Annotated in this window: 43 protein-coding genes, 3 tRNA genes and 1 pseudogene (1 of these 47 cut by a window edge); 28 read left to right on the plus strand and 19 right to left on the minus strand. The window is 66.5% G+C overall.

The features are described from left to right. The 5 genes from FBX97_RS06905 to FBX97_RS06925 all read left to right on the plus strand — a co-directional run. Positions 1-414 carry the final stretch of an Hsp70 family protein gene (locus FBX97_RS06905; RefSeq protein ID WP_141829798.1) on the plus strand. The gene continues 837 nt to the left of window position 1, outside the view, so only the last 414 of its 1251 coding nucleotides appear in the window; its start codon lies off the left edge, out of view; it ends in the stop codon at positions 412-414. Positions 415-453: 39 nt separating this feature from the next. Then, positions 454-1068 carry a 3'-5' exonuclease gene (locus tag FBX97_RS06910; RefSeq protein ID WP_185748541.1) on the plus strand — a complete coding sequence of 205 codons (615 nt, stop codon included), beginning with the start codon at positions 454-456 and terminating at the stop codon, positions 1066-1068. Between the two features lie 220 nt (positions 1069-1288). Continuing rightward, on the plus strand, positions 1289-2806 hold the full coding sequence (locus tag FBX97_RS06915; RefSeq protein ID WP_141829802.1) for a tetratricopeptide repeat protein: 1518 nt from the start codon (positions 1289-1291) through the stop codon (positions 2804-2806). 100 nt (positions 2807-2906) lie between these two features. Then, on the plus strand, positions 2907-5093 hold the full coding sequence (locus FBX97_RS06920) for a prolyl oligopeptidase family protein (RefSeq protein WP_141829803.1): 2187 nt from the start codon (positions 2907-2909) through the stop codon (positions 5091-5093). Positions 5094-5264: 171 nt separating this feature from the next. Next, positions 5265-6557, plus strand: coding sequence for a glycosyltransferase family 9 protein (locus tag FBX97_RS06925; protein WP_255517331.1), 1293 nt, complete (start codon positions 5265-5267; stop codon positions 6555-6557). Here the strand turns inward: FBX97_RS06925 and FBX97_RS06930 are convergent. Together FBX97_RS06930 and FBX97_RS06935 are read right to left on the minus strand one after the other, a co-directional pair. Further along, positions 6462-8750: a bifunctional diguanylate cyclase/phosphodiesterase gene (locus FBX97_RS06930; protein WP_141829806.1), complete on the minus strand. Its 2289-nt coding sequence runs from the start codon at positions 8748-8750 to the stop codon at positions 6462-6464. The two genes, FBX97_RS06925 and FBX97_RS06930, sit on opposite strands and share 96 nt — an antisense overlap. 148 nt (positions 8751-8898) lie before the next feature. Beyond that, a complete protein-coding gene (locus FBX97_RS06935; RefSeq protein WP_141829807.1) occupies positions 8899-9474 on the minus strand; it encodes a helix-turn-helix domain-containing protein in 576 nt (191 codons plus the stop codon). Positions 9475-9626: 152 nt separating this feature from the next. On the opposite strand from FBX97_RS06935, the gene FBX97_RS06940 reads away from it, so the two are divergent. The 6 genes from FBX97_RS06940 (at position 9627) to moaD (ending at position 16640) form a co-directional block, all read left to right on the plus strand. Next, positions 9627-10826 carry a glycine C-acetyltransferase gene (locus FBX97_RS06940; protein WP_141829809.1) on the plus strand — a complete coding sequence of 400 codons (1200 nt, stop codon included), beginning with the start codon at positions 9627-9629 and terminating at the stop codon, positions 10824-10826. A gap of 95 nt (positions 10827-10921) precedes the next feature. Further along, positions 10922-11878: an NAD-dependent epimerase/dehydratase family protein gene (locus FBX97_RS06945; protein ID WP_141829810.1), complete on the plus strand. Its 957-nt coding sequence runs from the start codon at positions 10922-10924 to the stop codon at positions 11876-11878. Positions 11879-12050: 172 nt separating this feature from the next. After that, positions 12051-13454, plus strand: a complete 1404-nt coding sequence (locus tag FBX97_RS06950) for an L-serine ammonia-lyase (protein ID WP_141829812.1) — start codon at positions 12051-12053, stop codon at positions 13452-13454. 108 nt (positions 13455-13562) lie between these two features. Then, entirely contained in the window at positions 13563-15056 is a 1494-nt protein-coding gene (gene thrC / locus FBX97_RS06955; RefSeq protein WP_141829814.1) for a threonine synthase, read from the plus strand. Between the two features lie 56 nt (positions 15057-15112). Beyond that, entirely contained in the window at positions 15113-16345 is a 1233-nt protein-coding gene (gene glp, locus FBX97_RS06960; protein ID WP_141830994.1) for a gephyrin-like molybdotransferase Glp, read from the plus strand. 37 nt (positions 16346-16382) lie between these two features. Continuing rightward, positions 16383-16640, plus strand: coding sequence for a molybdopterin converting factor subunit 1 (moaD, locus tag FBX97_RS06965; protein WP_141829816.1), 258 nt, complete (start codon positions 16383-16385; stop codon positions 16638-16640). A gap of 83 nt (positions 16641-16723) precedes the next feature. Here moaD and dctP read toward each other — a convergent pair whose 3' ends face one another. The 4 genes from dctP to FBX97_RS06985 all read right to left on the minus strand — a co-directional run bounded on the left by dctP (position 16724) and on the right by FBX97_RS06985 (position 19610). Further along, positions 16724-17743 carry a TRAP transporter substrate-binding protein DctP gene (dctP, locus tag FBX97_RS06970; protein WP_141829818.1) on the minus strand — a complete coding sequence of 340 codons (1020 nt, stop codon included), beginning with the start codon at positions 17741-17743 and terminating at the stop codon, positions 16724-16726. Positions 17744-18040: 297 nt separating this feature from the next. Next, positions 18041-19027 (minus strand): alpha/beta fold hydrolase, encoded by a 987-nt coding sequence (locus FBX97_RS06975; protein WP_141829821.1) that lies wholly within the window; start codon positions 19025-19027, stop codon positions 18041-18043. Beyond that, a complete protein-coding gene (locus FBX97_RS06980) occupies positions 19024-19227 on the minus strand; it encodes a helix-turn-helix transcriptional regulator (RefSeq protein WP_141829823.1) in 204 nt (67 codons plus the stop codon). Before FBX97_RS06980 ends, FBX97_RS06975 begins: the two co-directional genes overlap by 4 nt. Continuing rightward, on the minus strand, positions 19224-19610 hold the full coding sequence (locus FBX97_RS06985; RefSeq protein WP_141829825.1) for a hypothetical protein: 387 nt from the start codon (positions 19608-19610) through the stop codon (positions 19224-19226). Before FBX97_RS06985 ends, FBX97_RS06980 begins: the two co-directional genes overlap by 4 nt. Positions 19611-19763: 153 nt before the next feature. Here FBX97_RS06985 and FBX97_RS06990 point away from each other — a divergent pair, with 153 nt between their 5' ends. Next, on the plus strand, positions 19764-21038 hold the full coding sequence (locus FBX97_RS06990) for a TIGR03862 family flavoprotein (RefSeq protein WP_141829827.1): 1275 nt from the start codon (positions 19764-19766) through the stop codon (positions 21036-21038). On the opposite strand, the gene map is transcribed toward FBX97_RS06990, so the two are convergent. The 7 genes from map to hpnC all read right to left on the minus strand — a co-directional run bounded on the left by map (position 21009) and on the right by hpnC (position 26924). Then, positions 21009-21776 (minus strand): type I methionyl aminopeptidase, encoded by a 768-nt coding sequence (map, locus tag FBX97_RS06995; protein ID WP_141829829.1) that lies wholly within the window; start codon positions 21774-21776, stop codon positions 21009-21011. The two genes, FBX97_RS06990 and map, sit on opposite strands and share 30 nt — an antisense overlap. A 2-nt stretch (positions 21777-21778) precedes the next feature. Further along, complete coding sequence (locus FBX97_RS07000; protein ID WP_141829832.1) at positions 21779-21985, minus strand: ParD-like family protein; 207 nt, start codon at positions 21983-21985, stop codon at positions 21779-21781. Positions 21986-22065: 80 nt separating this feature from the next. Next, a complete protein-coding gene (locus FBX97_RS07005) occupies positions 22066-22875 on the minus strand; it encodes a head GIN domain-containing protein (protein WP_141829833.1) in 810 nt (269 codons plus the stop codon). A gap of 7 nt (positions 22876-22882) precedes the next feature. Further along, on the minus strand, positions 22883-23716 hold the full coding sequence (locus tag FBX97_RS07010; RefSeq protein ID WP_141829835.1) for a DUF1700 domain-containing protein: 834 nt from the start codon (positions 23714-23716) through the stop codon (positions 22883-22885). 124 nt (positions 23717-23840) lie between these two features. After that, positions 23841-25196 (minus strand): hydroxysqualene dehydroxylase HpnE, encoded by a 1356-nt coding sequence (hpnE, locus tag FBX97_RS07015; protein WP_141829837.1) that lies wholly within the window; start codon positions 25194-25196, stop codon positions 23841-23843. Beyond that, positions 25183-26022, minus strand: coding sequence for a presqualene diphosphate synthase HpnD (gene hpnD / locus FBX97_RS07020; protein WP_141829839.1), 840 nt, complete (start codon positions 26020-26022; stop codon positions 25183-25185). Before hpnD ends, hpnE begins: the two co-directional genes overlap by 14 nt. A 92-nt stretch (positions 26023-26114) precedes the next feature. Next, positions 26115-26924 carry a squalene synthase HpnC gene (gene hpnC, locus FBX97_RS07025; RefSeq protein ID WP_141829840.1) on the minus strand — a complete coding sequence of 270 codons (810 nt, stop codon included), beginning with the start codon at positions 26922-26924 and terminating at the stop codon, positions 26115-26117. Between the two features lie 116 nt (positions 26925-27040). On the opposite strand from hpnC, the gene FBX97_RS07030 reads away from it, so the two are divergent. From FBX97_RS07030 to FBX97_RS07080, 11 genes are all read left to right on the plus strand, one after another. Further along, the gene (locus FBX97_RS07030) at positions 27041-28621 is read left to right on the plus strand and encodes an efflux RND transporter periplasmic adaptor subunit (protein WP_185748495.1); all 1581 of its coding nucleotides are present in this window, start codon (positions 27041-27043) and stop codon (positions 28619-28621) included. Next, on the plus strand, positions 28618-31704 hold the full coding sequence (locus tag FBX97_RS07035) for an efflux RND transporter permease subunit (protein WP_141829842.1): 3087 nt from the start codon (positions 28618-28620) through the stop codon (positions 31702-31704). The genes FBX97_RS07030 and FBX97_RS07035 overlap by 4 nt, the downstream gene beginning before the upstream one ends. 361 nt (positions 31705-32065) lie before the next feature. Continuing rightward, positions 32066-32152, plus strand: a tRNA-Leu gene (locus FBX97_RS07040). A 31-nt stretch (positions 32153-32183) separates the two neighbouring features. After that, positions 32184-33524 carry a trigger factor gene (gene tig, locus FBX97_RS07045; protein ID WP_141829844.1) on the plus strand — a complete coding sequence of 447 codons (1341 nt, stop codon included), beginning with the start codon at positions 32184-32186 and terminating at the stop codon, positions 33522-33524. Between the two features lie 112 nt (positions 33525-33636). After that, positions 33637-34254: an ATP-dependent Clp endopeptidase proteolytic subunit ClpP gene (clpP, locus tag FBX97_RS07050; protein ID WP_185748496.1), complete on the plus strand. Its 618-nt coding sequence runs from the start codon at positions 33637-33639 to the stop codon at positions 34252-34254. 157 nt (positions 34255-34411) lie between these two features. Continuing rightward, the gene (gene clpX / locus FBX97_RS07055; RefSeq protein WP_141829847.1) at positions 34412-35680 is read left to right on the plus strand and encodes an ATP-dependent Clp protease ATP-binding subunit ClpX; all 1269 of its coding nucleotides are present in this window, start codon (positions 34412-34414) and stop codon (positions 35678-35680) included. Between the two features lie 268 nt (positions 35681-35948). Next, entirely contained in the window at positions 35949-38354 is a 2406-nt protein-coding gene (gene lon, locus FBX97_RS07060) for an endopeptidase La (protein WP_141829849.1), read from the plus strand. Positions 38355-38558: 204 nt separating this feature from the next. Further along, the gene (locus tag FBX97_RS07065) at positions 38559-38831 is read left to right on the plus strand and encodes an HU family DNA-binding protein (RefSeq protein WP_141829851.1); all 273 of its coding nucleotides are present in this window, start codon (positions 38559-38561) and stop codon (positions 38829-38831) included. 49 nt (positions 38832-38880) lie between these two features. Further along, positions 38881-38957 (plus strand) — tRNA-Asp (locus FBX97_RS07070). Positions 38958-39013: 56 nt separating this feature from the next. After that, a tRNA-Asp gene (locus FBX97_RS07075) sits at positions 39014-39090 on the plus strand. 120 nt (positions 39091-39210) lie between these two features. Next, positions 39211-41133 carry a SurA N-terminal domain-containing protein gene (locus FBX97_RS07080; protein ID WP_141829852.1) on the plus strand — a complete coding sequence of 641 codons (1923 nt, stop codon included), beginning with the start codon at positions 39211-39213 and terminating at the stop codon, positions 41131-41133. A 74-nt stretch (positions 41134-41207) separates the two neighbouring features. Here the strand turns inward: FBX97_RS07080 and FBX97_RS07085 are convergent, their stop codons facing one another. The 3 genes from FBX97_RS07085 to FBX97_RS07095 form a co-directional block, all read right to left on the minus strand. Next, positions 41208-42035 (minus strand): MBL fold metallo-hydrolase, encoded by an 828-nt coding sequence (locus tag FBX97_RS07085; RefSeq protein ID WP_141829854.1) that lies wholly within the window; start codon positions 42033-42035, stop codon positions 41208-41210. Between the two features lie 73 nt (positions 42036-42108). Next, a complete protein-coding gene (gene mnmH / locus FBX97_RS07090; protein ID WP_141829855.1) occupies positions 42109-43164 on the minus strand; it encodes a tRNA 2-selenouridine(34) synthase MnmH in 1056 nt (351 codons plus the stop codon). A gap of 7 nt (positions 43165-43171) precedes the next feature. Further along, on the minus strand, positions 43172-43804 hold the full coding sequence (locus FBX97_RS07095; RefSeq protein WP_141829857.1) for an arylesterase: 633 nt from the start codon (positions 43802-43804) through the stop codon (positions 43172-43174). Between FBX97_RS07095 and FBX97_RS07100 the strand changes: the two genes are divergently transcribed. After that, positions 43803-44528 carry an ABC transporter ATP-binding protein gene (locus tag FBX97_RS07100; RefSeq protein WP_141829858.1) on the plus strand — a complete coding sequence of 242 codons (726 nt, stop codon included), beginning with the start codon at positions 43803-43805 and terminating at the stop codon, positions 44526-44528. The genes FBX97_RS07095 and FBX97_RS07100 overlap by 2 nt on opposite strands. A gap of 2 nt (positions 44529-44530) precedes the next feature. Then, a complete protein-coding gene (locus FBX97_RS29525) occupies positions 44531-45028 on the plus strand; it encodes a hypothetical protein (protein WP_185748497.1) in 498 nt (165 codons plus the stop codon). Here FBX97_RS29525 and FBX97_RS07110 read toward each other — a convergent pair. Then, complete coding sequence (locus FBX97_RS07110) at positions 44988-46502, minus strand: NAD(P)H-hydrate dehydratase (protein ID WP_141829862.1); 1515 nt, start codon at positions 46500-46502, stop codon at positions 44988-44990. The two genes, FBX97_RS29525 and FBX97_RS07110, sit on opposite strands and share 41 nt — an antisense overlap. A gap of 101 nt (positions 46503-46603) precedes the next feature. Between FBX97_RS07110 and FBX97_RS07115 the strand changes: the two genes are divergently transcribed. Beyond that, entirely contained in the window at positions 46604-50206 is a 3603-nt protein-coding gene (locus FBX97_RS07115; RefSeq protein ID WP_141829863.1) for a hydantoinase B/oxoprolinase family protein, read from the plus strand. A 155-nt stretch (positions 50207-50361) separates the two neighbouring features. Here the strand turns inward: FBX97_RS07115 and FBX97_RS07120 are convergent, their stop codons facing one another. Beyond that, positions 50362-52023, minus strand: coding sequence for a response regulator (locus tag FBX97_RS07120; protein ID WP_141829865.1), 1662 nt, complete (start codon positions 52021-52023; stop codon positions 50362-50364). A 173-nt stretch (positions 52024-52196) separates the two neighbouring features. Here FBX97_RS07120 and purL point away from each other — a divergent pair, with 173 nt between their 5' ends. Next, on the plus strand, positions 52197-56201 hold the full coding sequence (purL, locus tag FBX97_RS07125; RefSeq protein ID WP_141829867.1) for a phosphoribosylformylglycinamidine synthase: 4005 nt from the start codon (positions 52197-52199) through the stop codon (positions 56199-56201). Between the two features lie 72 nt (positions 56202-56273). Here the strand turns inward: purL and FBX97_RS07130 are convergent, their stop codons facing one another. Continuing rightward, positions 56274-56972, minus strand: coding sequence for a glutathione S-transferase family protein (locus tag FBX97_RS07130; RefSeq protein ID WP_141829869.1), 699 nt, complete (start codon positions 56970-56972; stop codon positions 56274-56276). Between the two features lie 270 nt (positions 56973-57242). Here FBX97_RS07130 and FBX97_RS30465 point away from each other — a divergent pair. Then, a pseudogene (locus FBX97_RS30465) lies at positions 57243-57439 on the plus strand (hypothetical protein); the annotation flags it as partial. Positions 57440-57671: the final 232 nt, after the last annotated feature.

Genomic DNA, 57671 nt, shown 5'->3' on the forward strand with positions numbered 1-57671 from the left:
GCCGAGCCGGCCAAGCTGAAGCGCCTGCGCGGCCTGATCGAAGACCGCGCCGGGCACTGGCTGGCGATGCAGGTCGAGGCTGCCAAGATCGGGTTGTCGGACGCGCCCGAAGTCACCCTCGACCTCGACCGCCTGGCACCGCCCGAGCTGCTGCGGGTCGGGCGCAGCGCCTTCACCGACGCCATCGGCGGCCTGACCGACGACATCGGCGCCACCGTGCAGCGCCTGCTGGGCGATGCGGGGGTAGCGCCGGAACGCGTCGATACCGTATTCTTTACCGGCGGCTCGAGCGGCGTCGGCGCCCTGCGCGAGCGCATCGCCGCCATCGTGCCGGATGCGCGCCGGGTCGAAGGTGACCTGTTCGGCAGTATCGGCGCCGGCCTGGCGCTGGATGCCGCGCGCAAGTTTTCCTGATAACGCAAAGGATCTGCAGTGTACCAACGCCCCATCGTCATGCTCGACTTCGAGACCACCGGCCTGTCGCCGGAAGCGGGCGACCGCATCACCGAAGTGGCGGCGCTGCGCATCGCCGGCGGCCGCGTGGTCGACCGCTACGTCTCGCTGGTCAATTGCGGCGTGCGCATTCCGCCCTTCATCGTCGAGTACACCGGCATCACCCAGGAGATGGTCGACGGCGCGCCGCCGGTCGACCGGGTCGTGCCCGAGCTGATCGACTTCATCGGCGCCGACCCGCTGGCCGCCCACAATGCCAGCTTCGACGAGAAATTCCTGAAAGCCGAGGGCGCGCTGCTGGGCCACGCCTGCCGCCATTCGGACCTGGTGTGCTCGCTGAAACTGGCGCGCCGTGTATTCCCGGGCCTGGCCAGCTACAAGCTGGGACTGCTGACGCGCTCGCTCGGCATCCGTTTCAACGGCCGTGCCCACCGCGCCGAGGCCGACGCCGAAGTCGCGGCGGAGCTGCTGCTGCACATCGGCCGCCACCTGGACCGCTCCTACGGCCTGGGCCAGGTCGAGCCGGACCTGCTGGTCTCGATCAACCGCCTGGCGGCTGCCAAGGTGCATGGCTTCGTCGGCAAGTATGCGGCCGACCGCCGCGCCAACCGCTGAGCCGGGCGCCCACCGCCGGACCCGGGCCGGCGGCGCCGTAGGCCGTCTTTATCCTTCCTGCATGCGCTCCAGAAGCGCTTTTTCGCGCTGTCCATCCCTACGCACTTGTCGTAGATCAAATCCGTAAAGCATCGTCTTATTAGACTTTTGCCAATAATTGCGAATTGTGCAGCGTGCCCGTACGCGCTGCTGCCTCGCCCGGCTTTGCGGAGAAACCAGCATGCAGCCCCCCGATTCCCAGCCCGATGCTCAACCGGACCCTCAGCCCGGCCCGCGACGCGATTCCCGGCCCCAACCCGGCCGCCGGTCCGAACCTGCGCACGATGCGTCGGTCCTGGCGTGGTTCGCCCATGCGGCCGAACGCGGCAATCCCTACGCGCAGTTCAACCTGGCGTTGCTGTACAAGAACGGTGCCGGTGTCGCCCGCGACGACGGCCTGGCCTGCCTGTGGCTGGCCCGTGCCGCGCGCCAGCGCCTTGCCTTTGCCCAGAATCATCTCGGCAGCATGTACAGCCAGGGCCGCGGGGTGGCGCGCTCCGACAGCCTCGCAGCCTACTGGTTCAGGCTGGCGGCCGAGCAGGGCGATGCCTCGGCCCAGCAGAATCTCGGTGACCTTTACCGCAATGGCCGCGGCGTGCCGCGCCAGCCAGACCAGGCCGTCGCCTGGTATTACAAGGCGGCCGAGCAGGACCTCGCCAGCGCCCAGCGCCTGCTCGGCGAATGCTACCTGAACGGCGAGGGCGTGGCCGTCAACCACGCGCTGGCGATGGCCTGGTTCCGCAAGGCTGCGGTGCTCGAGGATGCCGCCGCCGAGGTCGAACTCGGCCTGATGTACCGGCGCGGCCAAGGCCTGGCCGGCGGCGTCCCTGCCGGCAGCGGCAGCGGTCCGGGCAACGGCGCCGGCGGCGAAGCCGAGGCGCTGCACTGGTTCCGGCGCGCCGCCGGACGCGGCCACCCGGCGGCCCAGCGCCTGCTCGGGCTGGCCTGCCTGGACGGCGTGGCCGGCTGCGATCCGCAGGGCGCCTACACCTGGCTGCAGTGCGCCGCACGCCAGGGCGATGCCGAAGCCCAGTTCAGCCTCGGCCAGCTGCTGTCCGGCGGCAAGGGCGGCAGCGGCCACTGCGACGAAGGGCGCGCGCTGGCCTGGACCACGCGCGCGGCCGAGCAGGGCCATGTGCTGGCCCAGTACAACCTCGGCAACATGTACGCGCACGGCCGCGGCGTGGCGCGCGACCCGGCGCGTGCCCTGCACTGGTACCGCATGGCGGCCGAGCAGGGGGCGCCCAACGCCCAGTTCACGCTGGGCGTGATGTATGCGCATGGCCAGGGCGTGCGGCGCGACGAGAGCGCCGCCGTCGCGTGGTACCGGCGCGCCGCCGAGCAGGGCGACGCCAGCGCCCAGAACAACCTCGGCGTCATGTACGCCAACGGCCAGGGCGTCCGCCAGGACGATGCCTGCGCGGTGCACTGGTACGGCCTGGCGGCCGAGCAGGGCCATGCGCTGGCCCAGTACAACCTCGGCGGCATGTACAACAGCGGACGCGGGGTCGAGCGCGATACCGTGCGTTCCTATATGTGGATGCTGCTGGCGGCCGACGCCGGCGATCCGGCGGCGAGCGCCAACAAGGCCATCGTCGCACGCCGCCTGTCGCCGCAGCAGATCGACAGCGCGGTCGACATGCAGCGCGCCTGGCGCCGTGCCCGTGGCGTCGAGCGTCCGGAGCGCCGCGCCGCCTGAAGCGGCCCCGGGGCGGGCGGGGCAGTCACTGGTTTGTCTGTTGGGCAATTCGCGTTATCATTGTTTTGTAGCATCTACGATAACCTTGCCCAAGAGTCCCATGCCCATGAAACGTCTCACCCTCGTGGCCGCCCTGGCCGCCGTGTTCGCCGCGCCGCTCTCGATTGGCGCATCCTGCCCCGCGGATGGCACGCCGCCGAGCTACCCGGTTGCCAGGAAAGTCGACCAGACCGACAATTACCACGGCACCGTGGTCGCCGATCCGTACCGCTGGCTGGAAGACGCCAACAGTGCCGACACCAAGGCCTGGGTCGACGCCGAAAACAAGGTGACCCAGGCTTATCTGGCACAGATCCCGCAACGCGAAGCGATCCGCCAGCGCCTGACCCAGCTGTGGAACTACGAGCGCTACGGCGTGCCGTTCAAGGAAGGCGGCCGTTACTTCTTCACCCGCAACGACGGCCTGCAGAACCAGGCGGTGCTGTACACGATGGCCTCGCTGTCGGACACGCCGCGCCTGCTGCTCGATCCGAACACGCTGGCGGCCGACGGCACGGTCGCACTGGCCGATACCGCCGTCAGCCCCGACGGCAAGCTGCTGGCCTATTCGACTGCGGCCTCGGGCTCGGACTGGAACGAGATCCTGGTGCGCGACATCGAGACCGGCAAGGACCTGAGCGACCACCTGAAGTGGGTCAAGTTCTCGTCGACGTCCTGGACCCACGACGGCAAGGGTTTCTTCTACAGCCGCTACGACGCGCCGAAGGAAGCGACCAAGCTGGCCGACGTCAATTACTTCCAGAAGCTGTACTACCACAAGGTAGGCACGCCGCAGGAAGCCGACGTGCTGGTCTACGACCGCCCCGACCAGAAGGAATGGCAGCTCGCGGGCCACACCACCGACGACGGACGCTACCTCCTGATCACCGCCTCGCGCGACACCTCGCCGAAGTACAAGGTGTTCTACAAGGACCTGAGCAAGCCCGACAGCAAGGTACTGCCGCTGGTCGGGGAGTTCGACGCCGCCTACGACTTCATCGACAATGTCGGCGACACCTTCTATTTCAGCACCGACAAGGCCGCGCCGCGCCGCCGCGTGGTCGCGATCGACCTGCGCAAGCCGCAGGAAGCCAACTGGAAGACCGTGGTCGCGGAAAGCGCGCAGACCCTGCAGGGCGGCCGCATGATCGGCAACCAGCTGGTGCTGGAATACCTGGCCGACGCCCGCAGCGTGGTCAAGGTCACCGACCTCAAGGGCAAACCGGTGCGCGAGATCGCGCTGCCCGGCATCGGCAGCGTGTCCGGTTTCGACGCCAAGCGCAATGACAACGAGACCTTCTTCGCCTTCACCAGCTTCACCACGCCGACCACCATCTACCGCCTCGACATGAAGAGCGGCCAGAGCACCGTGTTCCGCCAGCCCAAGCTCCTGTTCAACCCGGCCGACTACGAGACCCGCCAGCAGTTCTTCACCAGCCGCGACGGCACCAGGGTGCCGATGTTCATCGTGTCGAAAAAAGGCTTGAAGCTCGACGGCAACAACCCGACCCTGCTGTACGGCTACGGCGGCTTCAACATTTCGCTGACCCCCGGCTTCTCGCCGGCCTACCTGGCGTGGATGGAGATGGGCGGCGTGTTCGTCGAGGCCAACCTGCGCGGCGGCGGCGAATACGGCCAGCGCTGGCACGAAGCCGGCACCAAGCTCGGCAAGCAGAACGTGTTCGACGACTTCATCGGCGCCGCCGAGTGGCTGGTCAACAACAAGGTGACCTCGCCGAGCAAACTCGCCATCAACGGCGGCAGCAACGGCGGCCTGCTGGTAGGCGCCGCCATGACCCAGCGGCCGGACCTGTTCGCCGCCTCGATCCCGCAGGTGGGCGTGATGGACATGCTGCGCTTCCACAAGTTCACGATCGGCTGGGCCTGGACCTCGGACTACGGCTCGTCGGACAACGCGGACGAGTTCAAGGCACTGGTGAAATACTCGCCGCTGCACAACCTGAAGCCGGGCACTTGCTACCCGGCCACCCTGATCACCACGGCCGACCACGACGACCGCGTGGTGCCGGCGCACAGCTTCAAGTTCGCCGCCACCGCCCAGGCCGCGCAAGCCGGCAGCAATCCGGTGCTGATCCGTATCGACACCAAGGCGGGCCACGGCGCCGGCAAGCCGACGGGCAAGCGTATCGAAGAAGTGGCCGATATCTGGGGTTTCCTGAGTAAATCCCTGAAGATGGACGATACGGTCGGCGGCAATGCACCAAGCGTCGCCGGCGGGGCCGAGTAAATCAACAAGGAGTAAATAAGTACGTAATTAAGTAAGTAATTAAGTAAGTAAGTCTGCGTAAAATTTGTAATGGCTGTGCCCGGCGCGCACAGCCCTCCCGCATAATTGAACGCCCGCGGCCGTGCCTGCAGACATCGGGGTGCGGCCTTTTTTCGTTTCGAAAGGAATGGTTTGTTCAGGTCGCGCTCCCAGCTCCCACCCGTCCCGGCGGCATCGCCCCCATCCACCATGGCGGGCGCGCCGGCAGCGCCGCTGGTCGCGCCGGCCCTGCTGGCGGGCGCCAGCCGTATCCTGTTCGTGACGCACCTGGCGATCGGCGACTTCACCTACCTGCAGAGCTGCCTGCGCGCCTTCAAGGCGGCCTGGCCGCACATCGAGATCCACCTCTGGGTCGACGAGCGCCGCCGCACGAAGGATCCGGCCGCCTGGCCGCACCTGCAGAAATACGCGCTGTTCGACTGGCTGGCCGCCTGTCCATGGATCGCCAAAGTCTACGACAAGACCTACAGCCCGGCGACGTTCGCCGCGTCGCTGCAGGAAGCCCGCGCCCAGGATTATCCGCTGGTGGCTACGCTGACCGTGGTCGACGGCCACCGCTACGCACGCATGGCGCGTTCGATCAGTCCGCGCGGCTTCATCGTCGGCCTGAAACAGGCGCCCGAGCGCTGGTTCAAGGGCCTGTCGCGCCATACCAGCTACCGCCGGCTGAACGGCAGCGTGCCGCTGTACCGGGCCGGCCACTGCGGCGGCCAGCACATCAGCGACATCTACGCCGACTGGTTCGCGCGCTTCTTCGGCCTCGACATCCCGCGCCAGGCGCGCTTCCCGGTGCTGGACATCCCGCTTGAGTGGCAGGCGCGCGCGCGGGCGCAGTTCGGCGAGTGGGGCATCGGCGAACGGCCGGCGGTGTTCGTAAACGCCTTTTCGAAGTCGCCCGACCGCACCTGGCCGCTGGAGCACGTGGCGGCGCTGATCCGGGCGATGGCAGCGCGTCCGGAATGGCGCGAGGCGGCCTTCATCGTGAACACGGTGCCGGAAGCGCTGGCCGAGACCCGGCGCATGGTGCGGCGCCAGAAAGACCCCGCGTTCGAGCGGGTGCGCCTGTTCAGCGCCGAGGCGCATTTCTTCGAGCTGCCGGCGGTGATGCGCCTGTGCAGCCTGGTCATCTCGGTCGAGACCGCCGTCATGCACCTGGCGAATGCGGTGAAGGTGCCGGTGATCGCGCTGATGCGCTGCACCACGCCGGAATGGGTGCCGATCGACAGCGGCAACAGCACCGTCATCATGCTGGCCGAGCGCGACGACTGGGTCACCGCCATCGGCGTCGAGGATGTGCTGGCGGTGCTGGATGCGCGCCCGCCGGCGGCCTCAGGCGGTGGCGGTGGCCAGCTGCCGGATCAGGGCGTCGAGCGGCATCGGCCGGCAGAACAGGTAACCCTGCATGCAGGCGCGCCCATTGGTTGAAATGAACTGCGCCTGGGCGTCGGTCTCGATGCCCTCGGCCACCACGCGCAGGCCGAGCTGGCGCGCCATCGCCAGCATCGACTGCACCAGCGCGTTGCCGTTGACGTCGTGCGGGGTGTCGCGCAGGAAGCTCCTGTCGATCTTCAGCTCGTACAGCGGCATCTTCTTGAGGTAGGCCAGGTTCGAGTAGCCGGTGCCGAAATCGTCGATCGAGAAGCGGATGCCGAGTGCGGTCAGCTCGTGCATGCGCGCGACGGTCTGGTCGATGTCGTCGACCAGCAGGCCTTCGGTGACTTCGAAGATCAGCTGGTCCGGCGGCACGCCGGTGTCCCGCAGGGTGGCGCGCACGCTGGCGACGAAGTCCGGCTGGCGGAACTGCAGCGGGCTGACGTTGATCGACAGCGGCAGCGCATGGCCGGCCGCGTCGAGCGCGAGCCAGGCGGCGCAGGCCTGGCGCAGCACCCAGTGGCCGAGCGTCACGATCAGGCCGCTGCTCTCGGCGATCGGGATGAACAGGTCGGGCGGCACCAGGCCGTCGGGGCGGGTCCAGCGCATCAGCAGCTCGGCGCCGGCCGGCACGCCGGTGTGGTCGACCTGCAGCTGCAGGTGCATCGCCAGTTCGCCGTTGTCGAGCGCGTTGGCAAGGTCGCGTTCCAGTGTCAGCTTGCGCTCGGCGTCGGCCAGCATCGCCGTTTCGAACATCACCACGCCGTTGCGCCCGCCGGCCTTGGCGTGGTACATCGCGGTATCGGCCTCGCGCATCAGGTCATGCGCGCTTTCGCGCCCGCCCAGCGCCAGCGCGACACCGATGCTGGCCGAGGACTGGTACCACTGGCCCTCGATCTCCATCGGTTGCGACAGCGCGATGCGGACCTTGTCGGCCACCGCCAGCGCATTCCGGCGTGCCACTGCCGGATCGGCGTCCAGGCCCTCCAGCAGGATCACGAACTCGTCGCCGCCCAGGCGCGCCACGGTATCGTGGGCGCGCACCGCGCCGCGCAGGCGCGCGGCCGCGGTGGTCAGCAGCTGGTCGCCGGCGGCGTGGCCGCAGGCGTCGTTGATCTTCTTGAAGTTGTCGAGGTCGATGTAGGCCAGTGCGCCCAGGCCGCGCCCGGCGTGGCTGCCGGCCACCATGACGTCGAGCCGTTCCATCAGCAGGCGCCGGTTGGGCAGGCCGGTCAGCACGTCGAAGAAGGCCAGCTGGTGGATCGCCTGCGCCGAATGGCGGCGCTCGGTGATGTCGCGCGCAATCACGACCCAGTGGGTGATGGCGGCACCTTCGCTGGAAAACGGCAGCATTTCCATTTCGACCCAGTACGAATCGCCGCCCTTGGTGTAGTTGATCACTTCCGCCCGAACCGGCTCGTTGCGGCGCATCGCGTCGACGATGCGGCGGACGGTAGCCGGATCGGTGTCGGCGCCGTGCAGCATGCGCAGGCTGCGCCCGATCATCTCGGCGCGCGCGTAGCCGGAGCGGCGCAGGGCGGCGTCGTTGACGAAGATGATCGGCTGCGGCGCCCCCGGTGCCGGATCGACTTTGGCGATGATCACCAGGTCGTTCAGGCGCGCCAGCGCGGTCGAGGTCAGGCGCAGTTCGGCATTGGCCGCGTGCAGCTCGGCCTGGCCGGCTGCGAGCGCGTCGGCGGTGCCGCGTGCCTCGCACAGGGAACGCGACAGGCCCTTGAGCAGGGTGCCCGAGGTCAGTGTGACCAGGGCGCCGATGCAGGCGAAGTTGAGGGTGGTGACCAGCGTGGCCAGCATCGGGTCATGCTCGAGCGTCGACACATGCATCGACACCTGGCCGGTCAGGCCCAGCACCAGGATGCTGGTACTGCCCAGCCCGAGCAGGATCAGCGCCGGACGCGTACCCAGCAGGATGACCGCCAGCACCGGGGGCGCCATCAGGTAGTTCATGCTGATCGGGCCGACCGTCAGCAGCAGGCCGATGCCGAGCACGACCCCGAGCGCCAGGAAATTCATGACGCGCACCGTATAGGACAGGCGGGTCAGGCGCTGGATGGCGAAGATCCAGCCCAGCACCACCAGGTCCATCACGGCCACCGGCCACATGCCCTGGCGAATCAGGAGGGGAACGCAGGGGGCGGCGGCGATTGTGCCGATGACCAGCACGACCGACAGCAGGGAAGAGAAGATCTGGGCGCGCCATTGCGCGATGTGGTGACGGCTGGGCATGCGGCATATGTGGCAGGCCCGGGACTTTCCTTGTGGCTCACCTAGTTGATGTAGGGAAACAGTCTAAATGTGAAACTGCCCCCTGTCATCATTTTTCACAATTTGTCGCGTTACGGAAACTGAACGGCAGCGTCGACCGTCCCGCGGCTCAGCGCTGGACAACCACCAGCAGTGCCCGCGCCTCGGTCTTGCCGGCATTGCGGATCACGTGGGCCTGGTCGGCCGGATAGCGGGCGGTGCCGCCGTGCTTGATTTTCTTCTTTTCGGTGCCCACTTCCAGTTCCACCGCGCCGGTGAGGACGGTCAGGTGTTCGCTGGTGCCCGGATCGTGTGGCTGGGACGCCAGTTCGCCGCCGGGCGCCAGCGTCAGCTCGTACCACTCGTACTTGCCGGCCAGGTCCATTGGACCGAGGATGCGCAGCGAGTAGCCGGCATGGCTGCCGGGCAGGGTCGGGATTTCGTGGGCGTCGACGACGCGGATCAGTTCCGCGCTGCGCACCTCGGACGACAGCAGTTCGCCGATCTGGACGCCGAGCGCATTCGCCAGGCGCCAGGTGATGGCGATGGTGGGGTTGGCTTTTTCGCGTTCGATCTGCGACAGCATCGACTTGGACACGCCGGCGATACGCGACAGGTCCTCCAGCGTCAGGCCGCGCGCCAGGCGCATGCGCTGCAGGGTGGCGCCGACTTCGGGCGGGGCGCTATTGTTTACTACGTTGTTCATTCTGATGTTCTTGGGTGCGGCTTGCCAACTTGAATGGCCGGGAGTAAGATTCACTATATTGAATTTCGGTTCGATATAGTAAATAAGTACAATACATCGAACGCGTTTTCTTTGACCAGACGTTACAACATTCTCCAGCAAAGGACAAGCACATGAGCGACCAGGCCTTCTACGGCGCCCTCCAGCAGAAACTCGACACGCTCCGCACCGAGGGCCTGTTCAAGCCCGAACGCGTGATCGCCTCGCGCCAGGGGGCGACAGTCGAAGCCCAGGACGGCCGCACCCTGATCAACATGTGCGCTAATAACTACCTCGGCCTGTCGGGCGACGAGCAGACCGCGCAGGCCGCTGCCGCGGCGCTGGAAAAATACGGCTACGGCCTGTCGTCGGTGCGCTTCATCTGCGGTACCCAGACCGTGCACAAGGAGCTGGAAGGGGCGCTGTCGCGCTTCCTCGGCACCGAAGACACGATCCTGTACGCGGCCGCCTTCGATGCCAACGGCGGCGTGTTCGAGCCGCTGTTCGACGAAAACGACGCCATCATCTCGGATGCCCTGAACCACGCCTCGCTGATCGACGGCATCCGCCTGTGCAAGGCCGCGCGCTACCGCTACGCCAACAACGACATGGCGGACCTGGAAAAGCAGCTGCAGGCCGCCACGGACGCCGGCAAGCGCCATAAAGTCATCGTCACCGACGGCGTGTTCTCGATGGACGGCACCATCGCCCAGCTCGACAAGATCGTCGCACTGGCCGAGCAATACGGCGCCCTGACCCTGGTCGACGAATCGCACGCATCCGGCTTCATGGGACAGACCGGCCGCGGTACCCACGAGCACTGCGGCGTGCTGGGCAAGATCGACATCATCACCGGCACCCTGGGCAAGGCCCTGGGCGGCGCGATGGGCGGCTTCACGTCGGGCCGCAAGGAAGTGATCGAGACCCTGCGCCAGAAGTCGCGGCCCTACCTGTTCTCGAACACGCTTGCGCCGATGATCGCCGGCGCCTCGCTGTCGGTGCTGGAGCGCATCAGCAAGTCGACCGTGCTGCGCGACCGCCTGATGGAGAACACCGCCTACTTCCGCACCGAGATCGAGCGCATCGGCTTCACCATCAAGCCGGGCACCCACCCGGTGGTGCCGGTGATGCTGTTCGACGCGCCGGTCGCCCAGAAATTCGCGGCGCGCATGTTCGAACTGGGCGTGCTGCTGTCGGGCTTCTTCTACCCGGTGGTGCCGATGGGCCAGGCGCGCGTGCGCGTGCAACTGTCGGCCGCGCATACCCGCGAACAGCTCGACACCGTGCTGAAGGCCTTCGAGCAGGCCGGCCGCGAACTCGGCCTGATCAAATAAATCGCCAACATCGTCTTGCCGGCACTGCGCCTACCCGGCGCGGGCCGGCCGGCTCACGAAGCCCCTCCGCATCAAGAAAGAACAGGTACACCAGCATGGAACGCATCCTCATCATCGGCGCCAACGGCCAGATCGGCAGCGAACTCGTCACCGCCCTCGCGCAGCAGCACGGTCCAGACAAGGTCATCGCCTCGGACATCGGGCTCGACAATGTCTACGGCGCCGCGCGCTACACCCGCCTCGACGTGCTCGACCGCGACGCCGTCGCCGGGCTGATCGCCGACGAGGGCATCACCCAGGTCTACCAGCTGGCGGCGCTGCTGTCGGCCACCGGCGAAAAGGCGCCGCTGAAGGCATGGACGCTGAACATGGACGGCCTGCTGAACATCCTGGAAATCGCGCGCGAGCGTGGCGAAGCCGGCAAGCCGCTGAAAGTGTTCTGGCCGTCGTCGATCGCCGCCTTCGGCCCCAACACGCCGGCCGAGAACACGCCGCAGTACACGGTGATGGACCCGACCTCGATCTACGGCATCAGCAAGCTGGCCGGCGAGCGCCTGTGCGAGTACTACCACGCCAAGTATGGCGTCGACGTGCGCAGCATCCGCTACCCGGGCATCATCAGCTTCAAGTCGCCTCCGGGCGGCGGCACCACCGACTACGCGATCGCGATCTTCCACGCGGCCCTCAAGGGCGAAACCTACGAATGCTTCCTCGGCCCGGAGACCACGCTGCCGATGATCTACATGCCGGACGCGATCCGCGCCACCATCGAGCTGATGGAGGCGCCTGGCGACCAGGTCGCGATCCGCTCCTCGTACAACGTGGCCGGCGTCTCCTTCAACCCGCGCGAACTGGCCGCCGCGATCCAGTCCCGCCTGCCGGCCTTCCGCATCGCCTACAAGCCGGACAGCCGCCAGCAGATCGCCGATTCGTGGCCGAAGAGCCTCGACGACAGCCGCGCGAGCGCGGACTGGGGCTGGAAGGCGCGCATCGGCGTGGATGAGATGGTGAACGACATGCTGGAAAACGTGGACGTTGGGCAGGCTGCCTGAGTTACTCGCCCTTACCGTGAACCCCAAAACCGTCGTTCCCGCGCAGGCGGGAACCCAAGTTTGTTCGCAGATCGCCGAACTTGGGTTCCTGCCTGCGCAGGAACGACGTTTTGGCGCTTCCATTTATCGCACGCACCATCAGCAATCAACATAAGTATTTAGGAGACAGCGCATGGACATGAGCGTATTTGACCTGTTCAAGATCGGCATCGGCCCCTCCAGCTCGCACACGGTCGGCCCGATGGTCGCCGCGCGCCGCTTCCTGCTGGAAGCAGGCCACCTCGACGAAGCGGTAAGCGTCGAAGCCCACCTGTACGGTTCGCTGGCGCTGACCGGCGTCGGCCACGCCACCGACAAGGCCGTGATCCTCGGCCTGATGGGCGAGACCCCGCAGGACATCGATCCGGACACGGTCGAGGACAAGCTGGCCGAGGCCGAGCTGGACGGCGTGCTGGAGCTGCTCGGCACCAAAGCCGTGCCGTTCACGGCCAGGACCGGCCTGGTCTGGCACAAGGAATCGAGCATGCCCGAGCACCCGAACGGCATGCGTTTCGTGCTGAAGCTGGCGGACGGCAGCGTGATCGAGCGCGTATACTACTCGGTTGGCGGCGGTTTCATCACCGCGGCCGGCGAAGCCAGGGCCGAAGCGCCGGCGCCGCGCGAAGAGAGCGGACGCGCGGCGCTGCCGTTCCCCTTCGATACGATGCGCGAATTGCTGGCCCAGGGCCAGGCCCACGGCCTGTCGATCCCGGCCATGCTGCGCGCGAACGAACGCACGCGCATGACCGACGAGCAGCTGGATGCCGGCCTCGACCGCATCTGGCAGGTGATGCGCGACTGCATCTGCCACGGTCTGGTCACCGAGGGAGAACTGCCGGGCGGCCTGAACGTGAAGCGCCGCGCGGCCAAGCTGTGGCGCCAGGAGCGTGAACAGGCGGCCAAGGGCGTCACGAACAGCCTGCCGCACGACGCGGTGAACCAGGTCAGCCTGTACGCCATGGCGGTCAACGAAGAGAACGCGGCCGGCGGGCGCGTGGTGACGGCGCCGACCAACGGCGCGGCCGGCATCATCCCGGCGGTGCTGCGCTACTACGCCGAGGATTGCCGCCCGAGCGATCCCGAGCGCGGCATCCGCGACTTCCTGCTGGCTTCGAGCGCGATCGGCATGCTGTGCAAGAAGAACGCCTCGATCTCGGGCGCCGAAATCGGCTGCCAGGGCGAGGTCGGCGTGGCCTGCGCGATGGCGGCGGCCGGCCTGGTGGCGGCACTCGGCGGCACCAACGAGCAGATCGAGAACGCGGCCGAAATCGGCATCGAGCACCATCTCGGCATGACCTGCGACCCGATCGGGGGCCTGGTGCAGATCCCGTGCATCGAGCGCAACGGCATGGGCGCGATCAAGGCGATCACTGCGGCGTCGCTGGCGATGAAGGGCGACGGCACCCACTTCGTCAGCCTGGACGACGTGATCGAGACCATGCGCCAGACCGGGGCCGACATGCAGGTCAAGTACAAGGAAACCTCGCTCGGCGGCCTGGCCATCCACGTGGTGACGGTCAACCACGCCGCCTGTTGAAGTGTAGGGTGGACGCATAAAACGGAACATTATTCGGTAAAAAGACAACTTTCCCGCCGCCGGACTATAATAAATGTCCTCCCGAGCCAACCGGATCCTTTCTACCGTATGCACTATGTGTCCACCCGCGCGACCAGCGCGTCCGCAGCACGCAATCCCCAATCCTTCTCCGATATCCTGCTGGGCGGCCTGGCGCCGGACGGCGGCCTGTATCTGCCGGAAACCTATCCGCAGGTGAGCGGCGCCGAACTCGACGCCTGGCGCAGCCTGTCGTACGCCGAGCTGGCCTACGAAATCCTGCGCAAGTTCGCCACCGACATCCCCGACCAAGACCTGAAGGCGCTGACCGCGAAGACCTATACGCCGGCGGTCTACCGCAATGCGCGCGAGGATGAATCCGCCGAAGAGATCACGCCGCTGCGCGTGCTGGAGCAGGGCCCGGCGCGCACGCTGATCCTGCAGGGCCTGTCGAACGGCCCGACGCTGGCCTTCAAGGACATGGCGATGCAGTTGCTGGGCAACCTGTTCGAATACGCGCTGGCAAAGAACGGCGACGAACTGAACATCTTCGGCGCCACCTCGGGCGACACCGGCAGCGCCGCCGAGTACGCGATGCGCGGCAAGCGCGGCATCCGCGTGTTCATGCTGTCGCCGCACGCCAAGATGAGCGCCTTCCAGACCGCCCAGATGTTCAGCCTGCAGGACCCGAACATCTTCAACATCGCGGTCGAAGGCGTGTTCGACGATTGCCAGGACATGGTCAAGGCCGTGTCGAGCGACCTCGAATTCAAGGTGCGCCAGAAGATCGGCACCGTCAACTCGATCAACTGGGCCCGCGTGGTGGCGCAGGTCGTGTACTACTTCCGCGGCTACCTGAAGGCCACGACGAACAACGACCAGAAGGTGTCGTTCACGGTCCCGTCGGGCAACTTCGGCAACATCTGCGCCGGCCACATCGCCCGCATGATGGGCCTGCCGATCGACAAGCTGGTGGTCGCCACCAACGAGAACAACGTGCTCGACGAGTTCTTCCGCACCGGCGTCTACCGCGTGAGGAAGAGCTCGGAGACCTATCACACCAGCAGCCCGTCGATGGACATCTCGAAGGCCTCGAACTTCGAGCGCTTCGTCTATGACCTGGTCGGCCGCGACGCCGAGCGCACGCATGCGCTGTTCCGCAAGGTCGAGACCCACGGCGGCTTCGACCTGTCCGGCGCGCCCGGCAGCGACGGCGACGAATTCAAGGCGGTCGCGCAGTACGGCTTCCAGTCCGGCAGCTCGAACCACGAGAATCGCCTGGCGACCATCCGCGAAGTCTTCGACGACTACGGCATCACGATCGATACCCACACCGCCGACGGCATCAAGGTCGCGCGCGAGCACGTCGAACCCGGCGTGCCGATGATCGTGCTGGAGACCGCGCTGGCGGCCAAGTTCAACGAGACCATCCTGGAAGCGCTCGGTACCGACGCCGCGCGCCCGGCCGGTTTCGAGGACATCGAGAGCCTGCCGCAGCGCTTCGTCGTCATGCATCCGAACGTCGCCCAGATGAAGGAATTCATCGCCGCGCACACCGGCCTGGCGCAGGGGGCGGCGGCGTGAGCGGCGCTCGACAGCCGGTCCAGGAACAGGGTGGCGCGCAGCCGGCGCGCAAGCCGATGCTGGCAGTGCGCGAAGCGCTCGACTTCCTGCTGGCCGCCGCGCGTCCGGTGGCGGAGACCGAGAAGGTCGCCACGCTGGAAGCCAACGGCCGCGTGCTGGCCGAAGACCAGGTCTCGCCCCTCGACGTGCCGGCCGCCGACAATACCCAGATGGATGGCTATGCGGTGCGCGCGGCCGACTGTGCCGGTGGCGCGGCGCGCCTGCAGGTGGCGCAGCGCATCCCGGCCGGCAGCGTCGGCCAGCCGCTGGCTGCCGGCACCGCGGCCCGCATCTTCACCGGCGCCCTGATCCCGCAAGGGGCGGACGCGGTGGTGATGCAGGAACAGTGCGAGGTCGATGGCGACTATGTCATCGTCAAGCACACACCGGCGGCGGGCGAGTGGATCCGCCGCGCCGGCGAGGACGTGCGCAGCGGCGCCGTGATCCTGCCGGCCGGCACCCGCCTGCGCGGCCAGGAGCTGGGGCTGGCCGCATCGGTCGGCCTGGCGACGCTGCCGGTGCGGCGGCGCCTGCGCGTGGCGGTGTTCTTCACCGGCGACGAACTGGCGATGCCGGGCGAGCCCCTGAAGCCCGGCGCGATCTACAACTCGAACCGCTTCACGCTGCGTGGCCTGCTGGAGAACCTCGGCTGCGAGTTCACCGACTACGGCATCGTGCCGGATTCGCTGCAGGCCACGCGCGACACGCTGCGCGAGGCGGCCCGCGCGCACGACCTGATCATCACCTCGGGCGGCGTCTCGGTCGGCGAGGAAGACCACATCAAGCCGGCGGTGGAAGCCGAAGGGCGCCTGAACATGTGGCAGATCGCGGTCAAGCCGGGCAAGCCGCTCGCCTTCGGCGAAGTGCGCAGACAAGGTGACACCGAGGGCGGTGCAGAAAACGATGCCGCGTTCTTCATCGGCCTGCCGGGCAATCCGGTGTCGAGCTTCATCACCTTCCTGCTGTTCGTGCGGCCTTTCGTGCTGCGTTTGCAGGGCGTGACCGGTGCGGTCGAGCCGCGCACGATCATGATGCGCGCCGACTTCAACTGGCCCAAGCCGGACCGCCGCAACGAATTCCTGCGCGTGCGCATGAACGAGGGCGGCGGACTGGACCTGTTCCCGAACCAGGGCTCGGGCGTGCTGACCTCGACCGTCTGGGCCGATGGCCTGGTCGACAATCCGCCGGGCCAGGCGATCGCCCCCGGGGACGTGGTGCGCTTCATCCCGCTCTCGGCGCTGAGTTATTGATGGTGGTTCGTGGAAGTCTGAAGTCGAAAGGAAGTGTGTGAATATCCAGTTACGTTTCTTTGCCGGCGTGCGTGAAGCCGTCGGCACCTCGGGCGAAACGGTGGCGCTGCCCGAAGGCGTGGCCACGGTGGGCGCAGTGCGCGATTTCCTGATCGCGCGCGGCGGTGCCTGGGCCGAGGCGCTGGCGCACGAGCGGGCGCTGCGCATGGCGTTCAACCATGTGATGTGCGAGGCCGACACGCCACTGGCCGAAGGTGGCGAGGTGGCGTTTTTCCCGCCGGTGACCGGCGGTTGACGCTTTTTAATTGATCTGCAGATTAGTGCGCATCGTCGTTTCCGCCAATGCCGGGAACGACGAGCTTGCGCCTGGCGGGGACATCACGCCACCGTCTTCTCCGCCAGCGCCAGCAGCCTGGCGCAATTCGCATTCTTCTCCCCGAAATCGCGCCACGCGGTATTGCGCGCGATGTCCTGCCACTTGCGCAGCGACGCCGCGTTCAGGTCCACCGCGCGGCCGCCGCGGCCCGCGAACTGGGCCGCCACCGCGGCATCGTCCATCTGCGCCGACTTGCGGGCAAAGCCTTCGAGGTCGGCGCCGATCTTCAGGAGGGCTGCCTGCTGGTCGCGCGGCAGGCGGTCGAACACCGTCTTCGACATCAAGAGCGGCTCCAGCATGAACCAGTAGGTGCCGCCGCGCGCGGTGGTCACCGATTTCGAGACTTCGTCGAGGCGGAACGACATCAGCGACGAGGACGAGGTCATGGCGGCGTCCAGCGCGCCGCTCTGCATGGCGCTGCGGATGTCGTTGGACGGGATGTTGACCACGGTGGCGCCGGCTTCCTTGAGGATCAGGTCGAGCGCGTGCGAGCCGCCGCGCACCTTCAGGCCGGCGGCATCCTCGGGGTCGACGATCGGCTTGACGCGCGAGGCGGCGCCGCCGGCCTGCCAGATCCAGCTCAGGATCACCATGCCGCGCTCGCCCAGCATGCGGGTGAATTCGCGGCCGACGTCCATGTTCTTCCAGGCGTAGCCCTGGTCGTAGGACGTGACCAGGCCGGGCATCAGGCCGATGTTCACTTCCGGAAATTCGTCGCCGGCGTAGGACAGCGGCACCAGTGCCAGGTCGAGCGCGCCTTTCGACAGCGCCGGGATCTGGGCTTCGCTCTTCATCAGGCTGGAGGCCGGGTAGATCGAGAACTTGAGCTTGCCCCGCGTGGCGCGTTCGGCCTGTTCGGCGAACATGCGGCACAGGCGGTCGCGGAAATCGCCTTCGGCGACGCTGCCGGCGGGGAACTGGTGGGAAATCCTGAGGCTGCCGGGCTGGGCCCATGCTGTCTGCAGCCAGAGGGGGCTGGTCGCGAGCGCGCCCAGTACTGTCCTGCGAGTCACTACCGACATAGTCATCCTCCAAGATGGTCTTACGGACTACCGGACGAATCGTGTACGCCTGAACGACTGCTGCGGCGCTTCTTCACCCGTCTTTAGGTTTGCGCTTTTTTTGCATTATTTAACGTATAAGCATAGGCTCAGCTGTAAACATGTCAAGAGAATATTTGAGCGAATGCTCATGCGGCGCAACATAAAAATGTGCTTGAAAAGCCCGGCATTGCGTGGGAAAAGATGCGGCGAGAATGAAGCCCGAGGGTTCCAGCGGGACGCCGCGGCGCAGCAAGCGCGCGGCGTCTTGTGTCGGGTTTACAGCGATGCGAGGAAGCTGCGGATGGCGTCGATCACCTTCTCGGGCTGGTCGATCATCGCGAAGTGGCGTGCCGGCGCCACCGACACCACCTGCACCCGCGGCGCGCCTTCCAGCAGGGCCTTGTAGTAATCGGCCTTGGCGCTTTCGCTGATGCCCTGCTGCGCGGCGTCGAGGTCGTGGTAGGGCGAGATCACCAGCAGCGGCGCCCCGATGTCTTTCAGGCCGGGGCGCAGGTCGAGGTTCAGCACGTCGGCCGCGTACTGGCCGGTCGCTGCCGGATCGCTGCGTGCCGACAGCTGGGCCAGCGCGTCCGCCTTGCCCATGTCGAGCACGCCGATGGTGCGCATGTAGCTTTGCTGCTGGCGCGCAAAGGCTGCCGGGTCGGTGGCGACGCGGCCGCGCATGCCTGCCGCCATCTGGCTGCGCTGGGCCGGCGCCATCGTTTCGGTGCCCGGCATCACCGGCAAGCCGTCGATGCTGACCACGCCGCCGACGGCCGCCGGCCGGTCTTCGGCGACCGCATAGCCGAGGGTGCCGCCGAGGCTGTGGCCGACGATCACCGGCTTTTGCAAATGACGTTCGGCGATCAGCTGCTCGACCGCGGCGCGGGCGGCGCTGAAAGGCGATGCGGCCGCTGCAGGGGCGGCCGGGCGGCCGTCGAAGCCGGGCAGGGTCAGCACGTATATCGGATGGCTGGCGGCAAAGGCCCGGATCGTGTCCTGCCACACCCAGCTGCCGCTGGCCAGGCCCGGGATCAGGATCAGGGGCCGGCCGGCTGAGGCACCGTGGCGCTCGACCAGCACGCCGCCGACCTCGAAGCGTTCGGCCGGGGCCAGGGTGGCGGCAAAGCGGTTCGGTGCCGCCGCCGGCGCGTCCGCTGGGGCGTCGGCGGCGTGTGACTTCTCGAAGGCGCCCAGCGCCAGCAGCAGGGCGAAGGCGGCATGGATCAGGCGTTGTTTGCGGGTGGTGTGGCAAAGGCTCATGCGGGCTCCTGGTCGGGGAAGAAAATGGCTTCGATCGGTTGTTCGAACAGCTTCGATACGGAAAACGCCAGCGGCAGGCTGGGGTCGTACTTGCCGGTCTCGATGGCGATCACGGTCTGGCGCGAGACGTCCAGCAGCTCGGCCAGGTGCGCCTGGCTCCAGCCGCGGCCGGCGCGCAGTTCGCGGATCAGGTTCTTCATCGTCCGCTCCATGTGCGCACCAGGTTCACCACGCCCCAGCTGGCGCACATCACCATCCAGACGACGAACATCGACATCTTCGGGAAGCCCGCGGTTTCGAGGAAGCCGTAGCTGAAGGTGAGGGCGCCGGTAACGGCGAAGGCGATGCCGATCGATTCCAGCATGCGCAGGCGCTGGTATTCGTCGATGCGGGCGACGTGGCGCACGATGGCGCGGATCATCAGGGCGAAGCCGAGCATCGGCAACAGCAGCAGGACCGTGCGCAGCGTCCCGTCGGCCATCGGACGCGCCAGCCTGATCGACCCGACCAGCAGCACGATATAGACGCCGATCGCCACCCATAATTCAGTGTGATACGCCCGTGCGACGCGCTTTTCATGCATGTCCGCTCTCCCTGGGTTGAAGTGAATGATGTAAAGTATGCTTTACATCGTAGTGATGCCTCTGGCCGATGTCAAGCTTCCTTTACATCTGTTGTCGGCGCCCGCTCTCGACTACAATGCGGCTCCTTCCATCCCGCTATCCCGTTCACCGCCATGTCCCGAGTCCCGCCCCCATCCCGCCGCGCCATCGTCATCGGCGGCGGCCCCGCCGGCCTGATGGCGGCCGAAGTCCTGGCCGCGGGCGGCGTCGAGGTCGACCTGTACGATGCCATGCCGTCGGTGGGCCGCAAATTCCTCCTGGCCGGCAAGGGCGGCATGAACATCACCCACGCCGAAGAGTTCGATGCCTTCGCCGGCCGCTACGGCACCCGCCGCGCCGAGGTCACGCCCTGGCTGGACGGCTTCACCCCGCAGCAGGTGCGCGACTGGATCCACGGCCTCGGCATCGACACCTTCGTGGGCAGCTCGGGGCGCGTGTTCCCGACGGAGATGAAGGCCGCGCCCCTGCTGCGCGCCTGGCTGCACCGCCTGCGCGACGCCGGCGTGCGCTTCCACATGCGGCATCGCTGGCTGGGCTGGCGCGACGGCGCGCTGCGCTTCGCCACGCCCGACGGCGAACGCCTGGAGCAGGCCGACGCCACCGTGCTGGCGCTGGGCGGTGCGAGCTGGGCGCGCCTCGGCTCGGACGGCGCCTGGGTGCCGCTGCTGCAGGAAAAGAGCGTGGACGTGGCGCCGCTGGTGCCGATGAATTGCGGCTTCGACGCCGACTGGAGCGAGCACTTCGCGAGCCGCCATGCGGGCGCGCCGCTGACGACCGTGGCGCTCGGCATGCCGGGGCCGGACGGCGCGCCGGTGTTCCGCAAGGGCCAGTTCGTGGTCACCGCGAGCGGCATCGAGGGCAGCCTGGTGTATGCGCTGTCGGCACCGATCCGCGACGCCATCGCGGCGCAGGGCCGCGCCACCGTGTGGATCGACCTGCTGCCGGACCACAGCCCGCAGCGCGTGCTGGCCGAGGTGACGCATCCGCGCGGCACGCGTTCGATGGCCAGCCACCTGCAAAGCAGGCTCGGGATCAAGGGCGTGAAATCCGGGTTGCTGCACGAGTGCCTGTCGAAGGACGAGTATGCCGATCCGGTGCGGCTGGCGCAGGCGCTGAAGGCGCTGCCGCTGGTGCTGGTGCGTGCGCGCCCGATCGACGAGGCGATCAGCAGCGGCGGCGGGGTGCGCTTTGAGGCGATGGAGGGTGCCGGCGGCATGCTGCGCGCGCTGCCGGGCGTGTTCGTGGCGGGCGAGATGGTCGACTGGGAGGCGCCGACCGGGGGCTATCTGCTGACGGCCTGCTTCGGCAGCGGGCGCGCCGCCGGCCGTGCCGCACTCGAATGGTTGAACCCTACGACATCAATGCCGCGTGGTTTCTTCGGGACGTAGCGTCAGCACCCGTACCCCGGTGCGCGTCACCGCCACCGTGTGCTCGAACTGCGCGGACAGCTTGCCGTCGCGCGTGACCACGGTCCAGCCGTCATCCTCGGTATCGACCCAGCCGCGTCCCTCGTTCAGCATCGGCTCGATGGTGAACACCATGCCTTCGCGCAGCACCAGGCCGGTCTGCGGCTTGCCCCAGTGGAGCACCTGCGGCGGTTCGTGCATCTCGCGGCCGATGCCGTGGCCGCAGTATTCGCGCACCACCGAATAGCCGTTGCGGCGCGCGTGCCGTTCGATCGCGTGGCCGACGTCGCCCAGGCGGGCGCCCGGCCGCACCGCCTTGATCCCTTTCCACATCGCTTCGTAGGTCACCTGCACCAGGCGCTTGGCCAGCGGCGACACCTCGCCGACCAGGTAGGTCTTGCTGGAGTCGGCGATGTAGCCGTTCTTTTCCAGCGTGATGTCGAAGTTCACGATGTCGCCGGCCTGCAGCAGTTCGGACGGCGACGGCACGCCATGGCACACCACATGGTTGCGCGACGAGTTCAGCGCGTAGGCATAGCCGTACTGGCCCTTGCTGGCCGGACGGGCGGCGAGGGTGTCGACGATGAAGCGTTCGGCCAGGTCGTTGACGGCCATGGTCGACATGCCGATCAGGTTCAGTTTGTCGAGCTCGCCGAACACGGCCGCCAGCAGCCGGCCGGATTCCGCCATCAGCGCGATTTCTTCAGGACGCTTGGTCATCGCTAGGCCGCCCGGATCCGTTGCGTGACGACCCCGGCCGCGCGCAGTTCGCGCTCGACGATCTCGTTGAAGCTCATCGTCGGGTTCATTTCGGCCAGCATGCCGATCTTCAGCCAGAAGGCCGCTTGCGCGTTGATCGAGCGGACCGAGACCACGCTGGCCTTGCGCAACTGGTCGTGCAGCTCGTCGTCGATGTTTACAATACCCATGATATGTTCCGTATGTGGTCAATATACGAATCATATATTCACGGGCCGCGAACGGCAAGGGGCGATCGCGACAATTTGTTTCAGTCGTGGAAACTGACGCTGGCGCTGCCGTGGCGGCTGACCTCGCGCCGCTCCGGATTGCCGTACACGGTCGACTCGCCGCTGCCGGCCAGTTCCAGTCTGGCTTCGCGGCTGGCATACACCGCGCTGGTGCCGGAACCGGTGTGCGCCAGGCGGACCTGTTCGGCGCGCAGGTGGCGCGCGTCCAGTTCGCCCGAGCCCTGCAGCTCGGCCTCCAGTTCGCGCGTGGCGCCGACCAGGGTCAGGTTGCCGGAGCCGACGCTCTCGGCCTTCACGCGCTCGCTGCTGCCGCCGGTGAGTTCGAGGTCGCCGCTGCCGTTCAGGGCGACGATGTTCTCGAGGTAGCGGCCATTGAAGCGCACGGTGCCGCTGCCGCCCAGGCCGAGGTCGAGGCGTTCGCCGGCGAAGCCGCTGGCATTGGCGTCGCCGCTGCCGTTGACGTGCAGGGTGTCCAGTGCCGGCAGCGTCAGCGTGACCTCGATCGGCTGGCGGTGGCGCAGCAGGATGCCGCGCGGGCCGATGTGCAGGGTGCGGCCTTCCACGGTGGTGCCGATGTTGGCCAGCAGGCGCTGTTCGCCGCGTACTTCCAGCGCCGGTTCCGGACCCTGGCGCAGGGTCAGGTTGATCGGGCCGCTCAGTTCGACGGCGGTGATCTGGGCGTCCAGCGTGCGCTTGTCGGTGGCGAGCAGGCGGCTGCCGGGAGGCGAGGTGCCGCTCGTGCCCTGGGCCCGCAGCACGGTGTAGGAAACGCCGATCAGGCCGAAGGCGATCAGCAGCAGGACGAAGCCGGTCTTGAGCAATGCGCGCATGGTGGCCTCAGTGTCCGGCGAGAAGGGAACGGTTCATCTGGAAGTAGCGCTTCAGGCCGACGAGGGTAAAGCGGGTGACCACCAGCGAGACCAGGAACAGGGCGATCCCGCCGATCACCATGCCCAGGCCGACCGCGGTCTGGGTGGTGCGCGATTCGGCATCCATCTCGGTGCTGATGCGCAGCGAGCCGTCGGTGACGGCTTCGGCGCCGCGCAGCACGCGCGAACGCTCGCGCCGGCTGCTGCCTTCGTCGTCCGGGCCGGCATCCGCGGCGCCGCGCGGGCTGTCCTGGGTCACCTGGATGTCGCCGGCGCCGATGGTGATGCGGGTCTGGCGCTCGCCGCGGCTGTCCGGATCGACCGTCATGTAGCGGGCCGGCCAGTCGAGCACCAGCTCGTTGGTGCCGGCCAGGCCGCTGGCGGTGGTCATGATGCCGCCCACATACAAGGCCAGCGCGCACACGTACAGGGCGAACAGCAATGCCGAATAGACGATCGCCGGGACGATCATGAACAAATTGAAGATGGCCAGGCCTGCCGCCGACACGATCATGCGGGGCAGGTTGGCCGGCGCCTTCTTTTGCGGGTTGTCTCCGCTGCCCCGGGCGTTGGCGTTGGTGTCGGCCGCGGCGGTGAGCGCGTCCAGGTGCGTGTTGGCGCGCAGCGTCATCGCGATCTTTTTCGGCTCGTCGAGTTCGCGTGCGACGTCCTCTTCGCTGCGCCCGAGGTTGGCGGCGTCGACGAAGCGCTGCTCGTAATAGGCCAGGGTCCTGGCCTGGACCTCGGGCGTCAGGCCCAGCATCGCACGCTTGAGCGCGTCGAGGTATTCCAGTTTTCCCATCGGAGTTCCGTAATACAGTATTCGATGCTGCCAGACTACGCCGTACGGCCCGGCCGCGCCAGCGCCGTGCGACAGTCTGCAGGATACGCGGGGCAGGGCGCCGCCAGGGCCGATGGGCGCAAGTTCAAGCCGCGATGCCGTCCAGCGCCGCGGCCGCCGCCAGGCCGCTGCGCACCGCCGATTCCAGCGTTGCCGGGTAGTCGCAGGCGGTGTAGTCGCCGGCCAGCGCCAGTCCCTTGATGCCGGTATCGTTGCCGGGCCGGGCCAGGGCCGGCCTGCAGCTGAAGGTGGCGCGCTTTTCGGTGATCACCTGGTGCCACGCCGGCGCGGCCAGCGCCGGCAAGCCGAAGGCGTCCGCCAGCTGGGCCGCGACCTGGGCCGCCAGCTGGCCGCGCTCGAGCTCCGCGGCCCCGGAAGCGCCGCTGATCACCACCGCCAGCAAGCCGTTCTGGCCTGCGTCCAGTTGCCCGCGGTCGAACACGAACTGGCCCCAGTGGCCGCGTTCCGGCTCGTCCAGCAGCGCGCAGAAGGGCAGTGGCAGGCGCAGCGCCGGGTCGTATTGCAGGTAGACCGTGGAAATCGGTTCGTAGTCGAAGGCGTCGAGCTGGCTGGCGAGGGCGTCGAGGCCGGGCAGGGCGCGCACGAAGCCGGCCGCCTGCCACGGCGCGGTCGCCAGTACCACGCCGTCGAACTTGACGCAGCCGCCGGACGTCGTCACGCGCCAGCGGCCGTCGTCGTCCCGGGCCAGGGCGTCGACGCGGGCCGCCGTCAGCACGCGGCCGCCGCCATTTTCGATATGGCGGCGCGCGGCGTCCGGAAACAGCCCGTCGAGCAGCAGGCGCGGCAGCAACATGTCGGACGCCGCCCGCTTGGCGCCGAGGCTGTCGCGCAGCACCGCCAGGAATACCTGGCTGGAAGCGTGCTCGGGCGCGGTGTTCAGCGCCGCCAGGCACAGCGGGCGCCACATCTGGCGGATCAGGTTCGGGGTCTGGTCGAAGCGTTCCAGCAGTTCGGCCACGCTGCAATCGTTGTGCAGCTGCCAACCCATCCAGCGCGCGCTGGTCGAAAAGCGCGCCAGCGCCATCTTGTCGGCGCCCGTGAGGCCGCGCGCGCGCAGCAGCGCCGCCAGCATGTGCAGCGGCGCCGGCAGCGGCGGGGCGACGAAATCCATCAGGCCGCGGCCCGGCGGGTAGCGCATCTGCAAAGGCAGGCGCAGCAGGGCCTCGCGCGGCTTGATGCCGACCCGGCGCAGCAGGCCCAGGGTCCGGTCGTAGGCGCCCAGCATGATGTGCTGGCCGTTGTCGAGCCGGCGGCCGTGGGCGTCGACGGCCCGTGCGCGGCCGCCGAGGGTGCGCGCGGCTTCGTACAGGGTCACAGCATGGCCGGCGTCGGCCAGGGCGACGGCGGCGGCGCAGCCGGCCCAGCCGCCGCCGATCACCGCGACCGAGCGCGATGGCGCCGCCTTCCTAGTTGCGGACATAGGTTTTCCACGCCAGCCACAGCTTGCGCAGCGGCGTCAGCGAAATCCGCTGCGTCAGCACGTGGAAACCGTCGCGCTCGATCTCGTCGAGCAGCGTGCGGTAGATCGCCGCCATCATCAGGCCGGGACGCTGGGCGCGCCGGTCCTGCTTCGGCAGCAGCGCCAGGGCTTCGTCGTAGCAGGCCTGGGCGCGGTCGGTCTGGAACTTCATCAGCGCCTCGAACTTCTCGCTGTGGCGTGCGTTGAGCAGGTCGGCCGCGGTGACGCCGAACTGCTGCAGCTCGTTGACAGGCAGGTAGATGCGGCCCTTTCTCGCATCCTCGCCGACGTCGCGGATGATGTTGGTCAGCTGGAAGGCCAGGCCCAGCTTTTCCGCATACGCGAGGGTCTTCGGATCGGTCACGCCGAAGATGCTGGCCGACAGGATGCCGACCACGCCGGCCACGTGCCAGCAGTATTTGCGCAGGCCCGGGTAGTCGAGGTAGCGCGACTGGTCGAGGTCCATCTCCATGCCGTCGATGATGGCCTGCAGGTGTTCCTGCTTGAGGTCGTAGATGGCGATGTGCGGGCGCAGCGCCAGCATCACCGGGTGGGTCGGCGTGCCGTCCGCGGCATACATGCTCGCCACCTCATTGCGCCACCAGGCCAGCTTGATGCGCGCCAGCGAACCGTCGCTGGCTTCGTCGACGGTGTCGTCGACTTCCCGGCAGAATGCATACAGCGCCGTGATCGCACGCCGGCGTTCGGGCGGCAGGAACAGGAAGCTGTAATAAAAGCTGGAGCCGCTTTGGACGGTCTTTTGTTGGCAGTATTCGTCGGGAGACATATTATAAAAATGCAAATTCCTGGAGCAAGTCCGCTATTCTATCTCTGATAGGCCCCCAGATGAGGGCAATGCGGGGGATTTACAGCCAGTCTCTACATTTTGATGGCGCGCCAGCCGACCGCCAGCCAATCCAGCCGTCCCAGCTTGGGACGGCGCGCGAACACGTCGTAGTCGACCCGTTCGATCGCTTCCAGGATGCGCAGGCCGCCCTGCACCACCATCCGCAGTTCCCAGCCGACGCGGCCCGGCAGGCGGGTGGCCAGCGGGGCGCCTTCCAGCATCAGGGCGCGCGCCCGCTCCACCTCGAAGCGCATCAGTGCGGTCCAGGCCGGGCCCCGGCGGCCGGCGCGGATGTCGGCTTCGCCCACGCCGAAGCGCTGCAAGTCGTCCAGCGGCAGGTAGATGCGGCCTTTTTCGATGTCGATCGCCACGTCCTGCCAAAAATTGATCAGCTGCAGTGCGCTGCAGACGGCATCCGACTGGCGCAGGCTGAGCGGGTCGGCCACGCCGTACAGGGCCAGCATCAGGCGCCCGACCGGGTCGGCCGAACGGCGGCAATAGTCGAGCAGGGCGGCGAAATCGGCGTAGCGGACGGTCGTCACGTCCTGGCGGAAGGCGCTCAGCAGGTTGCGCAAGGGCTGCAGGTCGAGCCGGTAAGCGGCAACGACCGCGGCCAGGCGCGCGAACAGCGGGTCCTGCGGGGGCGTGCCGGCCGCGATGGCGTCGAGCGCGGCGTCATAGGCGCCCAAGGCCGCCAGCCGCTCCTCGGGGCGAGCATCGCCCTCGTCGGCGATGTCGTCGGCGCTGCGCGCGAAGGCGTAGATCGCTTCCACCGCCGGCCGCAGGCGGCGCGGCAGCAGGATCGAGGCAACGGGAAAGTTTTCGTAGTGATCGACAGCCATGGGGGATGCGGTGTGATGTTTGCATGATTATAATTGCTTAAATTAAAAAATCAGAATTGCCTGGGCATCCGGCCCGGGCTACAGAGGAAGACACCGTGCCCGTCCGCGAATCCTGCTTGTCCCGCCGTTCCCTGGCGCTGCCCATTTTGCTGCCCCTGCTGTTGTCCGCCTTGTTGTCCGCCTGTTCCAAGCCGGCGCCGCCGGCCCCCGAGGTGCGTCCGGTGCGCACCCTCACGCTGGCCGCCGCCGCCGTGGGCAGCAGCGCCGAGTTTTCGGGCGATGTGCGCCCGCGTTACGAATCGCGCCTGGGCTTTCGCGTCGGCGGCAAGATCAGCGCGCGCAAGGTCGATGTCGGCAGCGTCGTGACGCGCGGGACGGTCCTGATGCAGCTCGATCCGCAAGACTTGCGCCTCGGCCAGGCCCAGGCCCAGGCGGCCTTGCGCGCGGCCGAGACCACGTCCGAGCTGGCCCAGGCGGAACTCAAGCGCTACCAGGGCTTGCGCGCCCAGAATTTCGTCAGCCAGGCCGTGCTCGACGAGAAAGTGGCGGCGGCGCGCTCCAGCCAGGCGACAGTGGAATCGAGCCGCGCCGCGCTGCGCGAGCAGAGCAACCAGGCCGGCTATGCCACCCTGGTGTCGGATACGGATGGCGTGGTGACCGCGATCGACGCCGAGGTCGGCCAGGTGGTCGCCGCCGGTACCCCGGTGGTGCGGGTCGCGCGCACCGACGAGAAGGAAGTCGTGATCGGCGTGCCGGAAGACCAGGTCGAGGCCTTGCGCAAGGTGAGCGAGGTCAAGGTCAAGCTGTGGGCCGACCCCAACGCCAGCATCGCGGGACGCATCCGCGAAGTGTCGCCGATGGCCGATCCGGCCACGCGCACTTACACGGTCAAGGTCGCGATGCCGGCGCGCGAGGACGTGCGCCTGGGGATGACGGCGGTGGTCCAGCTGCTGCACCGCGCGGCCGGGCCCAATGCGTCGCAGCTGCGCGTGCCGACCTCGGCACTGTACCAGGACAAGGGCGTGACTTCGGTCTGGGTCGTGGACGACGGGGTGGTGCGCCTGCGCCCGGTGCAGGTCGGCGGCGTGGCCGGCAACGACGTGGTGCTGGCGGGCGGCGTGCAGGCCGGCCAGGTGGTGGTGACGGCCGGCGTGAACCTGCTGCGCGACGGCCAGCGGGTCAAGATCCTGACCGCCGACGTGGCGCGCCGCGCGGATGCCGAGGCCGAGGCCGCGGGCAAGTCGGAGGCGCATGGCGGTAAGGGCGCGACGACGGAGCACGGCGCGGAGCATGGCGCGGAGCATGGCGCGGAAGCGGGCGCGCCCGGCGGGCAGGCTGCGCTTGGTGCGCCGCCGGCCGGGGCGGGCGTGCAGTCGGCAGCAGCGGCACCTGCAGCGGCGCCGGTGGCCGTACCGGCTGCCGCCGCGGCGGTGGCCGGGGCTGCGGCCGTCGGTGCCGGGGCGGCGGTCCTGGCCAAGGCGCCGGCACCGGAGCCCGCGCACGCGGCTGCGAAGCCGGCCGCCAGGCCCGAGCACAAGGCGGCGCGCAAGGAAAGCCGCAAGGAAGCGAAAAGGGAAGCCCGTAAAGACGTGAAAAAGAAAACCGGCGAGCACGCCAAAAAGCGTAGCGACAAGACCTCGAACAAGACCGCTGCAGCGCACGGCCGCAAGCACGCCAGTGCGGGAGCGGCTAAATGAGGGGTTTCAACCTGTCGCGCTGGGCGCTGGAACACATCCCGCTCACGCGCTACCTGATCGCCGCGCTGCTGATCGGCGGCATCCTCAGCTACAACGTGCTCGGCCAGGACGAGGATCCGCCGTTCACCTTCCGCATCATGGTGCTGACGGCTTACTGGCCGGGCGCCACCGCGGTGCAGATGGCGCAGCAGGTGACGGATAAACTCGAGCGCAAGCTGCAGGAAACCCCGTCGATCGACAAGATCTCGAGCTTTTCCAAGCCCGGCGAAACCACCGTCATCCTGGAGCTGAAGGAATCGACCGCGCCGAAGGACGTGCCGCCGACCTGGTACCAGGTGCGCAAGAAGGTCGGCGACATCGCGGCGACGCTGCCGGCCGGCGTGGTCGGTCCGTTCTTCAACGACGAATTCGGCGATACCTACGGCTCGATCTTCGCGCTGTCCGGCGATGGGTTCACCTATGCCGAGATGCGCGACTATGCCGACTTCGTGCGCCAGCAGCTGCTGGCCGTGCCGCTGGTGGCCAAGGTCGAGCAGTTCGGTGTGCAGGAAGAAAAGCTGAACATCCTGTTCTCGCAGCAGAAGTTCGCCCAGCTCGGCGTGCCGATGGACACCATCGTCAACCAGATCGCGACCCAGAACGGCATCGAGGCCTCGGGCGTGCTGGTGACGCCGGGCGAGAACCTGCAGGTGCGCGTGAGCGGCGGCCTCAAGACCCCGAAGGACCTGGAAGACCTGAGCCTGCGCGCCAACGGCACCACCTTCCGGCTCGGCGACTTCGCGAAGGTGGAGCGTGCCTACCAGGACCCGCCGCGCGACAAGATGCGCTTCAACGGCAAGGAAGTGATCGGCCTGGGCGTGTCGATGGAAAAGGGCGGCAACATCATCCAGCTGGGCGAGGGGCTGGAACAGACGGTGGCGCGCATCCGCGCCCAGCTGCCGGTCGGTATCGAGCTGGAGCGGGTGTCGAACCAGCCGGCCGCGGTGACGGCCTCGGTGAGCGAATTCATGCACACGCTGGTGGAAGCAGTGGTGATCGTGCTGCTGGTGTCCTTCGTGGCGCTGGGTTTGCATTCAAAACCGAAGCTGCGCCTGGACGTGCGTCCCGGCCTGGTGGTGGCGCTGACCATCCCGCTGGTGCTGGCGATTACCTTCATGTTCATGCGGATCTTCGATATCTCGCTGCACAAGGTGTCGCTGGGGGCGCTGATCATCGCACTGGGTCTGCTGGTGGACGATGCCATCATCGCCGTCGAGATGATGGTGCGCAAGATGGAAGAGGGCATGTCGCGTTTCGAGGCGGCCACCTTCGCCTACACCTCGACCGCCTTCCCGATGCTGACCGGGACCCTGATCACGGCGGCCGGCTTCCTGCCGATCGGCCTGGCCAGGTCCACCGCCGGCGAATACACCTTCTCGATGTTCTCGGTGAATGCGATCGCGCTGATCGTGTCGTGGGTGGTGGCGGTGACCTTCACGCCCTACATCGGCTTCGTGCTGCTGCGCGTGCAGCCGCATGCCGCGGGCGAAGCCTCGCACCACGACGTGTTCGATTCGCCGGCGTACCAGCGCTTCCGCCGCCTGGTCAACTGGTGCGTGGAATGGCGCATGACCACGATCGTGCTGTCGCTGGCGGTGTTCGCGCTCGGCGTGTTCGGCTTCAGGTTCATCGAAAAGCAGTTCTTCCCGGATTCCAGCCGCCCCGAGCTGATGGTCGAGATGTGGACGCCGGAAGGCACCAGCTTCGCCGTCAACGAGGCGCTGGCCAAGAAATTCGAAGCCTTCGTGCGCCGCCAGCCGGAGCTGGAGAGCGTCACCAGCTATATCGGCACCGGCAGCCCGCGCTTCTACCTGCCGCTGGACCAGATCTTCCCGGCCTCGAACGTGTCGCAGTTCGTGGTGCTGCCGAAGACCCTGGCGGGGCGCGAGACGCTGCTGCGCAAGATCCGGCAAGTGTTCAAGGACGATTTCCCGGAAGTGCGCGGGCGCGTGAAGCTGCTGCCGAACGGGCCGCCGGTGCCGTATCCGGTGCAGTTCCGCGTCACCGGACCGGACATCGCCGTGGTGCGGCGCGTGGCCGACCAGGTCAAGGACGTGATGCGCGCCAACCAGAACACGGTCGGCGTCAACGACAACTGGAACGAGGCGGTCAAGGTGCTGCGCCTCGATCTCGACCAGGACAAGCTGCGCGCGCTCGGCGTGACCTCGCAGGCAGTGCGGCGCACCGTCGCCACCGTCCTGTCGGGCACCACGATCGGCCAGTTCAGGGAAAGCAACCGCCTGATCGACATCGTGGTGCGCCAGCCGCTCGAGGAGCGCTCGACCATGTCGGTGCTGGCCAATACCAACGTCGCTACCGCCGCCGGCAAGCCGGTGCCGCTGTCGCAGCTGGCACGGATCGAGTTCGTGTGGGAGCCGGGCGTGGTGTGGCGCGAGTGGCGCGAGTGGGCGATCATGGTCCAGGCCGACGTGGTGGAGGGCATCCAGGGGCCGACCGTCTCGACCCAGGTCGACGAGCGCCTGGCCGGGCTGCGCAAGATGCTGCCGGCCGGCTACCGCATCCAGCAGGAAGGCGCGGCCGCCGACAGTGCCGAAGCGGAAGCCTCGATCTCGGCCAACGTGCCGCTGGTGCTGTTCCTGGTGTTCACCCTGTTGATGCTGCAGCTGCACAGCTTCTCGCGCTCGCTGCTGGTGTTCCTGACCGGGCCGCTGGGCGTGGCCGGGGCGGCGATGGCGCTGCTGGCGCTGGGCCGGCCGTTCGGCTTCGTCGCCAACCTGGGCGTGATCGCCCTGTTCGGCATGATCATCCGTAATTCGGTGATCCTGGTCGACCAGATCGAAACCGATATCGCCGCCGGCGTGCCGGCCTGGGATGCGATCGTCGAAGCGGCGGTGCGGCGCTGCCGCCCGATCCTGCTGACCGCGGCCGCGGCGGCGCTGGCCATGATTCCACTGTCGCGCTCGGTGTTCTGGGGGCCGATGGCGGTGGCGATCATGGGTGGCTTGCTGGTGGCGACGGCGCTCACGCTGCTGTTCTTGCCGGCCCTGTACGCAGCCTGGTTCCGCGTAAAAAAGCCGGTTTGACAGGTAGTGTGGACGGCTGCGCCGTCCACGCGTGCAAGCTAAGTATCTGATATAACGCAGAAAAATCTCAGCGATAAAAAGCGATTAACTGAGCGGCATTGCACGATTTAAAAATCATCCAATGCTGTCAGAAAATCCAGTAAAATATCGGGTTGAAGTTGTAGCCCCTAAACAACTAGAAGCTCGAAAACCGTAGCGAGCGGCCGCAGTTTTGGAGGAGAAGCGCAGCTGTACGAAGGTACAGCGAGCATCGCAGTCCAAAAATGCAACGCGCAGTAGGTTTGCGAGCTTCTTATAGGAATGCAGGGCGGCCGGGTGTATGTCGGGCGCCCTTTGTTTTTGTGGCAAGATGCAATCCTGCGCGAGGATGGCGAAATTGGTAGACGCACCAGGTTTAGGTCCTGACGCCAGCAATGGTGTGGGGGTTCGAGTCCCCCTCCTCGCACCACGAATAATTATTTTTTTGGACGATTTTTACAATGGCAACTGCAGTCGAAAACCTGGGTAAACTCGAGCGTCGCTTGACTCTCTCTTTTCCGCTGAGCGACGTTCGTACGGAAGTTGAAAAGCGCCTCAAGCAGCAGGCCAAGACCGCACGCGCACCCGGCTTCCGTCCGGGCAAAGTGCCGCTCAAGATGGTCGCTGCCCAGTACGGCTACCAGATCGAGTCCGACGTGCTGAACGACCGCGTCGGCGCGGCCTTCAACCAGGCAGCGACCGAAGCCCAGCTGCGCGTCGCCGGCATGCCGAAAATCGAACCGAAGCAAGATGCACCGGAAGGCATGCTGGCCTTCGACGCGACCTTCGAAGTCTACCCGGAAGTCGCCCTGCCTGACCTGGCCGGCATCGAGGTCGAAACCGTCAAGGCCGAGGTCAGCGACGCCGAGATCGACAAGACCATCGACATCCTGCGCAAGCAGCGCGTGCACTTCCACACCAAGGGCGAAGCCGGCGAACACGGCGACGGCGGCGAAGCCGTCGCTGCCAACGGCGACCGCGTGACCGTGGACTTCACCGGTGTGATCGACGGCGTCGAGTTCCCGGGCGGCAAGGCTGACGACTACGCCTTCGTGCTGGGCGAAGGCCGCATGCTGCCGGAATTCGAAGCCGCGACGGTCGGCCTGAAAGTCGGCGAAAGCAAGACCTTCCCGCTGGCCTTCCCTGAGGACTACCACGGCAAGGACGTGGCCGGCAAGACTGCCGAGTTCACCATCACCCTGAAGAACCTGGAATGGGCGCACCTGCCGGCGATCGACGAAGAGTTCGCCAAGTCGCTGGGCATCGAAGACGGCAGCGTCGAAAAAATGCGCGAAGACATCAAGGTCAACCTGGAGCGTGAAGTCAACGCCCGCATCAAGGCCCGCAACAAGGAAGCCGTGATGGACGCGCTGGTCAAGCACACCGAAATGGACGTGCCGCAAGTGATGGTTGCCCAGGATTCCGAGCGCCTGGCCGAGCAGACCCGCCAGGACATGGCTGGCCGCGGCATGGACGTCAAGAGCCTGCCGTTCCCGGCCGACCTGTTCGCGACCAAGGCCGAGCGCCGCGTGCGCCTGGGCCTGATCCTGTCGCAGCTGGTGGGCGACAACAACCTGCAAGCCACCCAGGACCAGGTGAAAGCGCAGATCGAAGACTTCGCGCAAAGCTACGAAGACCCGAAAGAAGTCCTGAAGTACTACTATAGCGATCGTCGCCGCCTGAGCGAAGTCGAAGCTCTTGTATTGGAAGAAAACGTCGTTAACTACGTACTTGGCAAGGCAAAGGTGACTGCGAAAGACATCGCCTTTGACGAACTGATGGGAAGCAACGCTCAAGCCTAATTGCTTGACGCAAGTTCCTTGACGCTCGACTGCAAGGAGCCGCCGCCGGTGCCGCGCTTAGCGCCGCACCGGCGGCGGCGTCCCGTAACTTTATACAAGGATAGTGACAGGTATGAATCATAATCCCGCATTGGATACCCAAGCCCTCGGCCTCGTACCGATGGTGATCGAGCAGAGCGGTCGTGGCGAGCGCGCCTACGATATCTACTCGCGCCTGCTGAAAGAGCGCGTGATTTTCCTGGTCGGTCCTGTCAACGACCAGATGGCCAACCTGATCGTGGCCCAGCTGCTGTTCCTGGAAAGCGAGAATCCGGACAAGGACATCTCGCTGTACATCAACTCGCCGGGTGGATCGGTCTCGGCCGGTCTGGCGATCTTCGACACCATGAACTTCATCAAACCGGACGTGTCGACCCTGTGCACCGGCCTGGCCGCATCGATGGGCGCCTTCCTGCTGGCTGCCGGCGCCAAGGGCAAGCGTTTCTCGCTGCCGAATTCGCGCGTCATGATCCACCAGCCGTCCGGCGGTTCGCAGGGCATGGCGTCGGACATCGAGATCCAGGCCAAGGAAATCCTGTACCTGCGCGAGCGCCTGGCGCGCATCATGGCCGACAACACCGGCCAGACCATCGAGCAGATCCACAAGGATACCGACCGCGACCGCTTCATGTCCGCCGAGGAATCCGTCGAATACGGACTGATCGACCGGGTGCTGACCAGCCGTGCATAATCAAGGTAAATAGTAACGCCCGATTGTTGCTCAAAACGCCCGGTCGCGACAGCGGTTCGGGCGTTTTATTTTCAAATCGAGTAGCATGGAGATGTGTGCACTTGTTGCGCCCCTGTATTAGCGTTATATTCATTGCAATTCAACAGAAACCTGCCCCATGTCTGACAAAAAATCCTCAAGCGGCGAAAAACTCCTGTACTGCTCGTTCTGCGGCAAGAGCCAGCACGAGGTCAAGAAGCTGATCGCGGGACCTTCGGTCTTCATCTGCGACGAATGCATCGACCTGTGCAACGACATCATCCGCGATGAGACCTCGAACGTCGAAACGGTGGCGGGCGCCAAGTCCGACCTGCCGACGCCGCACGAGATCAGCGAGCTGCTGGATCAATACGTGATCGGCCAGCAGACGGCCAAGCGCATTCTGTCGGTCGCTGTATACAATCACTACAAGCGCCTCAAGCACCTCGGCAAGAAGGACGAGGTCGAGCTGGCCAAGAGCAACATCCTGCTGGTCGGTCCCACCGGCTCCGGCAAGACGCTGCTGGCCCAGACCCTGGCGCGCATGCTCAACGTCCCGTTCGTGATCGCCGACGCGACCACGCTGACGGAAGCCGGCTATGTCGGCGAGGACGTCGAGAACATCATCCAGAAACTGCTGCAGAGCTGCAACTACGAAGTCGAGAAGGCGCAGCGCGGCATCGTCTACATCGACGAGATCGACAAGATTTCGCGCAAGTCCGACAATCCGTCGATCACGCGCGACGTGTCCGGCGAAGGCGTGCAGCAGGCACTGCTGAAGCTGATCGAAGGCACCATGGCCTCGGTACCGCCGCAGGGCGGGCGCAAGCACCCGAACCAGGACTTCGTGCAGATCGACACGACCAATATCATGTTCATCTGCGGCGGCGCCTTCGACGGCCTGGCGAAAGTGATCCAGAACCGTTCGGAAAAGAGCGGCATCGGCTTCGCGGCCAGCGTCAAGAGCCCGAGCGAGCGCTCCAACAGCGACGTGCTGCTGGAAGCCGAGCCGGAAGACCTGATCAAGTTCGGCCTGATTCCCGAGCTGGTCGGCCGCCTGCCGGTGGTCGCCGCGCTGAGCGAGTTGACCGAGGAAGCGCTGATCCAGATCCTGATCGAGCCGAAGAACGCCCTGATCAAGCAGTACTCCAAGCTGCTCGAGATGGAAGGCGCGGAACTCGAAATCCGCCCGGCGGCCCTGCATGCGATTGCCAAGAAGGCACTGGCACGCAAGACCGGCGCGCGCGGCCTGCGTTCGATCCTGGAGCACGCGCTGCTGGACGTGATGTATGAACTGCCGAGCCAGCAAAACGTGGTGAAAGTCGTGATTGATGAAAATACGATCACGAATGGCGCGAAACCTTTGCTGATCTATAGCGAAACGCCAAAAGTTTCTGGGGAAAATTAATATTTCCTGACGTAAAAGCCTCAAACACGCTTGAAACCTGCGGTCGAGTCGGTACAATCAATCTCGATATCAGCGGGGAATGCAGTAAAAAGCCACTCGCGACTTTCGTTGCAGAGTGGCTTTTTCATTCAAAAAGCACGCTTTTGTCGAATCGGCTATAGTCAAACCCAAGTTAACAAATTTTTCATCAGGAAAAATTTTTTTGGCCGGTCTTGTGAATCGAGGGTGGGCGCCCAACATCCTCTTCACGCTTTCTATAAGGTATGCCATGACGACTACTAAATTTACCGAGCAAACGACGCTGCCCCTCTTGCCATTGCGCGACGTGGTGGTGTTCCCTCATATGGTGATACCTCTGTTCGTCGGCCGCCCGAAATCCATCAAGGCTCTGGAAGCCGCGATGGAACAGGGCAAGAGCATCATGCTCGCTGCGCAAAAAGCAGCTGCCAAGGACGAACCTTCGGCCGCAGACATCTACGAGATCGGCTGCGTGGCCAATATCCTGCAAATGCTGAAGCTGCCCGACGGTACCGTGAAGGTGCTGGTCGAAGGCGCACAGCGTGCCCGTATCAATCACATCAGCGACGGTCCGAGCCATTTCGTGGCTGACCTGACCCCGATCAATTCGGAAATCGGCGACGACTCGGAAGTCGAAGCGATGCGCCGTGCGATCGTCCAGCAGTTCGACCAGTACGTCAAACTGAACAAGAAGATTCCGCCCGAGATCCTGGCATCGCTGGCCGGTATCGACGATGCCGGCCGCCTGGCCGACACCGTTGCCGCCCACCTGCCGCTCAAGCTCGAGCAGAAGCAGGTGATCCTCGAGATCTTCAACGTCGCCAAGCGCCTCGAGCACCTGCTCGGCCAGCTGGAAGGCGAACTCGACATCCTGCAGGTCGAAAAGCGCATCCGTGGCCGCGTCAAGCGCCAGATGGAGAAATCGCAGCGCGAGTACTACCTGAACGAGCAGGTCAAGGCGATCCAGAAAGAGCTGGGTGAAGGCGAAGACGGTGCCGACATCGAAGAGCTCGAGAAGAAGGTGATCGCGGCCAAGATGCCGAAGGAAGCCCTCGAAAAGGCGATGGGCGAGATCAAGAAGCTGAAGATGATGTCGCCGATGTCGGCCGAAGCCACGGTCGTGCGCAACTACATCGACACCCTGGTCGGCTTGCCTTGGAAGAAAAAGTCCAAGGTCACGATCGACCTGGAAAAGGCCGCTGAAGTGCTCGAGTCCGACCACTACGGCCTGGACAAGATCAAGGAACGCATCCTCGAGTACCTCGCGGTGCAGCAACGCGTCGAAAAACTGAAGGCGCCGATCCTGTGCTTCGTCGGTCCTCCGGGCGTGGGCAAGACCTCGCTGGGCGAATCGATTGCCCGCGCAACCGGCCGCAAGTACGTGCGCATGGCGCTCGGCGGCGTGCGCGACGAGGCCGAGATCCGCGGCCACCGTCGTACCTACATCGGCTCGATGCCGGGCAAGGTGCTGCAATCGCTGTCGAAAGTCGGCGTGCGCAACCCGCTGTTCCTGCTCGACGAGATCGATAAAATGGGTGCGGACTTCCGCGGCGACCCGTCCTCGGCACTGCTGGAAGTGCTGGACCCGGCGCAGAACCACACCTTCAGCGACCACTACGTCGAAGTCGACTTCGACCTGTCGGACGTGATGTTCGTGGCGACCTCGAACTCCTTCAACATCCCGCCGGCACTGCTGGACCGGATGGAAGTCATCCGCCTGTCGGGTTACACCGAAGACGAGAAGACCTCGATCGCCCAGCGCTACCTGCTGCCGAAGCAGATCAAGGCGAACGGCCTGAAGGAAGAAGAGATCAAGGTCGAAGAAGCGGCGATCCGCGACATCATCCGCTACTACACCCGTGAAGCGGGCGTGCGTTCGCTCGAGCGTGAAATCTCGAAGATCTGCCGCAAGGTCGTCAAGATGCTGCTGCTCAAGAAGGACAACAAGCGCGTCGTGGTGAATGCCAAGACCCTGGACAAGTACCTGGGTGTGCGCCGCTACGATTTCGGCGTGGCCGAGAAGGAAAACCAGATCGGCCAGGTGGTCGGACTGGCATGGACCGAAGTCGGCGGCGACCTGCTGACGATCGAAGCCGTGCAGGTGCCGGGCAAGGGCGCCGTGATCCGTACCGGTACGCTGGGCGACGTGATGAAGGAATCGATCGAAGCTGCCCGTACCGTGGTGCGCTCGCGTGCGAACCGCCTGGGCATCAAGAACGAGGTGTTCGAGAAGACCGACATCCACATCCACGTGCCGGAAGGCGCGACGCCGAAGGACGGTCCGTCCGCCGGTATCGCGATGACGACCGCGCTGGTGTCGGTGTTCACCGGCATTCCGGTCCGTGCCGATGTCGCCATGACCGGCGAGATCACGCTGCGCGGCGAAGTCCTGCCGATCGGCGGCCTGAAGGAAAAACTGCTGGCGGCGCAACGCGGTGGCATCAAGACCGTGCTGATCCCCGAGCAGAACGTGAAGGACCTGGCCGACATCCCGGACAACGTCAAGAACAAGCTCGAGATCGTGCCGGTACGCTGGATCGAGAAAGTGCTGGAAGTTGCCCTGGAACGCCAGCCGGAAGCCTTGGTCGACGTCCCGGCCGTGGCAGCCCCGGTGGCCGCGGCTGCCGAAGGGCAGGGCGGCGTGGTCAAGCACTGATCCTGCCGGTTCCACTCTGAAAAGCGCCCCTCGCGGGCGCTTTTTTCTTGCCTGCGTACGCTGCAGTCGAGTGGTTCTTCTAATTTGTTGCCTCACGGTACCATACTTGCTTGACATGGAGCATCACGCCCTTGTCTAATACGCGCTTGCGGTTTTGCCGGCGCCCGTCGCCTTGCAAGCCGGGAACGTAAATGAGGGAAAAGAGTGAACAAAACTGAATTGATCGAAGAAATCGCGAAGTCCGCGGACCTGACCAAAGCTTCTGCGGCGCGTGCCCTCGATGCGATGATCGAAGCGGTGACCAACACCCTGAAGAACAATGACAGCGTGACCCTGGTCGGCTTCGGCACTTTCACGGTCGGCGAACGCGCTGCCCGCACCGGCCGCGACCCGCGCACCAAGGAAGCCATCAAGATCAAGGCAGCCAAGGTCCCGAAATTTAAGGCTGGTAAAGCACTGAAAGATGCAGTAAACTAATGCCTCTTCTGCGCTGACACGCAGAGGTAGGTAGTGCCCAGTATTTCGTGGAGCGGTAGTTCAGTTGGTTAGAATACCGGCCTGTCACGCCGGGGGTCGCGGGTTCGAGCCCCGTCCGCTCCGCCACGAATCCCAGTGCCGATGTCTGGCTGGATGCAGCGGTTTGCGAAATACACGAATTTGGAGCGGTAGTTCAGTTGGTTAGAATACCGGCCTGTCACGCCGGGGGTCGCGGGTTCGAGCCCCGTCCGCTCCGCCAGAATGTATGAGATGTGTCGCCCTTCAGGCGCGGCTGAAAAAAGGCGAACGCTAGTTCGCCTTTTTTTTTGTCCCTCTCGTAGCTTTTTTGTAATGCATCTTCAACCTTGATTGGCTGACCATGTTTGAATTTATCCGTACTCACCAGCGTGTCATGCAGATCCTGCTGCTGCTGCTGATCCTGCCGTCCTTCGTACTGGTCGGCGTCAGCAGTTACCAGGACCGCGGCGGCAGCAGCGATGGTGTGGCGACCGTGGACGGGAAAAAGATCACCCAGCAGGAGTGGGAAAACGCGCAGCGCCGCCAGATCGATCAGGCGCGCCAGATGATGGGCGCCCAGTTCGACCAGAAACTGTTCGACACGCCGGAAGCGAAACAGGCGATCCTCGATAACCTGGTGGCCGAACGCGCCATCAACGCCGAAGTCGCGCGCAGCAACCTCACCGTCAGCGACGCCGTGCTGGTCAAGGCCATCTCCGACATCCAGCAGTTCCGCAAGCCGGACGGCAGCTTCGACAAGGAAGGCTACTACGCCGCGATCGCCGCCCAGGGCATGAACGAGCAGCAGTTCAACGCCCGCATGCGCCACGACATGGCCGTACAGCAGCTGGTCGGCTCGATCCAGCAGACCGCCTTCGCGCCGCGCACCGTGTCGAACCGCCTGTCGGACATCAACGACCAGGAACGCGAAGTCCAGGAGCAGCTGTTCCCGGCCGCGAACTTCGTCGGCCAGGTGAAAGTTACCGACGACATGCTGAAAGCCTTCTACGACAAGAACGCCGCCCTGTTCCAGGTGCCGGAAACCGTCAAGGCCGAATACGTCGTGTTCAATGCCGACGCGGTCGAGAAATCGGTGACCGTCTCGGACGCCGAGATCGCCGACGCCTACAACAAGAACAAGGCCCGCTTTACTACCCCGGAAAAGCGCAGCGCCAGCCACATCCTCATCAACGCACCGGCGGGCGCCAAGCCGGCCGACGATGCCGCCGCCAAGGCCAAGGCACAAGCCATCCTGGACGAAGTGCGCAAGAACCCGGCCGACTTCGCGAAGATCGCCAAGGCCCAGTCGCAGGACCCGGGTTCGGCCGAGCTGGGCGGCGACCTCGGCAACATCGAGCGCGGCGTGTTCCCGGCCAAGCAGGTCGAAGACACGATCTACAGCCTGAAGGACGGCGCAATCAGCGGCCTGGTGCGCTCGGATTTCGGCTACCACATCATCAAGCTGACCAAGCTGACCCCGGCCACGCAGAAGAGCCTGGACGATGCCAAGCCGGAAATCGCGGCCGAGCTGAAGAAGACCAAGATGTCGTCGAAGTATTCGGAACTGGCCGAGACCTTCTCGAACACCGTGTATGAGCAGGCCGACAGCCTGAAGCCGGTGGCCGACAAGCTGGGCCTGACCATCCAGACCGTCGACGGCCTGACCCGCACGCCGAACCCGGCACTGGGCACCTCGCCGGTCAACAACGACAAGTTCCTGAAGGCGATCTTCTCGAGCGACGCGCTGACCAACAAGCGCAACACCGAAGCCGTCGAAGTGGCACCGAGCACCCTGGTGGCAGGCCGCGTGGTGGCCTCCAAGCCGGCGTCCAAGCGTCCGTTCGCCGAAGTCGAAGGCATCATCCGCCAGCGCGTGACCCAGGAAGAAGCCACCCGCCTGGCACGCCAGGCCGGCGAGGCCAAGCTGGCCGCCGCCAGGGCCTCGGGCGACGCCAGCGGCTTCGGCGACGTCAAGGTCGTGTCGCGCACCAAGGAGCCGACGATCAACCAGACCGCCGCGCTGGCCGTCCTCAAGGCCGACACCAGCAAGCTGCCGGCCTACGTCGGCGTCGAGCTGCCGGGCCAGGGCTATGGCGTGTACCGCATCGCCAAGGTGTCGCAGCCGGCCCAGCCGGACACCGCACGCCGCCAGCAGGAAGCCGAGCAGATCGCGAATGCGGTCGGCGGCGGCGAGACCTACGGTTTCGTGGAGGCGCTGAAGCACAAGGCCAAGGCCAAGATCAACGTCAAATCGGCCGACCTGGGCGTGAAGCAGGATCAGTAAGCATCACGTCTACGCCAGAAAGCCCGGCCCGCGCAAGCGGCCCGGGCTTTTTTTCCATGGCGGATGCAGCCGGTTCACTCGAGGGTGCCGCGCTCCAGCAGCGACAGGTAGCGCCGGAACGACGCGTCCACCGCGGTCCTGCCGCCTTCCGTGATCTCCGCATCCCAGAACGCGCCGTACACGGCATCGAAGCCGAACGGCCTGAGGCGAGCTTCCATGCGCCGCACCGTGGACGCCGGCAGCGGCAGGTAGTTCGGGTAGCTCCACATGAAGGACACGTGGCTGCGGCCGGGCGTCACCTGCAGGATATCGCCGCTGAGCAGCGCGCCGCGTCCGTCCGCGCCATCGGGCCAGTGCAGCACCGTACCCCCTTCGAAGTGTCCGCCCAGGCGCACCAGGCTCGGCTTGCCGGGGATGTCCTCGAGGGGCGTCGTGTCGCCGGACCAGAAACGCAGCAGCGGGTCCGGACGCATCACCCATGCGCGGTCGTCCTCGTGCAGCCACACCGGGCAGTCGAAAGCATGTGCCCATTCCACCATCGTCGTGTAGTAATGCGGGTGCGAGATGGCGATCGCGGCCAGGCCGCCGAAGGCGTCGATGATGTCGCGCGTGGCGTCGTCGAGCACGGAGATGCAGTCCCACAGCACGTTGCCCCCTGGCGTGCGCAACAGCAGGGCGCGCTGGCCGATGCCGGCCTTTGGCTGGGTGGCGATCGCGTACAGCCCGGGCGCCAGGCGGCGGTAATAATTCTGGTGGCTGTGCCGCAGTTCGCCCAGCGTGGTCCAGTGCTGGCCGCCGGCCGGCACGTACTGGCGGCTGTCGGCGCAGATGCGGCACGCCGGCGGCGGCCGGTCCGCCGGCGCGTATTGCGTGCCGCAGGTGGTGCAGATGAATGCCTCCATGGGTGTCGCTCCGTCTCTGGCGTCGAGAGCCACATCTTACGGTGGCGGGCCAGGCGCGGGCGCACCCATGTGCTCAGTGCGGGTGCAGGTGGCGCGCCGCCGCCAGGAAGTCGTCCGGACCGATGTCGGCCAGTTCCAGCGGCTCGGCCTGCCCATACTGCACGAAATTGCGGTCGATCGAGCGCAGGTAGGCCGGGTCGTAGTGCTCCACCAGCAGCTGGTCGACCAGTTCCGGCATGCGGCCGCCGTTGGCGAGCCCGTGCCACGCTTCGATCTTGGCGTGGCCGTGCAACTGGACCAGGTGGTCGAGCTGGGCGTTCAGGGCGGCCGGATCGGCGGCGAAGTGCTCGTAGTCTTCCATCAGCAGGCGCACCCGGTTCGGGCGCGACAACTGCAGCGCGATGCAGGGCGAGGCGCGCATGCGCTCCATCACGGTGTCGGGCACGCGCAGGTTGCCTACCTTCTTGCTTTCCGATTCGACGAACACCGGGCGCGCCGGGTCGAAGCGCCGCAGCAGGTCCCAGATGCGGGTCTCGAAGGCCTTCTGGCTCGGCTGCGGCTCGTTCGGCAGGTGGCCCAGCACCGAGCCGCGGTGCGCCGCCAGCTGCTCGAGGTCGAGCACTTGGGCGCCGATCGAATCGAGCACCTGCAGCAGGCGACTCTTGCCGCTGCCGGTGGTGCCGCAGATCACGCGGAAGTCGAGATGGCAGGGCTGCTCCAGCGCCGCGTTGACGTGGCCGCGGAAGGCCTTGTAGCCGCCGTCGAGCTGCACCACCGGCCAGCCGATCTTGGCGAAGATCAGCGCCATCGACCCGCTGCGGTTGCCACCACGCCAGCAGTAGACCAGCGGCTTCCAGTCGCGCGGCTTGTCGGCGAACATGGTCTCGACCGCACGGGCGATGTTTTTCGCCACCAGCGGCGCGCCCAGGCGCTTGGCTTCGAAGGAGCCGACCTGCTTGTAGGCCGTGCCGACCAGGATGCGCTCGGCGTCGTTCAGCACCGGGCAATTGATCGCGCCCGGAATGTGATCGAGCGCGAACTCGGATTCGCTGCGCGCATCGATGATGGTGTCGAAGTCGTCGAGCGAAGGCAGGACGGTGTCGAAGTTCAGGACTGCAGGGTATTTCATTGACTTGTTATTCTTTGATCAGCGGCGCGAATTGCGGCCAGATATTGTTGAGGATGGTCGGGTGCGCGGTCGCCAGCGGGTGCAGGCGGTCGGCCTGGAAGTTGGCCGGTTCCTGGGCCACGCCTTCGAGCATGAAGGGCACCAGCGGCACCTTCAGCTCGCCGGCCAGCTCCTTGTACATGCCGGAAAAGCGTTCGGTATAGGCGCGGCCATAGTTCGGCGGCATGCGCATGCCGACCAGCAGGACCTTGGCATGGTTCTTCTGCGCCAGCGAAATCATGCTGCGCAGGTTGTCTTCGGCGGCGTTCACCGGCAAGCCGCGCAGGCCGTCGTTGGCGCCCAGTTCCAGCACCACCAGGTTCGGCTTGTGCTGCTGCAGCAGGGCCGGCAGGCGCGTACGGCCGCCGCTGGTGGTGTCGCCGCTGATGCTGGCGTTGACGATGCGGGCATCGATCTTCTGCGCCTTCAGGCGCTGCTCCAGCAGGGCGACCCAGCCGCTGCCGCGCGTCAGCCCATATTCGGCCGACAGGCTGTCGCCCACCACCAGTACGGTTTTTGGTGCAGAATAGGCACTGCCCGACGCCGCCAGCGCGAAGGCCGCGAGGGCACCTACGGTATATTTTTTGAGACGAGCAAGCATGCGTGATATTCCCGAGGCTTCAAAAGGTGACAGCGTAACATTGGATAAGGAAAGAGGACGGCCGGCGATCGAGGTGATCGGCTTGTCGAAGCGGGTGGCCGACGCCAGCGGCGAACTCACCATCCTGCATGACGTCGATTTTACCGTGGGCGCGGCAGAGACGCTTGCCCTGGTGGGCGCCTCGGGGTCCGGCAAGTCCACGCTGCTCGGCCTGCTGGCCGGACTCGACACGCCATCGAGCGGCAAGGTGCTGCTCGACGGCACCGATATCTTCGCCCTCGACGAAGACGGCCGCGCGGCCTTCCGCAAGGCCAAGCTCGGCTTCGTGTTCCAGTCGTTCCAGCTGCTGGCGCACCTGAATGCCGTCGAAAACGTGATGCTGCCGCTGGAACTGCGCGGCGATGCCGACGCCCGCAGCAAGGCCGAAGCCATGCTCGGCCGCGTCGGTCTGGGCAGCCGCCTGCGCCACTATCCGAAATACCTGTCCGGCGGCGAGCAGCAGCGCGTCGCGCTGGCGCGTGCCTTCGTCACCGAGCCGCCGCTGCTGTTTGCAGACGAACCGACCGGCAGCCTGGACGCCGCCACCGGCGAAGCAGTCATCCAGCTGATGTTCGAACTGAACCGCGAGCGCGGGTCGACGCTGGTGCTCGTTACGCACGATCCGGCGATGGCGGCGCGTTGCGGGCGCACGCTGACCATCGCGGCGGGGCGTTTGCAGACCTGAGGATGGATCGCGCCTACGTGTTGCACAGCCTGCTCGTGGACGATGGCGCATGCCGGGACATCAACTTCTCGGAGCACATCTCCACGCAGGGGGCGAGGTCGCTGCTGGACACCCTCTCGGTGTTCTGGACGCTGACGAAGGCGACGGACGCCGAGGGTGAACACGTAGCCGGTGCCTGCCTCGGTACATCGCTGAGCCAGCAGGCGGGTGCGTTGCGCACCCTGTGGCATCGACCCGGTCTGTTGCGTGACTTGCAGGCCTTTTTTTACTGGCCAGCCCCCGACCAGGTGTTTTGCGAGCTGACCTTCTTTCCCGAAGCCCTCGATGTGCCGGGGTTCACGCTGGAAGATTTGTTGACGCAGCTGGCCACCTTCGTGCGCGTCAGCGGATCTCAAGAATATTATGTGCGTTTCGAAAACGCCGCGTGGCGTCACGGCTGTCACGACAGGGAGCAGGGCGTCATTCTGTCTCACCTGTCCATCCCGCTGCCACTGACGTAGCGGCCACCAGCCGATTGAGTTCGGCCCGGATCGCGCGCGGCAGCTCACCCGCCGTCAGGCCGATCGGCCCGGCGCCATCAACCACCAGCCGGTCCGCCGCCGCCCCGTGCAGCCATACCGCACCGAGTGCGGCTTCCCATGCCGGCCAGCCCTGGCCCAGCAAGGCGCCGCACACGCCGGCCAGCACGTCGCCGCTGCCGCCGGTCGCCAGCCCGGGGTTCCCGGTGGGGTTGATCGCGACCTCGCCGTTCTGGCGCGCGATCACGCTGCCGGCGCCTTTCAGCACCACCACCGCATTCAAGCGCTGCGCCAGCTCGCGCGCGTTTTCGAGGCGGTCGGCCTGCACGATGGCTGCGGTCACGCCGAGCAGGCGCGCCGCTTCCAGAGGGTGCGGCGTCAGCACCACGGGGCCGTCGTGATGGGCCAGGCGCGCCTGCAGGTCGGGACTGGCCGCGACCAGGTTCAAGCCGTCGGCATCGAGCAGCAGCGGCCCGCTGCCGTCGATCAGCTTGCCGAGCAGGCGCATGGCTTGGTTTGAATCGCCCAGGCCGGGACCGGCGACCACCGTGCGCCGCTCGAATGCGAAGCCGGCCGCGTCGCGCAGCATGATTTCCGGCTGCCGCGGATCGACGCCGAGGGCCGCATCGAGGGCCGCCAGGAACACCCGGCCGGCGCCGGCGAACAACGCGCCGCGCGCCGCCAGCAGCCCCGCACCCAGCATGCCCGGCGCGCCGCCCAGTACCGCCACGTCGCCGAAGCTGCCCTTGTGCGAATTGCGTCGCCGCGGCGCCAGGCAGGCGCCAAACAGGGCCGGCGTATTGCGGCAGACCTGCCCCGGTTCGCGCACCGCCACATCGAGCAGGTCGACGCTCACCCGGCCTGCGTAGTCGCAGCCGTCGCCGGTATGCAGGCCCGCTTTGTCGCCGAGGAAGGTGATGGTGTGGGTGGCGGCGACCGCCACCCCGCCCGGGCCGACAATGGCGCCGGTATCCGCGTCCAGGCCGCTCGGCACGTCCAGCGCCAGCACAGGCCCGCGCATGACATTGATCTGTTCCACGAGCTGGCGCGCCTGGCCGTCGAGCGGGCGGGCCAGGCCGATGCCGAACAGGCCGTCGACCACCAGCGCGTACTGCGCATCGGCCGCGACGGCGTCGATGAAGCGCAGGCCGGCGCCGCGTGCACGTTCCAGCGCCGCCTGGGTTTCCGGCGAGGGCGCGCTGCCGGCCAGGTGCACCACCTCGACCGTGCATCCGGCCTCGGCCAGGTTGGCGGCCACTTCGAGCGCATCGCCGCCGTTGTTGCCGGGACCGGCCAGCACCAGCACCGTGCCGATAGGCCGGGTTTTCAACAACTCGACCGCCTGGGCAGCTGCTGCGGCCCCGGCGCGCCGCATCAGCGTACCTGGCGGCAGGCCGGCATGGGCCGCATGTTCGATGTCGCGGATCTGGGCGATGCTGTAGAGCTGGCTTTCCATACGAGGTCCATGAGGCGGGTGCAAAAGTGCATTTTCGCTAAAATCCGTCCGCCGCGCTGCACGCGACTACAATAGGCACAGCGACTGAATGGAGATATGGCATGGACTGGCAGTTCTGGATCGACCGCGGCGGCACCTTCACCGACATCGTTGCACGCCGCCCCGACGGCGCACTGGTGACCCACAAGCTGCTGTCCGAGAACCCGGAACAGTACCGCGACGCCGCCGTGGCCGGCATCCGCCACCTGCTCGGGCTGCAGCCCGGCGAGCCGATCCCGGCCGGCCGGGTGGACGCCGTCAAGATGGGCACGACGGTCGCCACCAACGCACTGCTCGAGCGCAAGGGCGAGCCGACCGCGCTGGCGATCACGCGCGGCTTCCGCGACGCGCTGCGCATCGCCTACCAGAACCGGCCGCGCCTGTTCGACCGCCACATCGTGCTGCCCGAGCTGCTGTATGCGCGCGTGATAGAGATCGACGAGCGCATGGGCGCGCACGGCGAGGTCGTGGGGGCGCTCGACCAGGAAGCGGCCCGGCGCGCCCTGCAGCAGGCCTGGGACGACGGCCTGCGTTCCCTTGCCATCGTCTTCATGCACGGCTACCGCTACAGCGGCCATGAAGAAGCGGTGGCGCGCATCGCGCGCGAGATCGGCTTCACCCAGGTCTCGAGCTCGCATGCGGTCAGCCCGCTGATGAAACTGGTGGCGCGCGGCGACACCACCGTGGTCGACGCCTACCTGTCGCCGATCCTGCGCCGCTACGTCGACCAGGTGGCGGCCGAGCTGCCCGGCGTGAATCTGCAGTTCATGCAGTCGAACGGCGGCCTGACCGATGCGCGCGCCTTCCAGGGCAAGGACAGCATCCTGTCCGGCCCGGCCGGCGGCATCGTCGGCATGGTGCGCGCCAGCCGCCTGGCCGGCTTCGAGCGCGTGATCGGCTTCGACATGGGCGGCACCTCGACCGACGTGTCGCACTACGCCGGCGAGTTCGAACGGGTGTTCGAGACCCAGGTCGCGGGTGTGCGCATGCGCGCGCCGATGATGAGCATCCACACGGTGGCGGCGGGCGGCGGCTCGATCCTGCATTTCGACGGCAGCCGCTACCGCGTGGGGCCGGATAGCGCCGGCGCCAATCCCGGCCCGGCCAGCTACCGCCGCGGCGGGCCGCTCTGCGTCACCGATGCCAACGTCATGCTCGGCAAGCTGCAGCCGCGCCACTTCCCGCACGTGTTCGGGCCGCAGGCCGACGAAGCGCTCGACATCGATGCGGTGCGGGCCGGGTTCGAGGCGCTGGCGTCGGAAATCGGCCGTGCAGGCGGGCAGGCCGCGCCGTCGCCCGAATCCGTGGCGGAAGGGTTCATCCGCATCGCCGTCGGCAACATGGCGAATGCGATCAAGCAGATCTCGGTGCAGCGCGGCCACGACGTCACCGACTACACGCTGACCAGTTTCGGCGGCGCCGGCGGCCAGCATGCCTGCCTGGTGGCCGATGCGCTGGGCATGAAGACGGTGTTCATCCACTCGCTGGCGGGCGTGCTGTCGGCCTACGGCATGGGCCTGGCCGACCAGAGCGCGATGCGCGAGCATGCGGTGGAGCGGCGCCTCGACGCCATCGGCGAGGGCGAGCTGGCGCTCACCCTGGAAGGACTGGCCGGGACCGCACGCGAGCAGTTGCTGGCGCAGGGCGTGCAGATCGAGCGCATCGAACTGCTGCACCGCGTGCACCTGCGCTACGAAGGCACCGATTCGGCGATCGTGGTCGCCTTCGGCAGCAGCGAGGCGATGCGGGCACGCTTCGAACAGGCTTACCGGCGCCGCTTTTCGTTCCTGATGCCGGACAAGGCGCTGGTGGTGGAGGCGGTGTCGGTGGAAGCGCTGGGCCGCTCGGACGCGCCGCCCGAGCAGCCGCTCGACGCCCCCCTGCGCGACGACGTGCCGGCGCCCTGCGAATCGGTGCCGATGTTCGGCGACGGCGCCTGGCGCGATACGGGCGTCTACCTGCGCCGCAGCCTGGCGCCCGGCCACCGCATCGCCGGGCCGGCCATCATCGCCGAAGACAATGCGACCACGATCGTGGAGGCGGGCTGGCAGGCCGAGGTCACGCCGTACAACCACCTGGTGCTGCGGCGCGTGGAGGCGCTGCCCGAGCGCCACGCGATCGGCACCAGCGCCGATCCGATCATGCTCGAGATCTTCAACAACCTGTTCATGTCGATCGCCGAGCAGATGGGCCTGCGCCTGCAGAATACGGCCTATTCCGTCAACATCAAGGAACGCCTCGACTTCAGCTGCGCCATCTTCGATGCGGATGGCAACCTGGTCGCGAATGCGCCGCACATGCCGGTACACCTGGGTTCGATGGGCGAGAGCATCAAGGCCGTGATGCGCAAAAACGCCGGCCGCATGCAGGCCGGCGACGTGTTCATGCTGAACGATCCGTACAATGGCGGCACCCATTTGCCGGACGTGACGGTGATCTCGCCGGTGTTCGACAGCGAAGGCAAGGAAATCCTGTTCTACGTCGGCTCGCGCGGCCACCACGCCGACATCGGCGGCACCACGCCGGGCTCGATGCCGCCGGATTCCACGCACATCGAGGAAGAGGGCGTCCTGATCGACAATTTCAAATTGGTCGATGGGCACGACGGCATGCTGCGCGAAGCGGAAACGCGCGCGCTGCTGGCAGGCGCACGCTACCCGGCGCGCAATCCGGACCAGAACCTGGCCGACCTGCGCGCCCAGGTCGCGGCCAACCAGAAAGGCGTCGAGGAACTGCACAAGATGGTGGCGCTGTACGGCCTCGACGTGGTGCGCGCCTACATGGGCCACGTGCAGGACAATGCCGAGGAAGCGGTACGGCGCGTGATCGGGGCCCTGAAGGACGGCCGCTTCGTCAACCAGCTCGACAACGGTGCGCGCATACAGGTCGCGATCCGCGTCGACCAGGCCGCGCGCAGTGCCGAGATCGACTTCAGCGGCACCTCGGGCCAGCTGCCCAACAATTTCAATGCGCCGTCGAGCGTGTGCATGGCGGCGGTGCTGTACGTGTTCCGCACGCTGGTCGACGATGCGATCCCGCTGAATGCCGGCTGCCTGAAACCGCTGAAAGTCATCATCCCGCCCGGGTCGATGCTGAACCCGCATTACCCGGCCTCGGTGGTGTCGGGGAACGTCGAGACCTCGACCTGCATCACCAACGCGCTGTACGGCGCGCTCGGCGTGATGGCCGCCAGCCAGGGGACGATGAACAACTTCACCTTCGGGAATGCGCGCTACCAGTATTACGAGACCATCTCCGGCGGCTCGGGTGCCGGGCCGGGCTTCGACGGTACCGACGTGGTGCAGACCAATATGACCAATTCGCGCCTGACCGATCCGGAAATCCTCGAGTTCCGCTTCCCGGTGCGGCTGGAGAGCTATGCGATCCGTCCCGGTTCGGGCGGGGTGGGGCGCTGGCATGGCGGGAATGGCGGCGTGCGCAGGATCCGCTTCCTGGAGCCGATGACGGCGGCGATTTTGTCGAACAATCGGCTACACGCGCCGTTCGGCATGGCAGGCGGTGAGCCGGGTGCGAAGGGGCGTAACCAGGTGGAGCGGGTGGATGGGCGGGTGGAAGAGCTGGGGCATATCGGGAAGACCGATATGGCGCCGGGGGATGTGTTCGTTATCGAAACGCCGGGGGGTGGGGGCTACGGCGCGGTGTAGCGGTTGAGCGTGCAACTTGGATTCCCGCCTGCGCGGGAATGACGTTCATGAGCTGGCGGTCCTGAACGCTGTTCTGGCTTGCATCATCAGTACGTCGTTCCCGCGAAGGCGGGAACCCAAGTTCGTCGCATATCCCAACCGCGAACACGCGGGCATCAGGTCGAGATGCCGTACTTCCGCTTAGCCGCCAAAAACTCCGCCTCCAGCGCCGCCAGCCGCGGATGCGAAGCATCCAACCCGCGGATATGCGCAAGCTGCTCCCCGCACAGGGTTCCCAGCGGCTCGTCCCACCCCATTTCCATCACTTGGCGCAGGATGCCGCCCACCAGCGCGATCATCACCTGCAGGTTGTTGGGCGCCATGTTGAGCGCTTCCAGCAGCGTCTGCACCGCGCCGCGCACGTCGCCCATGTTGCGCTTTTCGTCGGCGATGCCGAGCAGGATCTGGGCCTGGGCGCGCAACTGCTTCACCATGCCTTCGGCCAGGTCGGGGCGGCCGGCATCCACGAACACTTCGGTGGCCTGGCGCGCCGAGACGCCGGCGTCTTGCGGCGTCGCCGCGCCCAGTCCCGCCATCATCACGGCGGCGGCTTCCTCGTCGAGCCGGTGCGCCAGGCAGGCGCGCGCCAGGTCGGCGCGCAGGCTGCCGGACAGCACGCTGCCGCCGCGCACGGCGTCGACCGCCTGCTTCAGCTGCGCCACCGCCCCGGCACCGTTGCCGCCGGCGTCCTGCACCAGCGCGCTGGCGAGGGCGGCGCAGGCGGCTGTCTCGGGCGCCCCCTGCAGCGAGCGCTCCATGTCGCGGATCACGCCGCCGGCCGCCGGCGCATCGCCCCTGGCGACCAGCGCCTTGACCAGGCCGAGGTGGTCTTGCGGTGTGCGGAATGCGGAATGGCGCGAGCGCGCCACCGCCTGGCGGTAGGATTGCTCGGCGGCGGCAGGGTCGCCGGCTTCGAGCGCGACCTCGCCCAGCCTGCGCAGGCGTCCGACCATGTGCGGCGAGAGCGCCACCGCGGCCGCCAGCACCTTCTGCGCCTGGGCGTGCGCGGCGCGCGCTTCGTGGCAGCGCGCCAGCAGATCATAGGCCGCCATCAGGCGCGGATTGTCGTCGATCAGCGCGTCGAGCAGGGTGGCGGCTTCGTCGATGCGCTCCTGCTCGACCATCGCGCGTGCCAGTCCGAGTCCGGCCCAGCCCAGCGGCCGCGCCGCCAGCACCTCGCGGTACACGCGTTCGGCCTCGCGCGGCTCGCGCAGCGAGGCGTGCAGCTCGGCGCGCAGGCGCGCGAAGTCGAAGGCAAAGCGCGGCCTGGCGCGGGCGCCGTCGATGCAGGCCTGGATCGCGGCGCGCGGCTGGCCCTGCGCCACCAGCTGGTAGGCCGGCAGCAGGGCGGCGCGGCGATCGAGCGCGCGCGTGATGCGCTCGTGCAGCATGCCGGCGGTGAAGGGCTTGAGCACATAGTCGGTAGGCGCCAGCTCGGCCGCGCTGACCACCTTGTCGCGGCTGCCCTCGGCGGTCAGCATGATGAAGATCGCCCAGGGCGGGATGATGCGCTCGCGGCGCAGGTCTTCGAGCAGCTGCTGGCCGTCCTGGCCCGGGCCGCCGAGATCGTATTCGCACAGGATCACGTCGAAGCTGCGGCGTGCCAGCTGCTTGACGGCAGTGCCGGCGTTGACGGCGAACTCGACGCGCGTGATGCCCGCCCCGTTGAGCATGTTCTGCAGGTTGGCGCGGATGCCCGGATTCGGGTCCACGACAAGAACGCTCAACTGGGCATTCTGTGCGGCGTTCTGTGGCGTATTCGGGCTGGTTTCGGGCATCGTCGTTCTCGTCTGGACCGCACTACAATAAGCGATTCCTCGTCACCCTGCCAAGCGTGCAGGGGCACGGGGCTGCGGCCGAGGCGCTTCCAGAGTGTCAACAGTGGCCGACACTGTATAATAGCGGGCTATCTTTCACCCGCAGCCACGCTGCATCAACCGACTGTTTAGCCATGTTGATTCTGCCGGGTTCCAACGCCCTCTCTGCCTTCCGTAGCAACCGCCTCCTCACGCAACTGCAAGCCGTCGCCCCGACGATCGCCGCCGTGCAGGCACGTTACTACCACTTCATCGACGCCAGCAGCCCTCTCACCACGGAGGATACCGAGCGTCTGACGGCCATGCTCACCTACGGCGAGCCTGTGCCGGAAACGCAGTACGAGGGCGTGACCGAGGAGTTCTTCGTGATCCCGCGCCTGGGCACGATCTCGCCCTGGGCCTCGAAAGCGACCGACATCGCCCACAACTGCGGCATGGCCCACATCCACCGCATCGAACGCGGCGTGGCCTATACCGTGGTGCTGAAGAGCGGCATCCTCGGCACCGGCTTTGGCGCACCGAAGAAGCTGCCGGATAACGAGATCGCCGCCGTCTCGGCGCTGCTGCACGACCGCATGACGGAAACCGTGCTGCGCAACGCCGACCAGGCCCAGGCGCTGTTCACCGAACTCGAAGGCCGTCCGCTGGAATCGGTCGACATCCTGGGCGCCGCCGGCCGCAATGCGCTGGTGCAGGCCAATGCCGAGATGGGCCTGGCCCTGGCCGAAGACGAGATCGACTACCTGTTCGACGCCTTCACCCGCGTCCAGCGCAACCCGACCGACGTCGAACTGATGATGTTCGCCCAGGCCAACAGCGAACACTGCCGCCACAAGATCTTCAACGCCGAGTGGACCATCGACGGCGTCAAGCAGGACAAGTCGCTGTTCGGCATGATCAAGAACACCCACCAGCTGCAGCCGAAGGGTACCGTGGTTGCCTACAGCGACAACTCGGCGATCATGGAAGGCGCCGAAGTGATGCGCTTCTACCCGCAGGGTGAAGCCAATGAGTACACCGCGGCCACCCAGCTGACCCACACGCTGATGAAGGTCGAGACCCACAATCACCCGACCGCGATCTCGCCGTTCCCGGGCGCCTCGACCGGCGCCGGCGGCGAGATCCGCGACGAGGGCGCGACCGGCCGCGGCGCCAAGCCGAAGGCCGGCCTGACCGGCTTCACGGTGTCGAACCTGAACATCCCGGGTGCCGAACAGGCCTGGGAAACGCCGGCCTACGGCAAGCCGGAACGCATCGCCTCGCCGCTGCAGATCATGGTCGACGGCCCGCTCGGCGGCGCCGCCTTCTCCAACGAATTCGGGCGTCCGGTGCTGGGCGGCTACTTCCGCACCTACGAGCAGAACGTCGGCAAGACCGTATTCGGCGACAACACCGTGTTCGGCTACCACAAGCCGATCATGATCGCCGGCGGCATCGGCAACATCTCGAACGAACACACCCACAAGAACGACATCCCGCCGGGCAGCCTGCTGATCCAGCTGGGCGGCCCCGGCATGCGCATCGGCATGGCCGGCGCGGCGGCGTCGTCGATGGCGACCGGCACCAACACCGCCGACCTCGACTTCGACTCGGTCCAGCGCGGCAATCCCGAGATGGAGCGCCGCGCCCAGGAAGTCATCAACAGCTGCTGGCAGCTGGGCAGCGACAACCCGATCATCTCGATCCACGACGTCGGCGCCGGCGGCATCTCGAACGCCTTCCCGGAAATCACCAACGACGCCAAGCGCGGCGCCACTTTCGACCTGCGCAAGGTGCCGCTGGAAGAAAGCGGCATGTCGCCGCGCGAAATCTGGAGCAACGAGTCGCAGGAGCGCTACGTGCTGGCGATTTCGCCCGACGACCTGGCGCGCTTCGCCGCCATCTGCGAGCGCGAGCGCTGCCTGTTCGCCGCGGTCGGCGTCGCCACCGAAGAACGCCAGCTGCGCCTGATCGACCCGCTGACCAATACCTCGCCGGTCGACATGCCGATGGACGTCCTGCTCGGCAAGCCGCCGAAGATGTCGCGCAACGTCGAGCACGTGCAGAACGACTTCGCGCCGGTCGACGTCACCGGCCTGGAACTGTCGGAAGTGGCGCGCCGCGTGCTGCTGCTGCCGACCGTGGCCGACAAATCCTTCCTGATCACCATCGGCGACCGCAGCGTCGGCGGCATGAGCGTGCGCGACCAGATGGTCGGCCCGTGGCAGGTGCCGGTGGCCGACGTCGCCGTCACCACCATGAGCTTCGAAGGCTTCAAGGGCGAAGCGATGGCGATGGGCGAACGCACCCCGGCCGCCGTCATCGATGCGCCGGCCTCGGGCCGCATGGCCGTCGGCGAAGCGATCACCAACATCGCCGCCGCACCGATCGCGGACATCACCGACATCAAGCTGTCGGCCAACTGGATGGCGGCCTGCGGCCAGCCGGGCCAGGACGCCGCGCTGTTCGACACCGTCAAGGCCGTCGGCATGGAACTGTGCCCGGCACTGGGCGTGTCGATCCCGGTCGGCAAGGATTCGCTGTCGATGCGCACCACCTGGAACGATAACGGCGAATCGAAGGCAGTGATTTCGCCGGTGTCGCTGATCGTCAGCGCATTTGCGCCGGTGGGCGATGTACGCAAGACGCTGACCCCGCAGCTGCGCACCGACCTCGGCGACACCTCGCTGATCCTGATCGACCTCGGCCGCGGCAAGAACCGCCTCGGCGCCTCGGCGCTGGCGCAAGTCACCGGCCAGCTCGGCAACGAAACCCCGGACCTCGACAACCCGGCCGACCTGAAGGCCTTCTTCGCGGCCGTCCAGCAACTGAATGCGGACGGCAAGCTGCTGGCCTACCACGACCGTTCCGACGGCGGCCTGTTCGCGGCCCTGTGCGAAATGGCCTTCGCCGGCCGCGCCGGCGTCTCGGTCAACCTCGACATCCTGACCATGGAAGGCGAGCACGCCTCCGACCACGGCGACGCCAAGAACTGGACGGCGCAGGTCGGCGAGCGCCGCAACGAGATGACGCTGCGCGCGCTGTTCAGCGAAGAGCTGGGCGCCGTGATCCAGGTGCGCCACGACGAGCGCAGCGCCGTGATGAACGTGCTGCGTTCATTCGAGCTCGGCGCCTGCAGCCACATCATCGGCAAGGTCAACGACCGCGGCGTGATCGAGTTTACCCGCGACACCAAGGTCATCTACCAGGAGCGCAGGAGCGCGCTGCACCGCCTGTGGAGCGAGACCAGCTGGCGCATCGCGCGCCTGCGCGACAACCCGGAATGCGTCGACCAGGAATACGAGCGCCTGCTGGACGAGCAGGACCCGGGCTTCACGCCGAAGCTGGTGCACGACACGAATGTCAACATCGCCGCACCGTTCATTGCCACCGGCGCGCGGCCGAGCGTGGCGATCCTGCGCGAGCAGGGCGTCAACTCGCACATCGAAACCGCCTGGGGCATGCACCAGGCCGGCTTCAAGGCGGTGGACGTGCACATGAGCGACCTGATCGCCGGCCGCGTCTCGCTGCAGGACTTCAAGGGCCTGATCGCCGTCGGCGGCTTCTCCTACGGCGACGTGCTGGGCGCGGGCGAGGGCTGGGCCAAGACCATCCTGTTCAACGCCGCCCTGAAAGAGCAGTTCGCCGCCTTCTTCGGCCGCGAAGACACCTTCGGCATGGGCGTCTGCAACGGCTGCCAGATGATGAGCAACCTGAAGGGCATCATCCCGGGCGCCGAAGCCTGGCCGAAGTTCACCCGCAACAAGTCGGAACAGTTCGAGGCGCGCTTCGGCATGGTCGAGGTGCTGGATTCGCCGTCGATCTTCTTTGCGGACCTGGCCGGCACGCACGCGCCGCTGGCGATCGCCCACGGCGAGGGCTTTGCCGATTTCTCGCAGACCGGCGATTTGTCGAAGGTGGTGCAAACCTTGCGCTATGTCGACAATCGCGGCCAGGCGACCGAGGCGTATCCGTTCAATCCGAACGGTTCGCCGGGCGGCCTGACCGCGGTGACCACGCCGGACGGCCGCTTCACCGTGATGATGCCGCACGCCGAGCGTGTGCAGCGTACGGTGACCATGTCGTGGCATCCGGATGGCTGGGGCGAGAATTCGCCCTGGGCACGCATGTTCCAGAATGCGCGCAAGTGGGTCGGCTGATTTGAATCAATGTGATGCGTCACGAAAAAGCGCTCCCTCGGGAGCGCTTTTTTTATCGGCCTGTGCCGATCGTCATGCCGGATTGTCGATCTCCGGAATCCCGCTGTTGCGGTCGGCATAGGCAGCCTTGAAGGCCGGGCGCTGTTGCCAGCGCTGCCAGTAGGCATCCAGGAATTCGAAGCGCTCGTCGAGCGGCGTGGCAATCACGGGGAATTTCGAGAACGCGATGGCGGTTGCCAGCGTAATGTCGGCAAACGTCGGCTGGTCGCCGCCCAGCATCCATTGGCGTCCGTCCGACAGGTGCTTGTTGACCAGCCCGGCATGTGCGATGGCTTCCTTGCGGCAGTGCTCGCCCCATGCCTCGTTCTTCGTAAGTTCCAGCTTGAAACCCAGGCCGGTATGCAGGACGTGGAAAGCCGTGGTCAGGCGGTACAGGATGTGGACCCAGATGCGGTGATCCCACATGCTGTCCAGGCCCTGTTCCAGCGGCGTGTCGCCGGTGAGCTTGCGGCCCGGGTAGGCCTGGTCCAGGTAACGGACAACGGCGGCGGTTTCGGATATATAGCTGCCGTCCGCCAGTTGCAGCGTCGGCGTCTCGCCCCACTCGTTCATTTTCAGGTGGCGCCAGCCGCGCTGCTCGCCGACCGGCGTCATGTTGTAGACAGTCTCTTCGAATTGACCGGCAATCCCCTTTTCGTGCATGAACAGGCGCAGGCGCTGGGGGTTGGGAAATGCGGATGGCGAGGTAAAGACGCGTAGTTTGGTAGTCATTCGGGCGGTTCCTTGTCTGTGTTCATAAGGCCGTGCCTGGCTGGTGCCGTGCGCGGTCTCAGCGTTTGCTTGATGAGGCAGTGAGCACACTGTAACAGTCCATCGTACAGGGCCTCGCACGATCAAGCGCCCTTAGCCGATCGCGCCGGTTCCCTGGAGTCCTTGCGTATCGTCGAGAAGCGGCGAATTGCGGCATCGAGGTTCGATTGATTGCGTGGGATGGCGGTCGCGTTGCAGCGTGTTATGCCGCGCTGTTCGCCTCCCCGGGACGTCGGCATGGAACTGTGCCCAGCGCTGCGCGTGTCGAAGCCGATCGGCAAGGATTTGCTATCGATGCGCATCACCTGGAACGATAACGGTGAATCGAAAGCTGTGTTTTCGCCGGTGTCGCTGATGGTCTCGGCGTTCGCACCGTAGGCGAAGTGCGCAAGACCTTGACCCCGCAGCTGCGCACCGACCTGGGCGAGCGCCGCAACGCGATGACGCTGCGCGCTGTTCAGCGAAGAGCTGGGCACCGTGATCCAGGTGCGCCGCGACGAGCGCAGCGCGGTCATGAACGTGCTGTGTTAGTTAGATCTCGGTGCCTGCAGCCACATCATCGGCAAGGTCAACGACCGCTGCATATTCGACCGACGTCAACGTCGCGGCACCGTTCATCGCGCTAGAGGCCTGTCCGAGTGTGGCGATCCTAAGCGAACA

It is taken from the genome of Herbaspirillum sp. SJZ107 (assembly GCF_006715485.1).
Classification (GTDB): Bacteria; Pseudomonadota; Gammaproteobacteria; order Burkholderiales; family Burkholderiaceae_D; genus Telluria.

Coding starts and splice junctions, on each gene's coding strand:
- FBX97_RS06910 (WP_185748541.1), top strand. CDS start 454: ATGCTCGACTTCGAGACCACCGGCCTGTCGCCGGAAGCGGGCGACCGC.
- FBX97_RS06915 (WP_141829802.1), top strand. CDS start 1,289: ATGCAGCCCCCCGATTCCCAGCCCGATGCTCAACCGGACCCTCAGCCC.
- FBX97_RS06920 (WP_141829803.1), top strand. CDS start 2,907: ATGCCCATGAAACGTCTCACCCTCGTGGCCGCCCTGGCCGCCGTGTTC.
- FBX97_RS06930 (WP_141829806.1), bottom strand. CDS start 8,750: ATGCCCAGCCGTCACCACATCGCGCAATGGCGCGCCCAGATCTTCTCT.
- FBX97_RS06935 (WP_141829807.1), bottom strand. CDS start 9,474: ATGAACAACGTAGTAAACAATAGCGCCCCGCCCGAAGTCGGCGCCACC.
- FBX97_RS06940 (WP_141829809.1), top strand. CDS start 9,627: ATGAGCGACCAGGCCTTCTACGGCGCCCTCCAGCAGAAACTCGACACG.
- FBX97_RS06945 (WP_141829810.1), top strand. CDS start 10,922: ATGGAACGCATCCTCATCATCGGCGCCAACGGCCAGATCGGCAGCGAA.
- FBX97_RS06950 (WP_141829812.1), top strand. CDS start 12,051: ATGGACATGAGCGTATTTGACCTGTTCAAGATCGGCATCGGCCCCTCC.
- thrC (WP_141829814.1), top strand. CDS start 13,563: ATGCACTATGTGTCCACCCGCGCGACCAGCGCGTCCGCAGCACGCAAT.
- glp (WP_141830994.1), top strand. CDS start 15,113: ATGCTGGCAGTGCGCGAAGCGCTCGACTTCCTGCTGGCCGCCGCGCGT.
- dctP (WP_141829818.1), bottom strand. CDS start 17,743: ATGTCGGTAGTGACTCGCAGGACAGTACTGGGCGCGCTCGCGACCAGC.
- FBX97_RS06975 (WP_141829821.1), bottom strand. CDS start 19,027: ATGAGCCTTTGCCACACCACCCGCAAACAACGCCTGATCCATGCCGCC.
- FBX97_RS06980 (WP_141829823.1), bottom strand. CDS start 19,227: ATGAAGAACCTGATCCGCGAACTGCGCGCCGGCCGCGGCTGGAGCCAG.
- FBX97_RS06985 (WP_141829825.1), bottom strand. CDS start 19,610: ATGCATGAAAAGCGCGTCGCACGGGCGTATCACACTGAATTATGGGTG.
- FBX97_RS06990 (WP_141829827.1), top strand. CDS start 19,764: ATGTCCCGAGTCCCGCCCCCATCCCGCCGCGCCATCGTCATCGGCGGC.
- map (WP_141829829.1), bottom strand. CDS start 21,776: ATGACCAAGCGTCCTGAAGAAATCGCGCTGATGGCGGAATCCGGCCGG.
- FBX97_RS07000 (WP_141829832.1), bottom strand. CDS start 21,985: ATGGGTATTGTAAACATCGACGACGAGCTGCACGACCAGTTGCGCAAG.
- FBX97_RS07005 (WP_141829833.1), bottom strand. CDS start 22,875: ATGCGCGCATTGCTCAAGACCGGCTTCGTCCTGCTGCTGATCGCCTTC.
- FBX97_RS07010 (WP_141829835.1), bottom strand. CDS start 23,716: ATGGGAAAACTGGAATACCTCGACGCGCTCAAGCGTGCGATGCTGGGC.
- hpnE (WP_141829837.1), bottom strand. CDS start 25,196: ATGTCCGCAACTAGGAAGGCGGCGCCATCGCGCTCGGTCGCGGTGATC.
- hpnD (WP_141829839.1), bottom strand. CDS start 26,022: ATGTCTCCCGACGAATACTGCCAACAAAAGACCGTCCAAAGCGGCTCC.
- hpnC (WP_141829840.1), bottom strand. CDS start 26,924: ATGGCTGTCGATCACTACGAAAACTTTCCCGTTGCCTCGATCCTGCTG.
- FBX97_RS07035 (WP_141829842.1), top strand. CDS start 28,618: ATGAGGGGTTTCAACCTGTCGCGCTGGGCGCTGGAACACATCCCGCTC.
- tig (WP_141829844.1), top strand. CDS start 32,184: ATGGCAACTGCAGTCGAAAACCTGGGTAAACTCGAGCGTCGCTTGACT.
- clpP (WP_185748496.1), top strand. CDS start 33,637: ATGAATCATAATCCCGCATTGGATACCCAAGCCCTCGGCCTCGTACCG.
- clpX (WP_141829847.1), top strand. CDS start 34,412: ATGTCTGACAAAAAATCCTCAAGCGGCGAAAAACTCCTGTACTGCTCG.
- lon (WP_141829849.1), top strand. CDS start 35,949: ATGACGACTACTAAATTTACCGAGCAAACGACGCTGCCCCTCTTGCCA.
- FBX97_RS07080 (WP_141829852.1), top strand. CDS start 39,211: ATGTTTGAATTTATCCGTACTCACCAGCGTGTCATGCAGATCCTGCTG.
- FBX97_RS07085 (WP_141829854.1), bottom strand. CDS start 42,035: ATGGAGGCATTCATCTGCACCACCTGCGGCACGCAATACGCGCCGGCG.
- mnmH (WP_141829855.1), bottom strand. CDS start 43,164: ATGAAATACCCTGCAGTCCTGAACTTCGACACCGTCCTGCCTTCGCTC.
- FBX97_RS07100 (WP_141829858.1), top strand. CDS start 43,803: ATGCGTGATATTCCCGAGGCTTCAAAAGGTGACAGCGTAACATTGGAT.
- FBX97_RS07095 (WP_141829857.1), bottom strand. CDS start 43,804: ATGCTTGCTCGTCTCAAAAAATATACCGTAGGTGCCCTCGCGGCCTTC.
- FBX97_RS29525 (WP_185748497.1), top strand. CDS start 44,531: ATGGATCGCGCCTACGTGTTGCACAGCCTGCTCGTGGACGATGGCGCA.
- FBX97_RS07110 (WP_141829862.1), bottom strand. CDS start 46,502: ATGGAAAGCCAGCTCTACAGCATCGCCCAGATCCGCGACATCGAACAT.
- FBX97_RS07115 (WP_141829863.1), top strand. CDS start 46,604: ATGGACTGGCAGTTCTGGATCGACCGCGGCGGCACCTTCACCGACATC.
- FBX97_RS07120 (WP_141829865.1), bottom strand. CDS start 52,023: ATGCCCGAAACCAGCCCGAATACGCCACAGAACGCCGCACAGAATGCC.
- purL (WP_141829867.1), top strand. CDS start 52,197: ATGTTGATTCTGCCGGGTTCCAACGCCCTCTCTGCCTTCCGTAGCAAC.
- FBX97_RS07130 (WP_141829869.1), bottom strand. CDS start 56,972: ATGACTACCAAACTACGCGTCTTTACCTCGCCATCCGCATTTCCCAAC.